The 56079-nt window shown below is 65.5% G+C and carries 56 protein-coding genes and 2 tRNA genes (1 of these 58 only partly in view); 29 read left to right on the forward strand and 29 right to left on the reverse strand.

Annotated features, from left to right (window positions below; translation table 11 throughout):
* Positions 1-125: 125 nt before the first annotated feature.
* On the forward strand, positions 126-1019 hold the full coding sequence (locus FJT57_RS09130) for a DMT family transporter (RefSeq protein ID WP_144904340.1): 894 nt from the start codon (positions 126-128) through the stop codon (positions 1017-1019).
* 71 nt (positions 1020-1090) lie between these two features.
* Here FJT57_RS09130 and FJT57_RS09135 read toward each other — a convergent pair whose 3' ends face one another.
* From FJT57_RS09135 to FJT57_RS09145, 3 genes are all read right to left on the reverse strand, one after another.
* Positions 1091-2320, reverse strand: a complete 1230-nt coding sequence (locus FJT57_RS09135) for an MFS transporter (protein ID WP_144904342.1) — start codon at positions 2318-2320, stop codon at positions 1091-1093.
* Positions 2321-2423: 103 nt separating this feature from the next.
* Entirely contained in the window at positions 2424-4709 is a 2286-nt protein-coding gene (locus FJT57_RS16650; protein ID WP_203229130.1) for a hypothetical protein, read from the reverse strand.
* A gap of 10 nt (positions 4710-4719) precedes the next feature.
* A complete protein-coding gene (locus tag FJT57_RS09145) occupies positions 4720-5124 on the reverse strand; it encodes a DoxX family protein (RefSeq protein ID WP_144904343.1) in 405 nt (134 codons plus the stop codon).
* A gap of 116 nt (positions 5125-5240) precedes the next feature.
* Here FJT57_RS09145 and FJT57_RS09150 point away from each other — a divergent pair, with 116 nt between their 5' ends.
* The gene (locus FJT57_RS09150) at positions 5241-5717 is read left to right on the forward strand and encodes an FKBP-type peptidyl-prolyl cis-trans isomerase (RefSeq protein WP_144904345.1); all 477 of its coding nucleotides are present in this window, start codon (positions 5241-5243) and stop codon (positions 5715-5717) included.
* Between the two features lie 68 nt (positions 5718-5785).
* Here the strand turns inward: FJT57_RS09150 and FJT57_RS09155 are convergent, their stop codons facing one another.
* From FJT57_RS09155 to arcS, 3 genes are all read right to left on the reverse strand, one after another.
* Positions 5786-6196, reverse strand: coding sequence for a hypothetical protein (locus FJT57_RS09155; RefSeq protein ID WP_144904347.1), 411 nt, complete (start codon positions 6194-6196; stop codon positions 5786-5788).
* A gap of 82 nt (positions 6197-6278) precedes the next feature.
* Positions 6279-7043, reverse strand: a complete 765-nt coding sequence (locus FJT57_RS09160) for a carbon-nitrogen hydrolase family protein (protein WP_144904349.1) — start codon at positions 7041-7043, stop codon at positions 6279-6281.
* Positions 7044-7097: 54 nt separating this feature from the next.
* Positions 7098-8957, reverse strand: a complete 1860-nt coding sequence (gene arcS, locus FJT57_RS09165; protein WP_144904351.1) for an archaeosine synthase subunit alpha — start codon at positions 8955-8957, stop codon at positions 7098-7100.
* A 116-nt stretch (positions 8958-9073) separates the two neighbouring features.
* On the opposite strand from arcS, the gene FJT57_RS09170 reads away from it, so the two are divergent.
* Complete coding sequence (locus tag FJT57_RS09170) at positions 9074-9592, forward strand: pyridoxamine 5'-phosphate oxidase family protein (RefSeq protein WP_144904353.1); 519 nt, start codon at positions 9074-9076, stop codon at positions 9590-9592.
* Positions 9593-9625: 33 nt separating this feature from the next.
* Here the strand turns inward: FJT57_RS09170 and tgtA are convergent, their stop codons facing one another.
* Positions 9626-11137, reverse strand: a complete 1512-nt coding sequence (gene tgtA, locus FJT57_RS09175) for a tRNA guanosine(15) transglycosylase TgtA (protein ID WP_144904355.1) — start codon at positions 11135-11137, stop codon at positions 9626-9628.
* A gap of 58 nt (positions 11138-11195) precedes the next feature.
* Positions 11196-11318, reverse strand: a complete 123-nt coding sequence (locus tag FJT57_RS17190) for a hypothetical protein (RefSeq protein WP_275264656.1) — start codon at positions 11316-11318, stop codon at positions 11196-11198.
* A gap of 346 nt (positions 11319-11664) precedes the next feature.
* Here FJT57_RS17190 and FJT57_RS09180 point away from each other — a divergent pair, with 346 nt between their 5' ends.
* Together FJT57_RS09180 and FJT57_RS09185 are read left to right on the forward strand one after the other, a co-directional pair.
* On the forward strand, positions 11665-12492 hold the full coding sequence (locus FJT57_RS09180) for a M48 family metallopeptidase (RefSeq protein WP_144904357.1): 828 nt from the start codon (positions 11665-11667) through the stop codon (positions 12490-12492).
* 54 nt (positions 12493-12546) lie between these two features.
* Positions 12547-12837: a hypothetical protein gene (locus FJT57_RS09185; RefSeq protein WP_203229131.1), complete on the forward strand. Its 291-nt coding sequence runs from the start codon at positions 12547-12549 to the stop codon at positions 12835-12837.
* A gap of 14 nt (positions 12838-12851) precedes the next feature.
* Here FJT57_RS09185 and FJT57_RS09190 read toward each other — a convergent pair whose 3' ends face one another.
* The 4 genes from FJT57_RS09190 to FJT57_RS09205 form a co-directional block, all read right to left on the reverse strand.
* Positions 12852-13631 (reverse strand): CPBP family intramembrane glutamic endopeptidase, encoded by a 780-nt coding sequence (locus FJT57_RS09190; protein ID WP_394348811.1) that lies wholly within the window; start codon positions 13629-13631, stop codon positions 12852-12854.
* Between the two features lie 118 nt (positions 13632-13749).
* The gene (locus tag FJT57_RS09195) at positions 13750-14415 is read right to left on the reverse strand and encodes an NUDIX hydrolase (protein WP_144904361.1); all 666 of its coding nucleotides are present in this window, start codon (positions 14413-14415) and stop codon (positions 13750-13752) included.
* 107 nt (positions 14416-14522) lie between these two features.
* Positions 14523-15824 (reverse strand): hypothetical protein, encoded by a 1302-nt coding sequence (locus tag FJT57_RS09200; RefSeq protein ID WP_144904363.1) that lies wholly within the window; start codon positions 15822-15824, stop codon positions 14523-14525.
* Positions 15825-15875: 51 nt separating this feature from the next.
* Positions 15876-16274: a VOC family protein gene (locus FJT57_RS09205; RefSeq protein ID WP_144904365.1), complete on the reverse strand. Its 399-nt coding sequence runs from the start codon at positions 16272-16274 to the stop codon at positions 15876-15878.
* Between the two features lie 187 nt (positions 16275-16461).
* Here FJT57_RS09205 and FJT57_RS09210 point away from each other — a divergent pair, with 187 nt between their 5' ends.
* The 3 genes from FJT57_RS09210 (at position 16462) to FJT57_RS16410 (ending at position 18352) form a co-directional block, all read left to right on the forward strand.
* Positions 16462-17577, forward strand: a complete 1116-nt coding sequence (locus tag FJT57_RS09210) for a metal-dependent hydrolase (protein ID WP_144904367.1) — start codon at positions 16462-16464, stop codon at positions 17575-17577.
* 202 nt (positions 17578-17779) lie between these two features.
* Positions 17780-18121, forward strand: coding sequence for a DUF5658 family protein (locus tag FJT57_RS09215; protein ID WP_162524322.1), 342 nt, complete (start codon positions 17780-17782; stop codon positions 18119-18121).
* Positions 18122-18205: 84 nt separating this feature from the next.
* Positions 18206-18352: a hypothetical protein gene (locus tag FJT57_RS16410; RefSeq protein ID WP_162524323.1), complete on the forward strand. Its 147-nt coding sequence runs from the start codon at positions 18206-18208 to the stop codon at positions 18350-18352.
* 50 nt (positions 18353-18402) lie between these two features.
* On the opposite strand, the gene FJT57_RS09220 is transcribed toward FJT57_RS16410, so the two are convergent.
* From FJT57_RS09220 to FJT57_RS09240, 5 genes are all read right to left on the reverse strand, one after another.
* Positions 18403-18475 (reverse strand) — tRNA-Pro (locus FJT57_RS09220).
* 109 nt (positions 18476-18584) lie between these two features.
* Positions 18585-18902, reverse strand: a complete 318-nt coding sequence (locus tag FJT57_RS09225; protein ID WP_144904519.1) for a CHY zinc finger protein — start codon at positions 18900-18902, stop codon at positions 18585-18587.
* Between the two features lie 118 nt (positions 18903-19020).
* Positions 19021-19617 carry a tRNA (pseudouridine(54)-N(1))-methyltransferase TrmY gene (gene trmY, locus FJT57_RS09230; protein ID WP_144904371.1) on the reverse strand — a complete coding sequence of 199 codons (597 nt, stop codon included), beginning with the start codon at positions 19615-19617 and terminating at the stop codon, positions 19021-19023.
* 85 nt (positions 19618-19702) lie between these two features.
* Complete coding sequence (locus tag FJT57_RS09235) at positions 19703-20470, reverse strand: ABC transporter permease (protein WP_144904373.1); 768 nt, start codon at positions 20468-20470, stop codon at positions 19703-19705.
* Positions 20467-21423 (reverse strand): ABC transporter ATP-binding protein, encoded by a 957-nt coding sequence (locus tag FJT57_RS09240; protein WP_144904375.1) that lies wholly within the window; start codon positions 21421-21423, stop codon positions 20467-20469. Before FJT57_RS09240 ends, FJT57_RS09235 begins: the two co-directional genes overlap by 4 nt.
* A gap of 139 nt (positions 21424-21562) precedes the next feature.
* Between FJT57_RS09240 and FJT57_RS09245 the strand changes: the two genes are divergently transcribed.
* The 3 genes from FJT57_RS09245 to rnhB all read left to right on the forward strand — a co-directional run bounded on the left by FJT57_RS09245 (position 21563) and on the right by rnhB (position 24261).
* Positions 21563-22126, forward strand: a complete 564-nt coding sequence (locus tag FJT57_RS09245) for a DUF4112 domain-containing protein (protein ID WP_238993950.1) — start codon at positions 21563-21565, stop codon at positions 22124-22126.
* 81 nt (positions 22127-22207) lie between these two features.
* Entirely contained in the window at positions 22208-23545 is a 1338-nt protein-coding gene (locus tag FJT57_RS09250) for a tRNA pseudouridine(54/55) synthase Pus10 (protein ID WP_144904378.1), read from the forward strand.
* Positions 23542-24261, forward strand: a complete 720-nt coding sequence (gene rnhB / locus FJT57_RS09255) for a ribonuclease HII (protein WP_144904380.1) — start codon at positions 23542-23544, stop codon at positions 24259-24261. Before FJT57_RS09250 ends, rnhB begins: the two co-directional genes overlap by 4 nt.
* A gap of 38 nt (positions 24262-24299) precedes the next feature.
* Here rnhB and FJT57_RS09260 read toward each other — a convergent pair whose 3' ends face one another.
* The 5 genes from FJT57_RS09260 to FJT57_RS09280 all read right to left on the reverse strand — a co-directional run bounded on the left by FJT57_RS09260 (position 24300) and on the right by FJT57_RS09280 (position 28484).
* A complete protein-coding gene (locus FJT57_RS09260) occupies positions 24300-24581 on the reverse strand; it encodes a DUF7511 domain-containing protein (RefSeq protein ID WP_238993951.1) in 282 nt (93 codons plus the stop codon).
* 222 nt (positions 24582-24803) lie between these two features.
* Positions 24804-26414, reverse strand: coding sequence for a preprotein translocase subunit SecD (locus FJT57_RS09265; RefSeq protein ID WP_144904382.1), 1611 nt, complete (start codon positions 26412-26414; stop codon positions 24804-24806).
* Entirely contained in the window at positions 26414-27301 is an 888-nt protein-coding gene (secF, locus tag FJT57_RS09270) for a protein translocase subunit SecF (RefSeq protein ID WP_144904384.1), read from the reverse strand. Before secF ends, FJT57_RS09265 begins: the two co-directional genes overlap by 1 nt.
* 82 nt (positions 27302-27383) lie before the next feature.
* Positions 27384-27881, reverse strand: coding sequence for a DUF5812 family protein (locus FJT57_RS09275; RefSeq protein ID WP_144904386.1), 498 nt, complete (start codon positions 27879-27881; stop codon positions 27384-27386).
* Positions 27882-27950: 69 nt separating this feature from the next.
* Positions 27951-28484: a hypothetical protein gene (locus FJT57_RS09280; RefSeq protein WP_144904387.1), complete on the reverse strand. Its 534-nt coding sequence runs from the start codon at positions 28482-28484 to the stop codon at positions 27951-27953.
* A gap of 115 nt (positions 28485-28599) precedes the next feature.
* Between FJT57_RS09280 and FJT57_RS09285 the strand changes: the two genes are divergently transcribed.
* The 10 genes from FJT57_RS09285 (at position 28600) to FJT57_RS09330 (ending at position 40832) form a co-directional block, all read left to right on the forward strand.
* Entirely contained in the window at positions 28600-29892 is a 1293-nt protein-coding gene (locus FJT57_RS09285) for a glucose-6-phosphate isomerase (protein ID WP_144904389.1), read from the forward strand.
* A 409-nt stretch (positions 29893-30301) separates the two neighbouring features.
* Positions 30302-30529 (forward strand): DNA-directed RNA polymerase subunit H, encoded by a 228-nt coding sequence (locus FJT57_RS09290; protein ID WP_144904391.1) that lies wholly within the window; start codon positions 30302-30304, stop codon positions 30527-30529.
* Positions 30526-32094 carry a DNA-directed RNA polymerase subunit B'' gene (locus FJT57_RS09295; RefSeq protein ID WP_144904393.1) on the forward strand — a complete coding sequence of 523 codons (1569 nt, stop codon included), beginning with the start codon at positions 30526-30528 and terminating at the stop codon, positions 32092-32094. Before FJT57_RS09290 ends, FJT57_RS09295 begins: the two co-directional genes overlap by 4 nt.
* A 4-nt stretch (positions 32095-32098) precedes the next feature.
* Positions 32099-33928 carry a DNA-directed RNA polymerase subunit B gene (gene rpoB / locus FJT57_RS09300; protein WP_144904395.1) on the forward strand — a complete coding sequence of 610 codons (1830 nt, stop codon included), beginning with the start codon at positions 32099-32101 and terminating at the stop codon, positions 33926-33928.
* Between the two features lie 13 nt (positions 33929-33941).
* On the forward strand, positions 33942-36872 hold the full coding sequence (locus tag FJT57_RS09305; RefSeq protein WP_144904397.1) for a DNA-directed RNA polymerase subunit A': 2931 nt from the start codon (positions 33942-33944) through the stop codon (positions 36870-36872).
* Entirely contained in the window at positions 36865-38097 is a 1233-nt protein-coding gene (gene rpoA2 / locus FJT57_RS09310) for a DNA-directed RNA polymerase subunit A'' (RefSeq protein WP_144904399.1), read from the forward strand. Before FJT57_RS09305 ends, rpoA2 begins: the two co-directional genes overlap by 8 nt.
* Positions 38098-38100: 3 nt before the next feature.
* On the forward strand, positions 38101-38523 hold the full coding sequence (locus FJT57_RS09315) for a NusA-like transcription termination signal-binding factor (RefSeq protein WP_144904401.1): 423 nt from the start codon (positions 38101-38103) through the stop codon (positions 38521-38523).
* Between the two features lie 66 nt (positions 38524-38589).
* On the forward strand, positions 38590-39528 hold the full coding sequence (locus FJT57_RS09320) for a mechanosensitive ion channel family protein (protein ID WP_238993952.1): 939 nt from the start codon (positions 38590-38592) through the stop codon (positions 39526-39528).
* 259 nt (positions 39529-39787) lie between these two features.
* Positions 39788-40216 carry a 30S ribosomal protein S12 gene (locus FJT57_RS09325; protein WP_144904403.1) on the forward strand — a complete coding sequence of 143 codons (429 nt, stop codon included), beginning with the start codon at positions 39788-39790 and terminating at the stop codon, positions 40214-40216.
* Position 40217: 1 nt separating this feature from the next.
* Positions 40218-40832, forward strand: a complete 615-nt coding sequence (locus tag FJT57_RS09330; protein ID WP_144904405.1) for a 30S ribosomal protein S7 — start codon at positions 40218-40220, stop codon at positions 40830-40832.
* 78 nt (positions 40833-40910) lie between these two features.
* On the opposite strand, the gene FJT57_RS09335 is transcribed toward FJT57_RS09330, so the two are convergent.
* The 3 genes from FJT57_RS09335 to FJT57_RS09345 form a co-directional block, all read right to left on the reverse strand.
* Complete coding sequence (locus FJT57_RS09335) at positions 40911-41675, reverse strand: DUF5781 family protein (RefSeq protein WP_144904407.1); 765 nt, start codon at positions 41673-41675, stop codon at positions 40911-40913.
* Between the two features lie 52 nt (positions 41676-41727).
* Positions 41728-42567, reverse strand: a complete 840-nt coding sequence (locus FJT57_RS09340; RefSeq protein ID WP_144904409.1) for a hypothetical protein — start codon at positions 42565-42567, stop codon at positions 41728-41730.
* Between the two features lie 73 nt (positions 42568-42640).
* Positions 42641-43975 (reverse strand): PKD domain-containing protein, encoded by a 1335-nt coding sequence (locus FJT57_RS09345; RefSeq protein ID WP_144904411.1) that lies wholly within the window; start codon positions 43973-43975, stop codon positions 42641-42643.
* Between the two features lie 252 nt (positions 43976-44227).
* Here FJT57_RS09345 and FJT57_RS09350 point away from each other — a divergent pair, with 252 nt between their 5' ends.
* The 6 genes from FJT57_RS09350 to FJT57_RS09375 all read left to right on the forward strand — a co-directional run bounded on the left by FJT57_RS09350 (position 44228) and on the right by FJT57_RS09375 (position 50583).
* Positions 44228-46417: an elongation factor EF-2 gene (locus FJT57_RS09350; RefSeq protein WP_144904412.1), complete on the forward strand. Its 2190-nt coding sequence runs from the start codon at positions 44228-44230 to the stop codon at positions 46415-46417.
* A gap of 595 nt (positions 46418-47012) precedes the next feature.
* Complete coding sequence (locus tag FJT57_RS09355; RefSeq protein ID WP_394348807.1) at positions 47013-47615, forward strand: amino acid-binding protein; 603 nt, start codon at positions 47013-47015, stop codon at positions 47613-47615.
* Positions 47612-48571, forward strand: a complete 960-nt coding sequence (locus FJT57_RS09360) for a homoserine dehydrogenase (RefSeq protein WP_144904414.1) — start codon at positions 47612-47614, stop codon at positions 48569-48571. Before FJT57_RS09355 ends, FJT57_RS09360 begins: the two co-directional genes overlap by 4 nt.
* 179 nt (positions 48572-48750) lie before the next feature.
* Positions 48751-50016 (forward strand): translation elongation factor EF-1 subunit alpha, encoded by a 1266-nt coding sequence (gene tuf, locus FJT57_RS09365; protein ID WP_144904416.1) that lies wholly within the window; start codon positions 48751-48753, stop codon positions 50014-50016.
* Positions 50017-50325: a 30S ribosomal protein S10 gene (gene rpsJ, locus FJT57_RS09370; protein WP_144904418.1), complete on the forward strand. Its 309-nt coding sequence runs from the start codon at positions 50017-50019 to the stop codon at positions 50323-50325. It begins immediately after the preceding gene.
* 186 nt (positions 50326-50511) lie between these two features.
* Positions 50512-50583, forward strand: a tRNA-Ala gene (locus tag FJT57_RS09375).
* A gap of 176 nt (positions 50584-50759) precedes the next feature.
* On the opposite strand, the gene FJT57_RS09380 is transcribed toward FJT57_RS09375, so the two are convergent.
* Positions 50760-50969: a hypothetical protein gene (locus FJT57_RS09380; RefSeq protein WP_144904420.1), complete on the reverse strand. Its 210-nt coding sequence runs from the start codon at positions 50967-50969 to the stop codon at positions 50760-50762.
* 286 nt (positions 50970-51255) lie between these two features.
* On the opposite strand from FJT57_RS09380, the gene FJT57_RS09385 reads away from it, so the two are divergent.
* Complete coding sequence (locus FJT57_RS09385; protein WP_144904422.1) at positions 51256-52059, forward strand: hypothetical protein; 804 nt, start codon at positions 51256-51258, stop codon at positions 52057-52059.
* A 73-nt stretch (positions 52060-52132) separates the two neighbouring features.
* On the opposite strand, the gene FJT57_RS09390 is transcribed toward FJT57_RS09385, so the two are convergent.
* Positions 52133-53020, reverse strand: a complete 888-nt coding sequence (locus FJT57_RS09390; protein WP_144904424.1) for a hypothetical protein — start codon at positions 53018-53020, stop codon at positions 52133-52135.
* Positions 53021-53558: 538 nt separating this feature from the next.
* Here FJT57_RS09390 and FJT57_RS09395 point away from each other — a divergent pair.
* Positions 53559-55067: a DUF4397 domain-containing protein gene (locus tag FJT57_RS09395; protein WP_144904426.1), complete on the forward strand. Its 1509-nt coding sequence runs from the start codon at positions 53559-53561 to the stop codon at positions 55065-55067.
* A gap of 265 nt (positions 55068-55332) precedes the next feature.
* On the opposite strand, the gene yciH is transcribed toward FJT57_RS09395, so the two are convergent.
* Together yciH and FJT57_RS09405 are read right to left on the reverse strand one after the other, a co-directional pair.
* Entirely contained in the window at positions 55333-55626 is a 294-nt protein-coding gene (gene yciH / locus FJT57_RS09400) for a stress response translation initiation inhibitor YciH (RefSeq protein WP_049985144.1), read from the reverse strand.
* A gap of 174 nt (positions 55627-55800) precedes the next feature.
* Positions 55801-56079, reverse strand: the 3' portion of a protein-coding gene (locus FJT57_RS09405; protein WP_144904428.1) for a transglutaminaseTgpA domain-containing protein. The gene runs 1980 nt beyond the window's last position; 279 of the gene's 2259 nt are visible here — the last part of the coding sequence; its start codon lies off the right edge, out of view — the gene reads right to left on this strand; it ends in the stop codon at positions 55801-55803.

Raw genomic sequence — 56079 nt, forward strand, 5'->3', positions numbered from 1 at the left:
GCACATCACCCACGACTTCCGCCGCGAGGCGGGACGACGAGGAACGCGCTCGATAGATCCCGTGTCCGAAGCGTCCCTGAGCACGCAATCCAGACGCTTATATCCGTGCTGGGAGACCGCACGCTATGGCACTGCCAGCGCCCGGTGCGGTCGCGTTCGCGCTCAGTTCGGCAGTACTCTGGGGTCTGAGTCCCGTCTTCACGAAGAAGGGAATCGAGCGCGGCGGCACCTCGGTGCAGGCCGTGATGGTCGTAATGTTGACGAGCGGCGCGCTGTTCTGGACGGCGTTGCTCGCGACCAACAGGACCGCGGCGTTCGCGGGGATGAGCTTCGGCGACGCGGGGATTTTCCTCATCGGCGGCGTCATCGGGACGACGGTCGGCCGCTTGGGCCACTACGCGGGCATCGATCGAATCGGCGCGAGCGTGGCGACCGCCGCGATGAATACGCGACCCCTGTTCGCGGTGGGGCTGGCGGTCCTCTTCCTCGGCGAGACAGTCACCGCGATCACGGGCGTGGGCGTGCTCCTGCTCGTCGGTGGCGTGATGCTCCTCTCCGTCGCGAAGGGCGGCGACATCCGCGGATGGCGCTCTCGGGATCTCGCGTTTCCGCTCGCGGCGGGGCTGGCCTACGGAACGGGGAACGTGATTCGCCGGTACGGATTCCTCGAAACGCCCGCGACGACGATCGAGGCGCTCGCCCTCAACGAGACGGCGGCGATACTCACGCTGGGGAGCTACCTTCTCATCTCTCATCGAGACCGGATTCGCGCCGCCGACTCCGCCCCGATCCCGTACTTCATAATGGCGGGGATAATCAGCACTGGCGGGCTGTTCTCGCTGTTCCAGGCGCTCTCGATCGGCCGCGTGACCGTCGTCGATCCCGTCTCGGCGATGGCCCCGCTGTTTTCGGCACTGTTCACGTACCTCTTCCTTCGAGACGTCGAGCGGGTCACTCATGGCGTGATTGTGGGCGCAATGCTGGTCGTCTTCGGCGGTGCGCTCGTCACCGTCTACTGACGGCGTTCTTCGGCGGCGGGACCAGCGAGCCGTCGTTCGTCCACGCGACTTCCACGGGGCGAGCAGCCGATTCACGTTCGCGAGCCCGCAGGCAACCGAACCGTGAGCAGAATCACGGCGAAGAGCACCGCCGCCAGCAACACGTAACCCTCGTCGAAGTACCCGCGGTCGGCGATCGCGCCGAACAGCACCGGCCCCGCGGCCCCGAGCGTCGCCGACGTCGTCCGAACCACCCCGAGGCCCGTTCCCTGGATATCGTCGGGGATCGCGTCCGAGAGGAACGACTGCGTGATCGCGCCCGAGCCGAGCATCGTGCTCACGAGCACGGTGACGACGGCGAGGGGCCAGAGTCCCTCGACGAACGGAAGCGCGACGAGTCCGACGACGGGCCCGACGAGGACGATACTGAGCGACTTTCGGACCCCGATCCTGTCGTAGGCCGCACCGGCCAGCGGCTTGATCACGACGCCGAAGGCGAAGAACGCGCTGAAGAGCAGCCCCGCCAGCGACGACGAGAGACCTTTGACCTCGACGAGGTACGTCGGATACAGTCCCGTGAACGACTGCCAGATCAGAATGTACAGAAAGAGGATAAACGCCATAAAGGAGAGGTTCGCTCGGCGGAGCTCAGCGAGCACCGAGCGCGCGCTGTCGATCGAAATCGACCCGGTCGAAGATGACGAAGCCGAGGCCGTCGACTGCGACGACGGCTCCGGGAGGATGATCCAGAGCGCGGCCGCAGCGAACAGGAGCAGCGGGACGATGAACCCGAGTCCGAGCTGCCACGCGACCGCGGCCGCCAGCGCGGCACCGATCGGCGGTAGCACCGTCTGTCCGAGGTCGCCCGTCGCCATCGTCACTCCGAGGGCGCTCCCGATCCGGTCGGGGTAGATCTTCGAGAGGATCGTGATGCGAGCGATGGGGTACAGCGACTGCCCGAGACCGACCAACGCCGTCGCGACGAAGAGCACGAGCGGCGTGGGAGCGGCGACGACGAGGACGAGTGCGGCCGCGACGACGATCGTTCCGGCGACCATCACGTGCCGCTCGCTGTAATGGTCCGCGATGATGCCGCCGGGGAGTTGCCCGAGTGCCGATCCCAGCCAGAGAATCGTCACCAGCAGGCCGCCGACGGTGAGCGAGAAATCGAACGAGGACCGAAGGAACGGAAGAATGACCGGGTAGATCATCCGCGTGCCGAGCAGGACACCCCAGCCGCCAGCGATCGCGACGAGCAGCGGACCCTTCCCTTCGCCCCACAGCTCCGTCGCTTCCTGCCGAACGATATCGGTGATCCCCATTCGAGCGTTCAGTGTCGAATCCGGTCGCAGACCGAAAATATCTGTTTATCTCCGCCCGCCGTCTTCGGATCACGGCGAGGTTCGATCCAGGATCCGTCACCTCTCAAAGCTTCGTCGCGTTCTGCGCCTGTTCGGCCCGCCGAGTCGCTTCGTCGACCCGGTTTCGAACGGCGTTCGACAGCGGTCCCGGCACGTCGTCGCTCGCCTCGGCGATCCGTTCGGTGACGCGGTCGAGCGCGGTCGAGACGGCCCGCAGTCGCCGGTCGGCATTCGATCGCTCGCCCGCTCGAGCGCTCGCCGCAGCGCGCTCGGCCGCGTCCACAACGGCGTCGAGCGCGCGGACGAGCCCGCGGAGGGCGTTCTCACCGCCGACGAGAGCGTCGTCCGGCGACGTCGACTCGTCTCCGTCGAGGAGCGCCGCGACTTCTTCGCTCGTTTCCGAGGCGATCGACGCGAGGAACGAGGAGAGCGACGCCTTGCCGGTGTCGGGTCGGTCGATGCGGATCGGCGGGCCGGGAGTATCGGACCCCTCTCGGTCTGCGGCCGGGTCGGGGTTGACCCTGAACGCGCCCACCGCGCCGTCGGAATCCCGCACCTCCGCCGTGTACGCGCCGCCCCGGTGGACGTACACCGCCGCCGATCCGGCGAGTGCACCGTCGTACAGCCGACCGGCGAAGTCGTCGTCGATCGCGAGGGTGGCGAGGTCGGCGTCCGTCCCGTCGGCGTCGACCTCCAATTTGCGGGCGTTCTCGCGCGCGACCAGCGGAACCTCGCCGTCGGTTCCCGCGAGAGTGACGCGCTGGCCGGGAGTCGACGGGTCCGGATCTCCGGCGGCGGCCGACGCCCCCTCAGCGGTCGCCGTCTCGGTGTCTGTCGACTGCGCCGTCGACGACCCCCTCGAAGTCGGTTCCGCGGTCGTGGCGTCGTCGCCCGGTACCCGCTCGCCGCTTCCGACGGACAACTGTTCGCTGTGCGGTGCCTGTCCGGGCGCGTTGATCGTGAGCCGGTGTTCGCCGTCCGGAACGTCTCGAACGACGGCGACACCGTCGAACGTCGGCACGGCGGTCGGCTCGCTCTCCAACAGCGCGACGGCCTCGACGGTCGGGTCCCGTGTCGTCAACCCTTCGCCGTCGGGCGCGTCGTCGCTGGCCACGGCTTCAGTGACGCTGGCAACGACGGTGTTGATCGCCGCGGCGTCGCCGATCGCGTCGTACCGCTCGGCCAACGCGGCTCGGTGGTTCGGGTCGGTGATGTCCGCGGCCGGGTTCCCGTATCGGGGTTGTCCCCACGGCGCGCCCGTCGTCGAGATGTGACCCGCAACGGCGTCCTCCGCGAACTCGGGGACGGCGAACTCGAAGCTGAGCTGCGGCCCCGTGAAGTCCACGATGTGTTCGAGTTCTTCCGTCGGAACGAGTTCGTAGGCGTACCGCGTCGCCGACGCGTCGACGTTCTGACTGTCGGTCGATGCGTCGTCGACGCGTTCCTCGTGGCTGAACACGACACCGGTCGAACGCTCGGGGAGATCCGTCGGCGGCGACGCGAGCGAGTCGAACGTGCGCACCGTCAGCGCCTCGTCGACGAGCGAGTCGCGCTCGACGTTGGGCAGGCGGTCGTGTTCGTACACCGGCGCGCCCTCGTACTCGGGGACGACGTAGGGGAGTCTCGCGCCCTCGTCGCGCGGGAGTCCGTACGCCAGCGGCAGCTCCGAGAGCGCCTCGACGCCCTCGATCGCGGAGTTGGTGATATCGGCAAGCAGATCCGCTCCCGGCAACCGCTGGAACGCGTCCGGTTCGTCGTTGACCGAGAGCGCGCTGGAGTGCGAACCGAGTTCCGAGAGGATCCGCGGGACCATCTCGGGGTCAGGGTCGAGAAATTCGTTGTTCGGCACCCGACGGGAGTGCGAACTCGCGACGTACAACTGCGGCCGGTCGGTCTCGCGGTCGACGAACACGTGGAGCACCTCCCAGTCGTGCCAGTGGAAGTTCGTCGTGAACTGATCGAACGCCGAGTATATCCAGAACTGCACGACGGCGAGCGGGGAGTCCTCGTACTCGACGGCGTGGTAGAACACCGTCGGATCCGGCGGTTCGCCCGCCTCGGCGTGGCGTTCGTGATAGCCGTCCAGCGCGTCGAAGCCGTCGACGACTGTCTCGCCGTCCCGGTCGCTCGCGTACGGGCGCGGATCCGTCGGGAACCACGGCTCCGCGATATCGAAGAACAGCGTCGGCGCGAACCGGGTCGCGAGCGACTCAGCGAGATCCGGATCGGCCTCGGTCGTCTGGGCGTCGGATCCCCGATCGAAAAGCGAACAGCCCGCGAGTGCGCCGGTTCCGGCGGTGGCGAGGGCTGCGAGAAACGTCCGTCGATCCGCGAGTGGGTGCTCTGTCACGGTGTGACGGTTATTTGTACGCCTCTCGCAGGAACACGAGCGCCGCGCCGAACATCGCCAGATTCCCGAAGAACGCGAGTCGGTCGCCGCTTCCCGATCCCTCCTCGGCGTTCCAGAAGTCGTGCATCGTCGGCGTCACGACGGCGAGGAACGTGACCGCGGCCCCGGTCGCGACGCGGGGGAATCGCCAGAGGGCGATCCCGAGCCCCGCGAGGACCATCATTCCGGAGGCGAACGGCGCGGCGAGTTCCGGCATCGGAACGCCCGCGGATTCGGCGTACTCGATCGAGTCCTCGATATCGCGGAAATCCTCCGAGGCCTGCAACGCGAGACCCAGTCCGAAGAACACGCGGCCGACCCGCGAGAACGTGTTCGATTCCCCGGCCGAATCGGTGCGAGCGGTGTCCGCAGTCATACGGGAACTCTCTCGCGGACGCTCAATAAGCGTTCGGCCCGGTGCCAGCGGAGTCAGTTCCGCTGGCGCGCTCCGACAGTCGACAGGCTATTTTTACCGCTGTCCCAACATAGGTTATGGCCATCCAAGAGGGCGACCGCGTCGCGATCGAGTACGTCGGCCGGTTCGACGACGGCACGGTCTTCGGAACGTCGAGGTACGCCGTCGCCGCCGAACACGACCTCGACGATGCCCAGGAGCGAGCGGAGGGTGACTACGAACCGCTTGCGTTCACCGTCGGCGCGGACGAGGTGATCGAGGGGCTCGACGGGGCCGTGCGCGGAATGGCGACCGGCGAGACGGCCACCGTCCGCGTCCCACCGGAGTCCGCGTACGGCGAGATCCGCGAGGAGCGCATCCGCGAGTACGACCGCGAGACGTTCGAGGCGATGGTCGGCCACGCACCCGAGGTCGGACTGCACGTCCACGCGCAGAACGGCCTCCACGGCGACGTCGTCGCCGTCAACGGCGACTCGATCGAGGTCGACTTCAACCACGAACTCGCGGGACGGACGCTCGTCTTCGAGATCGAAGTCGTCGGGCGCGACGCCTGATCGATCCGTCGATTCGTTCCTCATTTGAGTCTCGATCGTCGAATCGGTTTCTCGATCACCGAGCCAGATTACCGGTCGCCGAACCGAATCCCGTCCTCGACGAGCCGATAGTTACGCTCGCGGTCGATGTGGACGGCGAGCCACTCGTGCTCGTAGATCTGTGCGATCAACTCCGCGTAGAGGTTCCGCCACGCGATGGCGTAGATCGGCGATTGGCCCCACGCGCGGAGTTCGGGGATGAACGTATCGTAGGTCTCCATCCGACCCTCGAGGTGCTCAACTGCATCGACGGCGTAACCCGCCGCCTCGGAGTCGGAATTCGCGGAATCGAACGCGTCTTCGAGACTGCCTTCGAGTCCCGAGACCGCGGTCTTCATATCCGCCGCGGCGTTGCTTCCGTCCTCGGGGAGTGATTCGAGAACGCCTCTGGGCACGCCGAGCGAGAACTCCCGGTCGGTGTCGGATCCGTCGTCTGCCATAGATCGACCGACGGGACCCGGCCTGAAAAAGTCGCCGTCGACGAGACAGAAGGAGTGAAGGCGAACGGAGGCTCGCTGAGGCTCACTCCTCGTAGATCCCGACGAGTTCCCGCTGCGCGGTGATCACTTCCCGATCCAATTCGGCGACGAGGTCGTCTTCGCGACGGTCCAGGGCGGCGTGAATTCCGCCGTCCGGCCTCGCGACGAGCGACTGTCCGGCGTATTCGACGAGTTCGGAATTCGGAACCTCACGGGAGCCGGTTCGCCCCGCGCCGACGACCCAACGGACGCCGTCGAGCGCTCGGGCGCGAAGCAGCAGCGTCCAGTTCTCGCTATGCGTGCCGGGCCACGCGCCGGTGACGAACAACGCATCGACGCGCTCGCGGGTGAAGGCGGCGCTCTCGTCGACGAAGTTGAGATCGTAGCAGGTGAGAAGTCCCGACCGACCGAGCGGGGTGTCGACGACGACGCGCTCCGTTCCGGGTTCGAGCACCTCCCGCTCACCCGACCAGCGGTGTCGCTTCCGATAGAACGCGGGCGCACCCTCCGGCGGCACGTACGCCGTCGTGTTGTACAGATTTCCGTCCGCTCGCTCGATGAACCCCGCGATCAGCGCCGTCTCGACCTCGCGAGCGAGGGATTCGAGCGCGCCGATGCGTGGTCCGTCGCGCGCGAGTGCGACATCCTCAATCCGTTCGTCGGCGACGAAGCCGGTGAGGGTGTACTCGGGGAACAGCGCGATCTCGACGTCCTCGGAGAGCTCTCGAAGGCGCGTCTCGACCGTTTCGACGTTGGAGTCGACGTCGAGGTCGTCGATCGCGAGTTGGCAGGCCGCGACGGTGGTCATACTGGAAGTACGGTAACAGCGGGGAAAAGTCCCGGCTCGGACCGTTCGGTACCGCTATTTTTCTTCGACGTGCCGCACCTGCACGGCCTCGCCGCGCGTCGAGCCGACCATCTCCGAGCCGAACATCTGCGCGCGTCCCACGGCGAAGGCCTTCGGCCCCTCGACGACGACCTCGTCGCCGACGCGGATGTCCTCGTCGGCGTCGACGACGCCCGGCGCGAGCACGCTGCCGTGCGGGACGAATCCGTCGATCTCGACGCGCTTCGTCGGCGCGTCGGAATCGTCCCAGACGCGCGCGCCTTCGAGCGTGAACGAGAGCACGCCGTACTGCGGAACCATCGTCGCGAGCTGTTCGCTGTCGCGGCCGTCGTCTTCGTCACCATCTTCGCCGCCCTGATCGCCGTCGCTCTCGTCGTTTCTGTTCCACACCTGCAGTTTGGGATAGCGGCTCGTCGTCTGCAGGTCGACGTCCGCGAAGAGTTGATCGCCAGCCCCGGGCCCGAACTGGTAGTCCGCGATCGCCTTTATCACATTATGCTGGCGCTCCCGCTTGCCGTATTTTAGCTCGCCGTCGAGCGTCGACATCAGGTTCGCGATCGATTCCGTCGTCGTCGGGTGGTCTTCGACGGTGTATTCGACGTCGACGTCGACGTCGCCCTCGACGCGCTCGACGATGTCGCGGTAGCCGCCGTCGGGCACGTGCGCGATCACCCGCGGATACTCGTTGCGTTCGAGGTAGCGGCGGAGCACGCGCGCGACGAACGACTTCTCGTCTTCCGACCACCGGCCGGTCACGACCGAATCGTAGTGCTGAGCGGGGTACGTGAGCTCTAACTCCATCGGGACGACGCCGATCGGCGACGTCATCGACGCCTGGTGACCTCGGTACTGGATCGCGTCGTGGAACTGCGCGTGGCTCTGCGATTCGCTGTAGGGCTTCGTCGCCGAGCACGGAACGAGCACGAGCGGATTCGAAAAGCGGTTGCAGTAGCGCTCGGTGACGCGCTGTGCGAACCGCTGGATCTCGACGCGGCGGAGCGTGTCTTCGGTCGCCGCGGAGAGTTCGCTGTTGCGGATGACCGGCGTGCGTTCCTCCAGATATTCGTACTGCTGGTCGAACTCCCGGAAGGCCGCGGTGAGCCACTGGTCGTGTCTGGCCTGGGCCTCGATGTAATCGCGGAGCCGACCGTCGCGGATCCGTCGACGGACCGTCGCGACCTCGGATTTCAGCGCGTACTCGTTGTGATCGGCGCAGTCCTGCCGGTCGAAGGCGGCGGCCCGTTTGACCTTGGTCTCGGCCTCCTCGGGGTCGACGTCGAGACGCTTTCCCTGACACGCCGGACAGGTGCACGGCAGTTCGTCCAGGTCTTCGAGGAAGTACTCGCCCTCGGAGGTGAGATAGAACCCCTCCAACCCACGGACTCGGGCGCGCTTCGCGTCGAGGAGATCGACACCGGCGTAGACGAGCGTCGCGGCGTTCCGAGGGGTGGCGACGCCGGAGAGATACAGCGCTGTGTCGGCCGGAAGTGCCTCCCGCGCGGCGACGATCTGTTCGCGGAACGCCGACGCGTGGCCGACGAACCCCGGTGCGTCCGAGAGGATGTACGCGTCAGCGCCGTAGTCGCCCGCTGTCTCGGCAGTCACAACGGCCGCGCTCGGATAGTCGACGTCGGGGTAGTCGACCGCGAAGGCGTCCTGGACGCGCTCGTCGGTGCCCGCGGGGAACGCGCGGTGCGGCAGCACCGTCAGGATCTCTCTGTACCCCTTCGGGACGCCGCGTTCGTCCGTCCAGCGGCTTCCGGCGTCGTCGATGCTGTCGTCGACGAGCGCGGGCGTCGTCAACGGGTCCGAGAGACGAAGTTCCCCGAGGCGGGCGGCCCCGTCGCGCCCGTGGATCTCGAAGTAATCGGTCATACACCCGTATGTGACGTCGACCGTGAATTATCTGTCTGTTCGCTCGCCGCGTTCGAGGCGACTGAGTCGATCGGACCGGCCCGCGAGCTTTTGCGATCTGCCCGCGAAGGATAGGTATGAAGGTCACCGGCGCGTGGTCACGGCCCGAACTCACGGGGTTTCTCGACGCCGCACGGGTGCCGATTCGTCTGGCGTGTCACACTCCGAGCGGCCACCTCTGGATGCTCTCGCTGTGGTATTTGTGGACGGAAGGCGACGTCGGGAGCGACCGAGACGGAACGACCGCGTCAGAGGCGACTCCGGAGCTCCGCTGCGCGACGAGCGCCGATGCGGACGTCGTCACATACCTCCGAAACGACCCCGCGGTCGCCTTCGAGGTTTCGACGAACGACCCGCCGTACCGTGGTGTGCGCGGTCGCGGGACGGCAAACATCGAACCCGACGGTGACAAAATCCTGCTCCGAACCCTGCTGGACCGGTATCTCGGCGGGACCGACAACGATCTCTCGGCGTTCCTCCTCGATCCCGACCGAGAGGAGGTCCGTATCCGTATCACGCCCGAGCGACTCCACTCGTGGGACTTCACCGATCGGATGGCGGATATCACGGCACCGGACGGGGTATCTGAGGAATAAGAGCCGACAGGTGGCCGTCAGCGCGAACGGGCGTTAGTCGCTTCGTTCGCCGTTCTGCTCGTCGCTTCGCTCGTCGCTACCGAGCGGTTCGATTTCGACGCGGTCGGGAACTCGATCCAGCGCCGACTTCGGCCAGCCGTCGTGGGCGAGAGTGAACGACGAGTCCGGGTTGGCGTCGGCGAGCCGCGCGACGCCGTCGGCGGCGGTCTCGTACGCCTGTCGGTCGGTCCGCTCCGGTACCTCGGCCGTGAGCGGGTACGTCTCCGAGAGCGCCCGCGGGAACGGTCCGAACGGCGGCACGACCCGCCACGCGGCGTCGTAGACGTCGCCAGAGGGTTTGCCGCCCTGCGTGAGCAACACCCGCGCACCGGCGTCGACCCGGCCGACGCGCTCGTGGTGTCGCCGGACTTCGGGACGCCGCGCCGACTCGTTGGAGAGATAGAAGAACGAGCCCTTCGAGACGGGGTCCTCGCGTTCGAGTTGGTCGGCGTGGTCCAACAGCGCGCGGTAGCCGTCGAGCATCGCCGGGTGCGAGCGCGCCCGCGACTCGACCAGTTCGAGGAGGTTGCCCGACCGGATCGCCTGCTTGATCCGGCGAATCTCCGCGAAGGAGACGTGGAGATTGTGCTCGGCGAGGAGACGTTCGCGCTCTTCCTCCCCGCGATCGCGGAGATCGTCGGGGCTTTGCGCTGAACAGACGGCGCACGAGCACGGGAAGTGTTCGAGGTCTTCGAGGTGCTCAGTGCCGCGGACCGTCATATAGCGATCGTCGCGCGCGTAGATGGCGTAGGCCGCCGAATCGAAGAGGTCGCAACCGGCGGCGACCGCCAGCGCGAACATCATCGGATGCCCCGCGCCGAACAGGTGCACCGGAGCGTCGCGGCCGAGCCCGCGCTTTGCGCCCGCCACCACGTTGATCATCTCCGCGTACCGGTAGCTGTTCATCAGCGGGACGACCGCGCCGACGGGGAAGACGTCGAGATCGGTCGCGTACGCGTGCCGCCCGGCGGCCTCCCGGAGATCCGGGTACGTCGAACCCTGCACGGGTGCGTTCACGAGCATCTCGCCGGTATCGACGGCTTCGGCGTCCGCGAGGGCTTCCTCGGTCGTCGAAAGCTCCCGCTCGGCCCGCCCCCTGGAGACGTCCGGCGGCGTCGGGATGTCGACCGGCGTTCCAACATCTGAGCCGATGTCGTGCTGGAATTCGAGGATCTCTCTCGTCGTCACGCTGATATCGCCGTACTCCGCGAGCTGAAAGGATCCCGAGTCGGTGACGATCGCGCCGTCGAATTCGAGCATCTCGTGGAGACCGACGTCGAGCGCCGTCTCTCGAAGGTCCTCGTTCGTGTGGATGATGTAGGAGTTGGTGATCAGGATCTCCGCCCCAAAGTCCGACTGGAGACGCGAGGGTGCCACCGTCCGAATGTTGGGGTTGATGACCGGCATCAACGCAGGCGTCTCGACAGTCACTCCCGCGCGGGGAACCGAGAGCTCGCCGATACGCCCGGCGACGTCCCCGTCGCGGAGCTCGAAGTGATCGCGCATACACGGATGTCGGCAGCGACTCGGTAAGTACCGTCGCTTTCCGTCCGAGTGGGCCTCGTCAGTTGAAGCAGACGACGACACGATCGTCGTGGTAGACACTCCGGAAGCCCCCGCAGTCTCGACTCGATGCGCTCGCTGCGGTCCTCGTCGCTCGCGCCGCTCGCTCCTGCGGTGCTTGCATTGCGCGTCTTCGTCGAGACTGCGGCCCCTTCCATTCCCACCCTGCCAAATACCGGTAGCAATCGCTCGCCGACGGACGAGTCGGTCGTCTCAAACCGGTTGACCAGTCCAGCGTTGAGCAGCAGCTGACGATTTGGGCGAACAGTCGGCACCCGCTCGCGACGCGCCACGATGGCCTCGCCAACACCGTCGCTGTCGCCGCGCTCCCGCGTCGCTGTGCCGAACAACCGCTGCACGACGCGGGGCTGTTTTCAGGTCACGGCGGTAGTGGCTGCGTCTTCGGTTATAAATGGTCGCCGCGCGGAACCACCGGATATTTGTGTCCGGACGGACAACGAAATCGGCGTATGCGACACCTCGGACTGAAAGCGCGGATGGCGATCGTCGGATCGATCCTGTTCGCCTTCTACGCGGTCGCGGCCGTGATCGTAATGGGCGTTTTCGGCTGGCCGCTCCCGCTCGTACTCGTCGGGAGCGTCGCCTTCGTCGGCGTCCAGTACAAGGTCGGCAAGTGGATGGCGCTGCGGAGCGTCGGCGCCGAGGACCTCCCGGAGGACCGGTACCCGGAGATCCACCGCCGCGTGGAATCGCTCTCGGAGTCGATGGGGATCGACAAGCCCCGGCTGATGATCGCCCGGATGGGCGTCCCCAACGCCTTCGCCATCGGCCGAAAGGGCGCGGGGACGGTCGTGGTCTCCGAGGAACTACTGTCCCGACTCGACGCCGCGGAGGTCGAGGGCGTGCTCGCGCACGAACTCGCTCACATCCGCAACCGCGACGTGGTGATGATGGTCCTCGGACAGGGCGTCGCCTCGATCGTCGCCATCGTCGCCCAGTGGGCTGTGCTCCTGACCGGCGACAACGACATCGCGGACTTCTTCCTCGCGATCGTCGTCGGCCAGATCACGCAGATGCTCGTGATGCTGTTCGTCTTCGCCATCTCGCGGTACCGCGAGTACGTCGCCGACCGCGACGCTGCGGACGCCATCGGCGGCGGCGAACCCCTGGCACGAGCCTTGGAGAAGATCAGTCGCGGCAACGATCGAAACCAAGAGTCCGCCGTCGACTCGCAGGTGAACGCGCTCTGTATCTTCGGTGAGGAGCGCGGCCTCGCGCGACTGTTCGCGACGCACCCGCCGATTGAGAAGCGCATCGAACGACTCCGCAACGAATGATCGACGGTCGGTACAGATGAGACGGGCAGCACAGATGAGTGACGGAGAACACAGATGATCGACGTTCGGACGCTCGCGGCCGCCATTCTCGGCGTCGCGCTCGGGATCCTGTTCGTCGCCGCACCCGAAACGATCATCCAAGTCCAGACCGCCGGTCGTCTCCCGCAGGACCGGCGCGGTCGATACGGCGAGGACGGACTGTCCGGAGACAGTGATGATGGGTCAGTGAACGGTGGGGACGAAACTGACGGATCGGGCGCGCCCACCCGCTGGCGACGGATCGTACAGCTCGTCGGTGCCGCGCTGATTCTCGGCGGGCTCTACTTCGCGTGGACGCTCGTTTGAGGGCACAGGTAGTTTCACAGCGGCATCCCAGTAAGCACAGTCTGGGGAAGGTCCTCCATCCCGACGTACCTGATGGTGAGATACAGCAGCGAAAACAGCGTAGCGTTGTACGCGCCGTGGATCAGCGCGGGGACCACGAGGTTATCGGTGAGTTCGTACATCGTCCCGAACACGAGCGTGGGGAGGACGAGCACCGAGATACTGACGAGTCGCGCCTGCGGCGCGCCCGAAAGCGAGAAATAGTGGATCGCCGCGAAGATCAGGCTCGCGAGGAAGATCGCGAGGGGCGCCGGAAGCGCTTCGCTGAGGCGGTTCTGCACGACGCCGCGGTAGAGCAGTTCCTCGCCTGGACCGATCAGGAGGAACGACGCCGGAATGAGGAGCAGCAGGATTTCGGGATTTTCCATCCCCATCTCCGCGGTGGTGTTCGGGGCTGCCTCCGCGCCGACGCTCGTGATGACCATCGACGCGAGGACGAGAAGCGCCAGCGAGGCGACGTAGCCGGAGACGACGAACCCGACGTCGCGGAGCGTCGGAACGCTGAGACCGACGTACTCGAGTCCCTTTCCGCGGTAGCGGAGATACAGTAGCGCGACGCCACCGAATCCGATTCCGGTCGCTAACGCGAGCGAGAGCACGATACTCAAAAGCGGCGTGATCGCGACCTGAGCAGCACCGAGTACGAGGGCGGTGGCGATGACGAGGATGCCGCCGACGCCGATACCGACCACGGAGAGGAGCGCGGCGACGACGAGCGCCCGGAGGATTGTGAGAACGGAACCGGACGTCGGCACCGAGTCGTCCGCTCCGTCGGCGGGGTTCAGTTCGGAGGACACACACGTCGTTCGTGCCCGCGGGTGAAAATCCTGTCTCCACGCTCGAACTCCAAACTCCGTGCTCGAACCCTCGCGTTCAGGACCAGCGATCGACGAGCTCGTACCGAGTGAGGCCGAGGATCGCTCGTCCGTCGCGAATATCGCCGTCGACGACCTCGCCGAGGAGGTCATCGTAGTCGACCAAGTCGACGCGGATGCTCTCGTTGAAGTCGAGGTTCTGCTCCGCGGTCGGCGTGCACCCGCGGGCGACGAAGTAGTGGTGGGCGCTGTTCAACAGGCCGTTCGCTGGCTCGCTCTCGAAAAGTTTCTCGACCGTCTCCGCCTCGTAGCCGGTTTCCTCGGTGAGCTCGCGGTGGGCGACCGCGACGAGGTCGTCATCGTCCGGTTCCGCGCTCCCCGCCGGAAGGCCGCGGTTGATCCGTCCGACCGCCTGTCGCCACTCCTCGATGACGACGACATCCCCTTCGGGCGTGAACGGGAGGACGACGACCGCGGGCGGCTCGTCGACGTAATGAAAATCCGTTTCGGTGCCGTCGGGAAGGACGACGTCGTCGCGGCGGACTTGGAACCCAGGACACGCGTAATCGATTCCGCTCTCTGTCGTTTGCCACGTTAGATCGTTTCCGCCGTCGCTGTCGCCGTCGTGACTATCTGTACCGCTCCCGTGACCGTCTCTGCTGCCTCTGTCGCCGTCTGGACCGCTCCCGTTGCCGTCTGTATCCCCTTCGTCGCCGTCGGTCATATCTGTCACTCTACACGGATCAACAAGAATCCGTGGGTGCACTCAGGGAGAGATGAAGCGCGGGAAGATCGGTTAAGCGGTGATCGGTCAAGCAATCAACCGATCAATCAGTCCCCAGCCAACTGCCCGCGAACGACGAGGCCGACGCCACCGAGAACGCAGAGCAGGGAGACGATCGTGACCGCGACGTGGCCCTCGTTGAACCAGAAGGGCGTCTGTAACCCCGTCTGGAAGATCACGAGGAGGAACGACAACACGGGAACGTCGCGGCCCTCGCCGATCGTCGTCGGCTCATCTGTGTCCTCGTCGGCGTAGGAAGTCGCGCCGACCGTCTCGCCTTCCGGGAGACGTTCGGCCTCGTACGGGACCTGCGGCGTCCCGTAACTCCACACGGTCGCGCCCGAGCGGTTCACCTCGACGAGTCGCTGGTTCAGCGAATCGGTGATGAGCGTGTTACCGTTGTCGAGTCGGTCGGCGTCCCGCGGCCAGTTGAAGTTGACACCCTCCGCGGCGTAGATCTCCCAGACGACCTCCCACTCGCCACGCTCGGCCCGTTCGAGTTCGACGACCCTGTCGTTGTGGCTGTCCGCGACGAGCACCCGCCCATCGCCGAGCCACTGCGGGTTGTGTTGCTGTCGCAACAGCGTCGGATCGCCCTGCGTCGTCTCCGCGTCGCCGTTGACCACCTCGACGACGCCCTCGCCGCGCTCGACGATCACCAGCTGGTGCGCGTTGCGGACGGAGACGAGGTACCGGTCCTCGCTGATGACGTCGACGTCGTTGATGTGGAGCCAGTCGGTACGCGTGGGGTCGTCGGGCGCGTCGTAGCGGGAGCTGGCGTTCCACTGCCAGGTGACCTCGCCGTTTTTCACCGTGAAGATCCGCTCGTGCTCCATATCGCTCACGAGGAACTCCCCGGAGTCGAGCAGTTCGACGTCGTGGACCTCGCTGTTCGCGCGGGTCCGAACCGGGAATGAGTACTCGTACTCGATTTCGGGGTCGGCGGCGCTGTCGGCGTTCGGATCGATGATCCGGAACCCGGTGTGCGTACACGGCGACTCGTAGGGACCGCACTCGGCGTAGCCGTCGTCCATAAAGCCAGCCATCACGCTGCCGTTGTCGAGCATCGTGACGTCGAAGTAGCTGTCAGTGTCGCCGGTGCGCCACGTCGTCTCGCGACCGTCCAGCAGGTACACGGAGCCGTGGTCGTGCAGTCCCGGCCCGCCGCCTTGGGATCCGACGAGCGTCTGCCGGATCTCGTCGTTGTCGTCCGCAGCGCCGACGTCCGGCGCGAGGGCGGCACCGACGGCGAGCGACGAGACCAACAGGAGGACACCGAACGCGACGAGCAACGCGCCCGCCCGCCGTCCGGACCGGGGGCGATTGCCGAGAGGGACCAGATCTCGCATCGATTGGATAGGCCAACCACGACCGACGAGAAAAACCGTTCGGTGTCCGAATCACGCCTGTTCGGCCTTCAGTTCGATCCGATAGCCGAACGGGTCGGTGACGTAGACTGCGGGGCCGACGCCGGTCGCGCCAAGCGGTTCGAGTCGCCGCTCGACGTCGACGTCCGCCGCTGCGAGCGCGTCCTCGATTCCCTCGATCGTGTCGTCGATTCTGACGGCGACGTGATCGTAGGCGGTGTGTTCGCTCGCGGGGGCGAACCCCGCGTCGGGCTGGAGATGGATCACCGCCCCCGGCGCGAGCCGAGCAGAGAAGAACGGTTTCTCGCCCGATTCGTACAGGTCCATCCCGACGATGTCGAAGCCGAGCGCGTCGCGGTAGAACTCCAGCGCCGACCCCACGCCGTCTTCGGGGATGTGCAGGTTCACGTGGTCGATTGCGGTTCCGTTCATAGTTCGACTTCGAACGCCCACACCAAAATACCGGATGTCGGATTCGGCGATACTGAGAGCTTGTTCTCCGATGCGGCAGCTTGGTTCTCCGATGACGGCAGCCTGGCTCTCCGAGGGAGACACGCGAGAGCTGAGAGGACGGCACCCGAAACGCTTTCTTCCGCGGCGGGCAGATCCGACGTGACTGATGTTCGTCGGCCACGAGTTCGTCGCGTTCGCCATCGTCGGCTGGGGGGCCTCCCGCGTCGGATTCGACGATCGCTCCGCACGTCGTCTGGGCATCGTCGCTGGCCTGGCGGCGCTGCTCCCCGATCTCGACGTATTCTACGCGGTCGCGACCTACGCGCTCGCCGTCGCTGGCGGGACGCCGCTGGGCTGGGAGGCGTTCTGGGGCGTCGCGAACGGCGTCCACCGCGTCGTCACGCACCCGCTCCCCGTCGGAGTGGCGGCCGCGCTCGTGTTCGGTCTCGGGGCGGCGCTGAGTGCGAGGCAGCGGTCGGAGTCGGCCCGGCCCGACCGGGTCGGTGTGACGCTCTTCGGGGGGGCAGTCATTCTCTACGTGGCTGTGCTGATCCGGGCGTTTCGGGGATCCGAGGATCAGACGGCCGCCGTCGTCGCCATCGCGTTTCTCGCCGTCGTCGCCGTCGTCGGTGTCCTCGTGGGTTACCGCACGCGACTCCCGACGAGGGCGCTGACGGCCGCCGCGGGCGTCGGCTTTCTCACACATCCATTCGGCGACGTGCTTTTGGCCGCGCCGCCGCCGCTGCTGTCGCCGTTCGGCCCGCCGCTTCTCACGGAGCGGGTGAGCCTCGCGACCGATCCAACGCTCGAAATTCTCGGCGTCCTGTTCGTCGAACTCGTTGCCGTGTGGTTCGGGATCGCCGTCGCGGCGGGACTCGGATATCCGCGGGAATCGCGGTCTACGTCGTCCGACTTTCGAGCCGGTTCCGGTGGTCGTCTTCTGGGTGTCGTAGATCACGTTCGGCGTGTTGTGGGCCGCCTTCGAGGGCTGATCGACCCGCGAGCCATCGTCGGCGTCGCCTACGCTGCCGCCGTCTTCGTCCTCCCGCGTCCGACGATCGTCGACGCTCACGTCCTCGGGTTCACGATCGTTCCGCTGGCGTTCGGAGTCGGCGTGTGGGTCGCCGCACGCGCCCGAATCACTGCGAGGAACGTCCCGGCGACGCGTACCGGATGGCCCAATATCGAAGCCGTCGCGTACGGTGCCATCGCCGGTCTCTCGACGCTGACGATCGCCGCGGTGTCGTATCTCTCGACGTACGTCCTCTTCGGCGCAGTCTGAGAGGGACCGAATCCAAACGTTTAGTACATATCGCTCGAAATACATTTATCGAGAGAAAGACGGGCGTTCACACGGCACATAGGCCGTCGTGAGTGCCGGTGCCGTCCACGGTTCCGGTATCGGTGCCATCGGCGACGGATCGCCGTACTGCGAGTGCCCGTCGCCCTCGCATACGATCACAATGAGTCCCCCAATCAGAGCGATGAACACCGACTTCGACGGTTCCATCGACATCCTCGAAGAGAACGCCCTGCTGTGGTGGTACGGAGCGATCGTCCTCTTCCTCGTCGGCGACATCGCCACCACTCTCGTCGGCCTCCAGCTGCGGACGGTCGTCGAGGCCAGTCCGGTCGCGGCGTGGTTGATTAACAGCTACGGGCTCTCGATGATTGTCCCGGTGAAAGTGCTGATCGTCTGCGGGTTCTACGGCCTCTATCGCCTCGTGCCGTCGCCGCACAGCATCGGCGTTCCGCTCGGACTGTGCGCGCTCGGGTTCGTCGTCACGGTGTGGAACGGAGCCGTGATCGCGGCCGCCCTGATATGAGGTTGTCGAACGGTGGTCGGCGTCCAACCGCACACGACAGTCGCTCCTCGAAGCAGATTTACCCATCCATCGGGAACGGCAGGTATGACCATCCTCCTCCACGAGGGACACGAACACACGGGGGCGGCATCCACTGCGGTGAATCCCGAGTTGATCACCGTCGCCGTTATCGGGGCGCTCGTCGGTATTCTCGTTCTCGGGTACGCGATCAAACGGTACCAGTCCGACTAACCCATCTGACTGCTCGCTGCGCTCATTGGTTCTGAGAGGTGGGGAGAATATGGGCCGGCTCAGATTCGAACTGAGGTTACGGCCACCCGAAGGCCGAAGGATACCAAGCTACCCCACCGGCCCGCATCCCAACAGTCGCCGTTGGTTCTTTTAACGCTTCCGAACCGGGTTTCGGGACCCGTGCATCACGTGGTGTCCGGCCACCGGCTACAACGTCGTGTCCGGCCACCGACTACACGTCAAAATACAGCTCTCGGTGCCGACGACACCCGGGGTTGAACGCCGCGCCACAGTGCGGACACGCGTCGTCGCCGCGGAGATACGCCCGCGCCGAAAGCGTCTCGCCGCAGACGCCGCACAGCACCGCCGGTTCGTCGAACCGCTCGCGCGGCCACGGCTCCGGGTCGTGGTCGGCAGTTTCAGCGTGGCAGGCGTGGCACGGCGAGAACGCCTCACAGCAGGCGAATCGAAGGGCGACGACGTCGACGGCGCTGTTCCAGTGGGCACAGCGAGTGTCGGAATCGACCGCGACTCCGCGGAGGGGAACCAGAAAGCGGTCGTCGCGAGCGGAAGCGTCCGTCGTTCGAAGGGAATCGCTCCTTCGTCGTCTCCGTTCCCGTCCTCGCGACCGTCGCCCGGTCGCTCCGTGCGATCATCGTCCATCGATCTCAGTAGGCGGTGAAGCCCTCGGTGTCGAGGAAGTTGTGGGCGACGGTAATTGTGTGGTCCGCGTGGAGCACCTCGGGCCCGACGCGGACGCGTTCGTCGGCGCGCGCGTCGAGCAGCGAGCGTTCGGCCGCCGAGAAATCGTGGTGGTCCGAGAGCACGAACAGCGGATCAGCGGGCGGTTCGACGTCGACGATGGGGTCGCCGTCCTCGTGGAGCGTGAGGAGCGTCGTCCCGTCGGCGACGGCGTCGAGCGTCTCCTCGAATCCCATCCGCCGGATCGACACGCCGGGCGTGCTCTCGGCGGGCATGTGGCCGATCGCGTCCTCGCGGTGTTCGAGTGCCTGACGGACGAGCGCGGCCGTGCTCCGTTCGTCGGGGTTGAGTCGGCGGAGTTCAGAGCCCTCGAACCGCACGGTGAACTCGTCGCCGAGGACGAGATGGACGCGGACGTCCTCGCGGATCGAGTGCGAGAGGAAGAACGCGCTGTTGACGCACCGACAGAGGACGTCGAGCCGTCCCGCTGCGCCAGCGAGGTCGTCGAGCGAGAAATCGGGCGTCGTCGGGGCGTCGTGACCGACGATCAGGAACTGTCGCATACCTCGTTTCGCGGCTCGATCACCAAGAATCGACCGAGTTGTGAGTGACCGTTACCCGCTCTGTGGATTCCGATGTGGCGGTGGATCACTCCGACAGCCCGTATCCGCGCCGGAAGAGCGCGACGTCGAGCGTGATGACGACGGCCGTGAGTCCCGCGAGCACCGCCAGCGACGCGTTCGGGTCGACCTCGCTGACGCCGAGGAAGCCGTATCGGACGCCGTTGACCATGTAGATCATCGGATTGAGCAGCGAGACCTGCTGGACCGTTTCCGGCAGTTCGTTCAGCGAGTAGAAGACGCCGCCGAAGAAGACGAGCGGCCGGAGGATGAACTGATTCAGCATCGTCAGATCGTCGAAGTCGTCGGCCCAGAGCCCGGCGACGACCCCGAGGCTCGCGAACAACGCCGTGATGACGACGCCGAAGGCGACCAGGTACAGCGGTCGGACCACGCCGACGGTCGTGAAGAACGCCCCGATTAAGGCGATAAGCGTGCCGACGATCGCACCGCGGATCGCCGCCGCGAGAACGTACGCGCCGACCATCGTCTGATAGGAGAGCGGCGAGGTGAGCACCTCTTCGATGTAGCGGTTCCACCGTCCGTGGAAGATGTTGAACGACGTGTTCTCGAAGGCGTTCGAGATCGCGCCGAGGACGACCAGCCCGGGGAGGATGAACAGGATGTACGGAACGCCTGCGATCTCGTTGATCCGCTCGCCGAGGATCACCCCGAACACCGAGAAGTAGAGGACGTTGGTGATGAAGGGCGGCAGGAAGGTGTTCCGCGGGCGACGGAGGAACCGGAGCACCTCGCGTCGCAGCAGCGCGAGAAAGCCGGTCGTATCGACGTTCACGACGACGACACCTCCGGCGTCGCGCGTTCCTCGCCCTGTCTCGTCATCTCGACGAACACCTCTTCGAGCGACGTGCGCCGAATTTCGAGGTCCACGATCTCGTGGCCGTCGTCGTCGAGGAGGCTGACGACCTCAGGGGCGACGAGTCCGCCCTGCCGAGCCGTGACGACGAGCATTGTGCCGTCGAGTTCGACCGACTCCACGCGGTCGTCGCGGGCGGCGAAGTCAGGCACCGCGGTCGGTTCCTCGCGCAGTTGTACGACGACGTCGTCGGTGCCGCGATCCATCAGCGCCTCGGGGGTGGCGACGTCGAGGACGCGGCCGGAATCGAGGATCGCGACCTCGTCGCAGAGGCGCTCGGCCTCCTCGATGTAGTGTGTCGTGAGCAGGATCGTCGTGCCCCGCTGGTTCAGGTCGACGATCGTCTCCCACAGCTCGTGGCGGAGTTGCACGTCGACCCCGGCGGTGGGCTCGTCGAGAATCAGCAGGTCCGGTTCGGTGATGAGCGCCCGCGCGAGCATGAACCGGCGCTTCATCCCGCCGGAGAGCCAGTCGAAGCGCGTATCTCGCTTGTCGTAGATCCCGACGCGCTTCAGCACCTCCTCGGCCCGCTCGCTGGCGCGTTCCCGCGGGATGCCGTGGTACCCGGCCTTGTGTTCGAGCACCTCGCGGATCGGGAAGAAGCGGTCGACGTTGAACTCCTGCGGCGCGAGGCCGATGCTGTCTCGCGCCTCGCGGTAGTCGGCTTCGACGTCGTGGCCGAACACCCTCGCCTCCCCGCCGCTCTTGCGGACGAGTCCGACGAGGACGTTGATGAAGGTCGTCTTCCCCGCGCCGTTCGGGCCCAGGAGACCGAAGAACGATCCCCGTGGGACCGTGAGGTCGACGCCGTCGAGCGCCTGTACGTCGCCGTAAGATTTCCGTAGATCGCGGATCTCGATCGCGGGCTCCATTCGCACTTCGGTCGGTTCCGCGCCGACCTAAGGACCACGAAGTCGGACGGTGATGCCTCGACGTATCGGCGATTCGGCGACCGGGTATCGTTCGGAATTCCGCCGGAACACCGAAGCGTGTCGCCGCCGATCATCGACTGTGGATCGGACGAACCGACCGAACGCCGTCGACGACGACCCGGTCGACGTCGCTCCCGACGCCGTCGCAGACGAACTCGACATCGGCTCGCCGGAGGGAACCGAACGACTCGTTCGCCTCCGTCGCCTGAGTCGCCTGCTCGACAGCGCGGTCGAGATCCCGGGGACGAACGTCCGCATCGGTCTCGATCCGATACTGGGGCTCCTTCCGGGCGTCGGTGACGTGACCGCGACGGCCGCGTCGGCGTACGTCGTCGCCGAAGCCGCGGCGCTCGGCGCGCCGCGGGCGACCCTGGCGCGGATGTGTCTGAACCTCCTCGTGGACGCGCTCATCGGGTCGGTCCCGCTCGTCGGCGACGCCTTCGATGCCGTTTGGCGGGCAAACGACCGGAACGTGAGACTCCTCGAATCGCGCCTCAGCGAGCCCGATAGGGCCGGTGAGCGCAGAGACAGGTATGTCGTGCTCCTCTTGGGTGCCGTCGTCTTCCTCGGTGTGTTGGCTGTGAGCGCCCTCGTGCTCGTGACCCTGTGGTGGCTACTCGGGGCCGCGGGCGTCCTCGGATAGGTGAACCCGACTACTCGGGTCGCCCCCCACGATCGATAGCGAAAAGGCAAGAACAAAGCGAGCGCCCCCACAACTACCTGTATGAGCATTCTCGCCGACGCCCGCGCGCTCGCCGCGCAGGAACCCGTCTGTGACGCCTGTCTCGGGCGGGCCTTCGCGGACCGGAGCTTCGGGCTGACGAACGCCGAGCGAGGCAAGAGCCTCCGGATCGCCGCGGCGCTCGACGATGACGAGCCGTACGAACCGGTCGACACCGCCGAGTGCTGGGTCTGCGAGGGCCGCTGCGCGGAGTTCGACGCGTGGGCCGAGCGCTGCGCGGAGGCGATCGAGGGCGTCGAGTTCGACACCTATCAGGTCGGCACGCGCACGCCGCCGCTGATCGAAGAGAACGAGATCCTGCTCCGCGAGGGCGCGGGACTTCCCGAGGATGCGGGCGAACTGTTCAAGTCCGAATTCAACCGCGAGGTGGGCAAGCGCGTGGGGCGGCTCACGGAGACCGACGTGGACTTCGGCCGCCCCGACGTCCAGTTCACGCTCGATCTGGAGGCAGACGTCGTCAACGTCGACGTCCACTCGGCGTTCGTCTACGGCCGTTACCGGAAGCTCGAACGCGACATCCCGCAGACGGAGTGGCCCTGCAACGCCTGTCAGGGCTCGGGGTACATCGGCAAGCAGCCCTGCGAGAAGTGCGACGGGACCGGGTACCTGTATCAGGACAGCGTCGAGGGACTGACCGCGCCGGTCGTCCGTGACGTGATGGACGGGACGGACGCCAAATTCCACGGCGCGGGGAGGGAAGACGTCGACGCGCGGATGCTCGGCACCGGTCGCCCGTTCGTCATCGAAGTGATGGAGCCGCGCCGCCGCCGAATCGACGTCGAACGACTGGAGGGCGACATCAACGCCTTCGCGGAGGGGAGAGTCGAGGTCGAGGGACTGCGGCTCGCGAGCTACGAAACGGTCGAGCGCGTCAAGAAGCTCGACGCCTCGAAGCGCTACCGGGCCGAAGTCGAGTTCGGCTCCCCCATCGAGGCCGACGCGCTCGCGGACGCGCTCGACGAACTCGAAGGCGCGACGATCGAGCAGTACACGCCCCACCGGGTCGATCACCGGCGGGCGAGTCTGACTCGCACGCGCGAGGTGTACGAGACGCGGGGCGAACTCGACGACGAGACGCAGGCGACCGTCGAGATCCACGGGGCGGGCGGGCTCTATATCAAGGAGCTCATCTCCGGCGACGAGGGCCGGACGGAGCCGAGTTTGGCCCAGTTACTCGGCGTCGACGCCGAAGTGACCGCGCTCGACGTCGTCGGTGTCTACGGCGAGGACGAACCGTTCGAGGACGAGGCGTTCTTCCTCGACGGCGACGGCTCGGCGGCGGAGGAAGCGGACAGCACCGATCACGACAGAGAGGAATGACCCCCGAAGACGCCGTCGTCGGAAGCGACGAGGCTGGAAAGGGGCCCGTGCTCGGACCGATGGTCGCGGCCGCGGTGCGCGCGCCAGCGGCGGCGATTCCCGACGACGTCGACGACTCCAAGCGGCTGTCACCCGGCAAACGGGAGTCGATCGCCGAGACGCTACGGGAGCGCGAGGACGTCGCCGTCGGGATCGCCGTCATCTCGACCGATCGCATCGACGACCCTGAGACGGATATGAACTCGCTGACGGTCGAGGCGCACGCGGAGGCGATTGCCGCGGTGGCGCGCGCCGGTGACGTCGTCGTCGCCGACGCGGGCGACGTCAGCGAGTCGCGGTTCGCCCGTCGCGTTCGCGAGGGCGTCGGGGGAGACGGCATCGACAGCGGTGACTGTTCTCGCGGCGGCGAGTCCGCCGCGGGCGGAATCGCTGTTGACGTGCACGCGGAACACGGTGCGGACGCGTCCTATCCGCTGGTCGCCGCCGCGTCGACCCTCGCGAAGGTCCGCCGCGACGCCGAGATCGACGCGCTCGAAGCGGAGTTCGCCGACTACGGCCCGCTCGGCAGCGGGTATCCCAGCGACCCGACGACTCGGGACTTCCTCAGGCGGTACGTGAGCGAGACGGGAGACTTACCGGCGTGCGCTCGCGCATCGTGGTCGACGTGCGACGACGTGCTCGCCGCCGCCGAACAGTCGGCGCTCTCGGAGTTCTGAAGCGAAGGGACGGCGAACGAAACACCGCTGCTACCGGGCTATCGCATCGAATCGAGGGCGACGAACGAACCCGCTTCGGCGGAGATCCAGGTCGTTTGCAGCGTGGCTGGGTCGGCCTCGACGGGATAGATCGTACACTCGTCGGCGTCGCCCTCGTACGCTTCGACGCGGGCGACGAGGATCTGTTCGCGGTCGTCGGTGTCCCCGCGCCCGTCCGCACGGCCGCGGTCGTCCGTATCGATGTCGCCGACGCGGGCGTCTGCAGCGGTGCGGTCGTCGGTCGGTGGGGAGTCAGTAGGGAGATCAGTATCAATGGGCATTGTGTGTCTCACATCCTCCGTTTCTGACGGAGGTTCGATGGTAGTCGTCGCCCAGTACAACTCGAAGTTGTCGCGGAATCGTATTTAATTGAGTGCCTATTCTTATAGGGTAGGATTCGGCATCGAGAAGACGTTTTTCGCGTCATCAGCGGAAGGTGAGCGTGAAATCCGGTTCGCTCAGCGACCCCGTCGTCAGCGATCCACTCGTCAGCGATCCACTCGTCAGCGATCCACCGTCGTCAGCGCCCGCAGGATGTCACCGTACGCCGGTCGGGTGACGAGGACGCCGACGAGAACGCCGAGGATGGTGAAGATGGCGAAGCCCTGGAGGTCGCCGAGCGAGAGGATCGCCAGCGGCGACATCGCGATGATCGTCGTCGCCGCCGCGGCACCGATCACCCAGAACGCCTTCCGGAAGCGCGACTGGAAGACGCGCCTGGAGTCGATCTGACCCTCGGCCATCACCTCGTCGGCGATGATGATGAGGTCGTCGACCCCGGTACCGATGACGGCGATGAACCCGGCGATCACCGACAGGTCCAGCGGATAGCCGATTCCCGCCGCGAACCCGAGGAGGATGACGACCTCCGAGAGCGCGGTCACGACCATCGGCGCGGCGACGCGGGCGTCGCGGTAGCGGAAGAAGACGGTCCCGCTGACCGCGAACACCGCGATAATGCCGGTGAAGAGGGAGTTGGTCCGGAAGTCCGCACCCTGACTCGGCGAGATGTAGGAGGTCGTTCCGCCGCTCTCACTGGAGAAATCGAGCTGGGCCGGGAGCGCACCGGCGCGAAGGTTGATCGAGACCTCCTGGGCCTCCGAGACGTTGGTCGTCTGCAGCTGGAAGACCGGGTTCTGCGCCCACTCGCCGCTGCGCATACTGTCGGCCAGCCCGGGGCTCATTCCGAACGCGTTCGTCACCTCGCCGTTGACGACGAGGAGGAGACACGGTTCGGTGCTGTTGGCGTCCGCTTGGTAGGTACACCGCGTCCCGCCCGGTTGTGCGAGGCCCGAATCCCGCATCGACTGCTGGAAGTCGGGGGCGACCGATTCGGAGACCGTCACGGGGACGTACGCGCCGCCGCCGTCGCTCTCCTGTGCGGTCCCGATGCTCTGGAAGTCCTCCTGCTGAAGAACCACGTCGCGGGCGTATCCGCTGTCGTTTCCGGCGGGGTAGTACGCCTCGATGACGACCGTCCCGCGCTCGGCGACGAGGTTTCGAACCTCCGAGGCGTCCTGGTTCGGCACCTCGACGAGGATGTAGTTATCGCCCTGGGCGGTCGTCACCTGCTGGACCGTCCCGCCGGAGAGCCCGGCCTCGTTGATCTTGTTCTGGAGGATGCGGACGACCTCCTGTCGGGTCGTCTCCGTGACGCCCTCGCGCGTGGTCTCGTGATCGTACCCGGCCGCGTCGAGTGCGGCCGCGAGGTCATCCGGGCTGACGTCTTCGGCGGTCACCTCGACGGTGCTCTGCGGCCCCGACTGCGGCTGTGCGGTCGATTGCTCCCCGGACTGTGCTCCGAACCGCGCGATCACGTCCGCTGGTCCCGCGTTCTCGAGTTCGTCCGCGACGTTCTGTTCGACCGTTCGCGGCTCGTCGCCGCCGAATTCGACGCCCTCGGCGGTCACGCCGACGAGCGGTGCGCGAACGCGTGTGCCGCCCGAGAGTTCGAGTCCGTACTGGAGGTTCGTCAGTCCCTGTTCGCCCGCGACGTCACCGCCGCTCTCACCGCCGTCGTCGGCCGCGAGGGTCGGCGAGAACAGCGCGAACGTCGAAATCAGGAGGAATACGACGAGGAGGACGACCCGCCAGTTGTCACGGAAATCGACCATCAGCGATTCACCCCCTCGAACTTGTACCAGCGAAGCAGGCTCAGATTGAGCAGATAGGTGTTCATCAGGTCGGTCGCGAGTCCGAACACGAGCACTGTCCCGATCGCGGCGAGGAGCTGAATCCCGAACAGCGTCGCCGTGATCGTCATCACGATCATCGCGACGATCGACGTCAACGTCATCGTCACGCCGGTCCGCATCGCCCGGTACGTCGATTCGTAGAAGTCACCCGAGCGCCGGAGGATGTGGTTGTTGAGGAGGATATCCGAGTCGACGGAGTACCCGATGAGCATCAGGAGGGCGGCGACGGTCCCGAGCGAGAGTTCGATGCCGAGCACGTTCATCAGCGCGAGCGGAATCACGATGTCCGAAAAAGCGGAGAGGACGACCGCGATCGAGGGGACGAACACGCGGAACATGGCGAAGACGAGGACGCTCATTCCCAGGAACGCGACCGCGAGCCCGCCGAGTGCGAGCGTCTGCGTGTCGCCTCCGAAGCTCGCGGATACGGTCGAAATCGAACGGATGTCGAGCCCGGCGTCTGTGGCCTGCTGCTCTAACTCGGACGCCTCGACCGAGTCCGTACCCGCCCCGGACTGGAAGGTCACGACGTAGACGTTCTGTGCGGGGACCGATCGAATGGATTCGGGCTCAGCCGAGAACGTCTCTCGGATCTGCTGTTCGGCTTCCGCCTGCGGGCCGTCGATCGCGACCTGTACCTCCGTTCCACCGGTGAAATCGATGCCCTGGTTCACGGGCGATCCGGTCATCACGTACCACCCCGAGATGATAAGGAGCGCCAGGACCAAGAGGGCCAGCGGAATCGCCGCTAACTGGCGATTCGTGTACCGAGAGTAATCGACCTCCGGTACCGTAAACTCGACCATAAGTGCCGGTGGAGAGCGCCGCCGAATAAGCCTTCTTATGCTCGACTACACGTCGGGCCGAACAGAGCGACCCGACAGTACCTCAGGGCATATATCGAACAGAGAGCACGCCCGGCGACGACCGGACTTCGACGCGGTTCACGCCGAGACGCGCCGCTCGCGAGAGTAACTGCTCCTCGTCGTCGAGCACGTCGTCGACGGCGGTTTCGGTGTCTCCCTCCGGAACGGTAATCACGTGGATCTCCCCGGTCCCGGCGCGCTCCTCGCGCGTGAGCCCGCCGATGTCTTGCGCTGCCGCCAACTCCTGAGAGTGCGCTGTCGGCGGCTCGTCGCTCTTCTCGACGGCGAGCGACCGTCGGGCGGACGTCTCGATCAGCTGGTAGGAGACGTTCAGCGGCGGATCGGGGGCGACGACGCCCTCGACGACGTCCGCCCGCTCGACACCGGGATTCGACGAGAGCGTGTGAACCTGTCCGCTCTCGACGTTTTTCAGCACCGCGGAGTCTGATTCGGCGGCCGTCACGAGGAAGGTCCCTTCTATCTGGTCGTCGTCCGCATTCGGTCCGTCGGCGTCGGTCATTGGGCCCTCCTAGCCGGTCAGGGCACTTGCGGGTTTCGTCGGCAGCCGGTTGATAAGCGGCGGCAAGGTTCACCCGAAAACCCGGTGAACGACTGCGACGAGCAGCGCTCCGGCGAGCGGAACGGTCCACGAGAGCGCACCCGGAACCGCATACAATGCCGCGATAACGGGCGCGAAGATGCCGCTGGGCGGCGGCCGCGTGACGGTGTCGCCGTCGAGAGCGAACGTCTCCGGCATCGACGCGACGAGACCCAGATACAGCGTGAGGAGGAACACGAACCCGGCCACGGCGAGCGCGGTCTCGTGTCGGGCCGAGGCGTCGACGCCGCGGCGTCGACGCCGGGCGACGATCAGGACCGGCGCGATCGCGGGGAGCACGACGAGCAGACCGAGGACGATGTAGAACGCGCGCGAGAGCGTGAGCGACCCGCCCTGAATCGCGGCAGTCTGGCCGATCAGGACCACGACTGCGATACCGACGAGCAGGGTGATGAGACCGATCGCGAGCGCGCTCGCGACGACGTAGCACTTGAACAGCCACGACTCGCTGGTGCGCAGCGCGTAGGGAAACGCACCGAAGACGCCGTCGTACCCGGATGCCATCGGAGCTTCTTGGACGCGCGACGGTTTGAACGAACCGATCGATCGGCGTTCCCCGTTAGTCCTCAATCGCGGACAGATCGACCGGTTTTTCGTCGCGGGCGGTGCTTGAGGAGATATGCACGTCGACCTCGGCAGCGCGCTCGACGCGACACCCGGCGTTTCTCGGGAGTCGCTCGAGCGACTGGACGAACAGGTAGCGGCCGCTCACGAGCGGATCGAAACCGGCCGCAACGAACACGATCACGGCTACGAGGCGCTGAACCTCCCGTCAACCGTCGACCTCGATGCGATCCGATCAGCCGTCGCGCCGTTCGACGATGCCGAGGCGGTTCTAACGGTCGGCATCGGTGGAAGCGCCCTCGGCGCGGCGACGTTCGCCGACGCCCTCGCGGGACCGGACGACCCCGACGCGTATTTCCTCGACAACGTCGACCCGGAGCACGTCTCGCGACTCCTGGAGTCGCTGCCGCTCGATCGGACGGTCGTGAACGTCGTCTCTCGGTCGGGGACGACGGCCGAAACGCTCGCGAACTTCCTCGTCGTCCGCGAGGCGATGGCCGACGCTGGCGTCGACTGGACCGATCGAACCTTCGTGACGACCGGCGAGTCCGGAAACCTCCGGTCGCTCGCGGAGAAGCACGAGCTACCCTCGCTCGCTGTCCCGGACGGCGTTCCGGGCCGGTTCTCGGCGCTCTCGACGGTCGGCCTCGCCGTGGCTGCTATTCAGGGCCACGACCTCGATTCGATCCGGTCGGGCGCGAGCGACGCGGCTGACGGGCTCTCGGGATCGCTGTTCGAGACGCCCGCGTACGCCTACGGTGCGACGACGTACGCGCTGGCGAACCGCGGCGCGGTGACGAACGCGATGATGCCCTACGCCGAGCGACTGGAGACGTTCGCCGAGTGGTTCGCCCAGCTGTGGGCCGAGAGCCTCGGGAAGGACGGCCTCGGTCAGACGCCCGCGAGAGCGCTCGGCGCGACAGATCAGCACTCCCAACTCCAACTGTACCGCGCCGGTCCTCGCGACAAGCTCATCACACTTGTCCGGCCGCGCGACTACACGGACCGAGCGATCCCCGAAACCGACCTCGACGGGCTGTCGTACCTCGGCGGCTCCTCGCTCGGAGAGCTGCTCGACGCCGAGTTCGAGGCGACGGAGGCGAGCCTCGTCGAGTCGGGCGTCCCGGCGATCCGCGTCGAGATCGACGCCGTCGACGAGGAGAGCCTCGGCTCGCTGCTCTACGAGATGGAGGCCGCGTGCGTGCTGTACGGCGAGCTCGCGGCGGTCTCGACGTTCACCCAGCCCGCGGTCGAGTGGGGTAAGAAGGCGGCCCGCGGCCTGCTGGGCGGCGGCGACTTCGCGGAGGCCGACGCCGTCGACGAGCGGACGAGCCTCGTCGTCGAATAGGCGTCCTCGAAGGGAGAGAGAGTGGCGAACAGTCGGCACACCGCCTGCGACGTCGTCGGGAGTCAGTCACACCCGAGTGTCGCCGTCAGTCCCGCGTCGACGTGCCGAGCAACCGCGGCCCGACGCGGGATCAGCCTCAGATCACGGGGGCGCTGGCCGCCCGTTGGGAGATAAACTCTGTGGCTCTGCCCGCGTGAGCGGCGGGAGGTCGCCTTTCGCGCGCAACTCGCCGGAACATCTTTATCCGAGACTTGCGTGTGTCAACGCAACACGAGTGCTGAGGGTACTCGTGATGGTGAGCCGTGCTTATCCGACCCGAAGTTGGCAAGGGTTAAATGGCTCCCATCCGAACCGGGCTGTAGTATCCCGTGAGAATTTCTTCCCCAACCGACACCCATCGCACTCAGATATGGTAGACGTAAGCCAACACGAACTCGTCCCGGAGCACACGCTCATCGGAGAAGAAGAGGTCGAGTCGATGCTGACGCAGTACGACGTCGAGCGCGCGGAGCTTCCGAAGATCAAACGGAAGGACCCCGCGCTCCCCGACGACGCGGAAGTCGGCGACGTCGTCAAGATCGTCCGCGACTCGCGAACGACAGACAGAGCAGTCTCTTACCGACTGGTGATCGAATGAATCGAGAGGACCGACGCGCCGTATCGAGAGAGTACTTCTCGGAGGAACGACTCGCAGAGCATCACTTCCGCTCGTTCAACAACTTCCTCGAACGGGGGATGCAGGACGTCGTCACCGAGAAGGAGCGAATCGAGACCGACATCGGCGACAAGGAGGGCGAAGAGCCCGTCTACGTCGAACTCGGTGACGTCCGGATCGAGACGCCCCGCGTCCGCGAGGCCGACGGGTCCGAGGAACTGCTGTTCCCGCAGGAGGCCCGACTCCGGAACATCACCTACGCCGCGCCGGTGTTTATGGAGATGTCCATCGTGCGCGGGGGCGAGGAGGAAGAGGAGATCGTCGTCGACACGACCGAGACCAAGGTGGGACGGATGCCCATTATGGTCGGCTCCTCGAAGTGCAACATCGCCGGGCTCACCGACGACGAGCTGATCGAGATCGGCGAGGACCCCGTTGACCCCGGCGGCTACTTCATCGTCAACGGCTCCGAGCGCGTGTTGATGACGAGCGAGGACCTCGCACCGAACAAGATTCTGGCCGAATACGACTCGAAGTACGGCGACGAGATTCAGGTCGCGAAGACGTTCTCCCAGCGCCGGGGTTACCGCGCGCTCGTGCTCTGCGAGCGCAACCGTGAGGGACTGCTCGAAGTCTCGTTCCCCTCGGTGTCGGGCAGCGTGAACTTCGTGACGCTCGTTCGCGCGCTCGGGCTGGAGTCCGACGAGGAGATCGTTCATCGGGTGAGCGACGACCCCGAGATCGTGAAGTTCATGCTCGAAAACCTGGAGGAGGCCGACGTCCAGACCGAGCAGGCCGCGATCGAGACGCTCGGCGAGCGCGTCGCGGGCGGCCAGGGCAAGAACTACCAGCTGAAGCGGGCGAACTACGTCATCGACCGCTACCTGCTGCCGCACCTGCACGAGGACGGCGTCGAGGACGAGGACGTCCGCATCAACAAGGCGTACTACCTCTGTCGGATGGCCGAAGCCTGCTTCGAACTCGCCCTGAACCGCCGCGAGTCCGACGATAAGGACCACTACGCCAACAAGCGGCTGAAGGTGTCCGGCGACCTGATGAAGGACCTGTTCAGAACCGCGCTGAACAAGCTGGCACGCGACGTGAAGTACCAGCTCGAACGGGCGAACATGCGGAACCGCGATCTGACGGTCAGCACCGTGGTTCGCTCCGACGTGCTAACCGAGCGGCTCGAACACCCGATCGCGACGGGCAACTGGGTCGGCGGCCGCTCCGGCGTCTCACAGCTCGTCGATCGGACGGACTATATGGGCGTGCTCTCGCACCTGCGTCGGCTCCGCAGCCCGCTGTCGCGGAGCCAGCCGCACTTCGAGGCGCGCGACCTGCACGCGACCCAGTGGGGTCGCATCTGCCCCTCGGAAACGCCGGAGGGACCGAACTGCGGGTTGGTGAAGAATTTCGCGCAGGCGATGGAGCTCTCACAGAACATCGAGGACGAACAGTCGCTCAAGCGCGAACTGGCGTCGATGGGCGTCGAAGGAATTCCCGGCATCGAAGGACCGGCAGCAGGCACACCCGCGGACGACTAAAACGATGGCTCAGGCACAACGAGAGGCGAAAGTCTACGTCAACGGCAGTTTGGTCGGGACGCACCCCGACCCCGAACAGCTCGCAGACCAGATCCGAGAGGCGCGGCGTCGCGGCGACGTCAGCGAGATGGTGAACGTCTCCGTCAAGGAGCGGACACGCGAGGTCATCGTCAACGCCGACGCTGGCCGCGCGCGCCGCCCGCTGATCGTCGTCGAAAACGGCGAACCACTCCTCGGCGACGAGGAGATCGAAGCGGTCACCGAGGGATCCCTGCAGTTCGAGGACCTCGTCGAGCGCGGTTACGTCGAGTTCATCGACGCCGAGGAGGAAGAAGACATCTACGTCGCCGTCGACGAGGACGAGATCAACGACGAGCACACCCACCTCGAGATCGACCCGCAGCTCATCTTCGGGATCGGCGCGGGAATGATCCCGTATCCCGAGCACAACGCCTCGCCGCGTATTACGATGGGTGCGGGGATGATGAAGCAGTCGCTGGGGATCCCCGCGGCGAACTACCGCATCCGTCCCGACACGCGACAGCACCTCCTCCATTACCCGCAACTGTCGATGGTCAAGACCCAGACCACAGAACAGATCGGGTTCGACGAGCGACCGGCGGCGCAGAACTTCGTCGTCGCCGTGATGAGCTACGAGGGGTTCAACATCGAGGACGCGCTCGTGATGAACCAGGGCTCGGTCGACCGGGCGATGGCCCGCTCGCACTTCTTCCGGACGTACGAGGGAGAGGAGCGACGCTACCCCGGCGGTCAGGAGGACCGCTTCGAGATGCCGAGCCAGGACGTCCGCGGTGCGCGCGGGGAAGACGCGTACACGCACCTCGACGAGGACGGCCTCGTCAACCCCGAGACGCGGGTCGACGAGAACTCGGTTCTCTTGGGCAAGACGTCCCCTCCGAGATTCCTCGAAGAGCCCGACGACATGGGCGGGCTCTCGCCGCAAAAGCGACGCGAGACCTCAGTGACGATGCGCTCCGGAGAGTCGGGCGTCGTCGACACCGTGACCCTGATGGAGGGCGAAGACGGTTCCAAGTTGGCGAAGGTGTCGGTCCGCGACCAGCGGATCCCGGAACTCGGCGACAAGTTCGCGTCCCGGCACGGTCAGAAGGGCGTCGTCGGTCACCTAGCACCGCAGGAGGACATGCCATTCACCGAGGAGGGCCTCGTCCCCGACCTCGTGTTGAACCCGCACGCGCTCCCGTCGCGGATGACGGTCGGCCACGTGCTGGAGATGCTCGGCGGCAAGGTCGGCGCGCTCGAGGGACGCCGCGTCGACGGCACCGCCTTCCAGGGCGAGTCCGAAGAGGAACTCCGCGGCGCGCTCGAAGATCACGGATTCAAATCCTCCGGCAAGGAAGTGATGTACTCCGGCGTCACCGGCGAGAAGATCGACGCCGAGATCTTCGTCGGGACGATTTTCTATCACAAGCTCTACCACATGGTGAGCAACAAGCTGCACGCTCGTTCGCGCGGGCCGGTGCAGGTGCTCACCCGCCAGCCCACCGAGGGACGCGCCCGCGAGGGCGGTCTCCGACTGGGTGAGATGGAGCGCGACACCGTCATCGGCCACGGCGCGGCGATGGTGTTGCAGGAACGCCTGCTCGATTCCTCCGACAAGGAGACGGTGTACATCTCCGCGGAGACCGGGATGGTCGCCGTCGAGGACCGCGGCCAGCGCCGCATCTACGATCCCGTCACCGGCGACGAGGACGACATCCACGAGATCGAGATCAGTTACGCGTTCAAGCTCCTCCTCGACGAGATGATCGCGCTCGGCATCCGACCACGCCTGGACCTCCAAGACGCAGTCTAACAACACAATGTCAATGCAGACACCCAAAGAGATCGGTGCCATCCAGTTCGGGCTGATGGACCCGGAGACGTACCGAGATATGTCCGCGACGAAGATCATCACCGCGGACACGTACGACGACGACGGCTACCCAATCGATATGGGGCTGATGGACCCCCGTCTCGGGGTCATCGACCCCGGGCTCGAGTGTCGGACCTGCGGGTCGCACTCGGGGTCGTGTAACGGGCACTTCGGCCACATCGAACTGGCCGCACCCGTCATCCACGTCGGCTTCACCAAACTGATCCGACGGCTGCTTCGCTCGACCTGTCGGGAGTGCGGTCGCCTCTCCCTCACGGCCGAGGAGCAAGACGAGTTCCGCGACGGACTGCAGCGCAACGAAGAGCTCGGCGAGGACTGGACCGACGTGCTCAAATCGGCCGTCCGACAGGCTCGGAAGGCCAGTCGCTGCCCGCACTGCAGCGCGCCGCAGCACGACATCAAACACGAGAAACCGACAACCTACTACGAAGTCCAGGACGTCCTCGCGGGCGATTACTCCGAGCGCATCGCCTCGGCGATGCAGCCGGACCCCGACGACGAGGACGACAGCGGGATGTCGCCCAGCGAACTCGCCGAGGAGTCGGGTCTCGATCTCAGCCGCGTCAACGAGATTCTCTCCGGCGAGTTCCGCCCCGTCGGCGAAGACCGGAAAAAGCTGGAGAAGGCGCTCGACGCCGACCTCACCGAGGAGGACATGAACAAGCTCATGCCCTCGGACATCCGCGACTGGTTCGAGGACATCCCGGACGAGGACATCGAGACGCTCGGTATCGACCCCAGCCGCTCGCGACCCGAGTGGATGATTCTCACGGTGCTTCCGGTCCCGCCGGTCACCGCGCGGCCGTCGATCACGCTGGACAACGGCCAGCGCTCGGAGGACGACCTGACGCACAAGCTCGTCGACATCATCCGCATCAACCAGCGGTTCATGGAGAACCGCGAGGCGGGCGCACCCCAACTGATCATCGAGGACCTCTGGGAACTGCTGCAGTACCACGTCACCACGTTCGTCGACAACGAGATCTCGGGCACGCCGCCCGCGCGACACCGCTCCGGTCGTCCGCTGAAGACGCTCTCACAGCGCCTGAAGGGCAAGGAGGGCCGCTTCCGTGGCTCGCTGTCCGGCAAGCGCGTGAACTTCTCCGCGCGGACCGTCATCTCGCCGGACCCGACCCTCTCGCTGAACGAGGTCGGCGTCCCCGAGCGCGTCGCTCGCGAGATGACCCAGACGATGAACGTCTCCGAGCGGAACCTCGATCGCGCCCAGCAGTACGTCCGCAACGGTCCCGAGGGCCACCCGGGCGCGAACTACGTCAAGCGCCCCGACGGCCGCCGACTGAAGGTGACCGAGAAGAACTGCGAGGAACTCGCCGAGAAGATCGGCGTCGGCTGGGAGGTCAACCGACACCTGATCGACGGCGACATCGTGATCTTCAACCGGCAGCCGTCGCTGCACCGGATGTCGATTATGGCTCACGAGGTCGTCGTGATGCCGTATAAGACGTTCAGGCTCAACACCGTCGTCTGTCCGCCGTACAACGCCGACTTCGACGGCGACGAGATGAACATGCACGCCCTGCAGACCGAGGAGTCGCGCGCTGAGGCCCGCGTCCTGATGCGCGTACAGGAGCAGCTCCTGAGCCCGCGCTTCGGTGAGAACATCATCGGCGCGATCCAGGACCACATCTCCGGGACCTATCTCCTCACCAACGGCAACCCCGAGTTCACGGAGACGCAGGCGCTCGACCTGCTCCGCGCGACGAGCATCGACACGCTCCCGGAGCCAGCGGGCGAGTCCGACGACGGCGAGCCCTACTGGACGGGCCAACAGCTCTTCAGCGAACTCCTCCCCGACGACCTGAACCTCGAGTTCACGTCCTCGGCGGGCGACGAGGTCGTGATCGAGAACGGCCAGCTCATTTCGGGCACCATCGACGAGGACGCCGTCGGCGCGTTCGGCGGCGAGGTCGTCGACACCCTGGCGAAGGTCCACTCGAAGACGCGCGCTCGCGTGTTCGTCAACGAGGTCGCGTCGCTGGCGATGCGCGCGATCATGCACTTCGGCTTCTCGATCGGGATCGACGACGAGTCGATCCCTCAAGCGGCGAACGAGCAGGTCGACGAGGCCATCGCGAGCGCCTACGACCGCGTCCAGGAGCTCATCGAGATCTACGAGGCTGGCGAGTTGGAGTCGCTGCCGGGTCGGACGGTCGACGAGACGCTCGAGATGAAGATTATGCAGCAGCTCGGGAAGGCGCGTGACTCCGCCGGTGAGATCGCCGAGGACCACTTCGCCGACGACAACCCGGCGGTCGTGATGGCCCGCTCTGGCGCGCGTGGATCGATGCTGAACCTCACGCAGATGGCCGGTTGCGTCGGCCAGCAGGCGGTTCGCGGCGAGCGGATCAACCGCGGCTACGAGGGGCGGACCCTCAGCCACTACCAGCCGAACGACCTCTCGGCGGAGGCGCACGGCTTCGTCGAGAACAGTTACCGCGGCGGCCTCACCCCGCGGGAGTTCTTCTTCCACGCGATGGGCGGCCGCGAGGGCCTCGTCGACACGGCGGTTCGGACGTCGAAGTCCGGGTACCTGCAGCGTCGGCTGATCAACGCCCTCTCCGAGTTGGAAGCGCAGTACGACGGCACCGTCCGCGACACCTCCGGGACGGTCGTCCAGTTCGAGTTCGGCGAGGACGGAACCTCGCCCGTGAAGGTGTCCTCCTCGGAGGACAACCCGATCGACGTCGAGAACATCGCAGACCGGATCATCGACGCGGAGTTCGACTCCGAAGCGGAGAAAGAAGAGTTCCTCGGCCGGAAGAAGCTACCGACGAACATCTCCGAGTACGCCGGTCCGGGTCTCGACAAGGCGCAGAACCTGGGGGTGGAGTCAGATGACTGAGGAATACGAGTACGTCACAGACGACATCGAGGCGATCGTGGAGGATTACGAACTGCCCGAGAGCCTCCTGCACCGGATTTACGAGACGATCGAAGCCCGCGGGGGCGTCGACCTCGACCAGGCTGACGAGATCGCACACGCGATCCACTCGCGGTACGAGGACTCGCGCGTCGAGGCGCACGACCCGGTCGGGACCGTCTCCGCGCAGTCGATCGGCGAGCCCGGAACGCAGATGACGATGAACACGTTCCACTACGCGGGCGTCGCCGAGATCGACGTCACGCAGGGGCTGCCGCGACTCATCGAACTGGTTGACGCGCGGAAAACGCCCGACACGCCGATGATGACCGTCCACCTCGAAGAGGAGTACGCGGAGAACCGCGAGCGCGCCCACGAGGTCGTCTGGCAGATGGAGGCGACGAAGATCCTCGCGCTCGGCGACATCTCGACGAACGTGGCGGATATGATCGTCCAGGTCGACCTCAACGAGGACACCCTCGCGGAGCGGTGGCCGACCGTCGACAGCGTCGATACGGTCGCCCAGGAGATCGCCGAGACGATCGAGGACGCCCTCGGCGTCAGCACGCGGCGCTCGGAGACGCTCATCGAGTTCGGTCCCGAGGAGCCGAGCTACCGGCGGCTGCTCCAGCTCGTCGAAGAACTCCGCGACATCGTGTTCAAAGGGTTAGAGGACATATCCCGCGTCGTCATCCGCAAGGAGGACAACGAGCAGACCGACGGCGAGGAGTTCGTCCTCTACACCGAGGGATCGGCCTTCGGCGACGTGCTCTCGATCGAGGGCGTCGACGCCTCGCGCTCGACGAGTAACAACATCCACGAGGTCTACCGCAACCTCGGCGTCGAGGCCGCCCGCGAGACCATCATCAACGAGACGATGGAGACGCTGAAAGAGCAGGGCCTCGACGACGTGAACATCCGCCACCTGATGCTCGTCGCGGACATTATGACGAACCGCGGCGAGATCGAATCGATCGGTCGCCACGGCATCTCGGGGTCGAAAGACTCCGTGCTAGCCCGCGCCGCGTTCGAGGTGACGGTCAACCATCTGCTCGACGCCGCGGTCCACGGCGAGGAGGACGACCTCGACGGCGTCATCGAGAACGTCATCGTCGGTAAGCCCGTCTCGATCGGGACCGGCGACGTCGCCCTGCGGATGGGCTCGATCGAGGCCGACGGCGGGACGCCCGAACCCTCGGACGACTGAGCGATGCGGATCACGCTGTCGGACGAGGCGCGCCAATACATCGCCCGCTTCGAGGACGAGACGGGCGCGACCGCGCGCGACTGTCTCGTCTTCGAGGAGCGAATCGTCATTCTCGTGGCGGCGGGCGAGATGGGCTCTGCGATCGGCCCGGGCGGCAAACACGTCCGTGCGGTCGAGGAGTCGATCGGCCGCGACGTCGAACTCGTCGAGGACGCCGAGACGCCCTCGGCGTTCGTCGAGAGCGTGCTCGCACCGGCGGCGGTTCGACACGTGACGCTCTCCGAACAGGGCGGCGAGCGCGTCGCCTACGCCGAGGTTCCCGACGCGGACCGCGGCGTCGCCATCGGTTCCGGCGGCAAGAACATCGAGACTGCGCGGACGCTCGCCGAGCGGCACTACGAGATCGACGACATCCAGTTGACGTAGTCGCTCCCGTCGTCCCGACCCGTTCGCGGGTCCACACTTTTCACATTCGTCCGCGTCTGTGCGGTCGTGCTCTCCGAACTGTTCGGGCCGACGCTCTCGACGACGGCCCAGATCGTCCCGCCCGGACTATTCGACGGGGTCGTCACCGAGTCGTACGCCGACCTCGCTCGCGGCCTCGTCGGGTTCGCGGTCGCCGCGACGGTGGCGTACTCGCTGGGCCGTCTCGTCGTGATCCCGCTCACCGTCCGCGTCGTCGCCGCGCGGAACCGGAACAACCCCACGATCGCGACGGCGACGCGGACGTACGCACACGCGATCATCGTCGCGGTCGCGGTCCTCGTCGGCATCGCGGGTGCGGGCCTGTGGTCGCTCCTGACGAACCTCTCGATCGTGGTCGCCGCGCTGACGCTCGTCGTCGGCGCGGCGAGTCAGGACGTCGTGGGATCGCTCACGAGCGGGCTGTTTCTGGTTTCTGATCCGGATTTCAACGTCGGCGACTGGATCGCTTGGCCGGGCGGCGAGGGCATCGTCGAGGAGATCGACTTCCGCGTGACGAGAGTCCGAACGCTGAACAACGAGACGATCACCGTGCCGAACACCGAACTGACGGCGAACGCGCTCACGCGACCGTACGGGCGCGATCGATACCGCGTCGTCGAGGCGTTCGAGATCGGGTACGACGACGACGTCGAACTGGCGCTTCGGGAACTCGTCGAGGTGGCTCGCGACGACGATCGGATTCTCGAGGAGCCGACGCCGACGGCGATGCTCGACGCGTTGGGTTCGAGTTCGGTCCGACTGCACGCGGTGTGCTGGATCGGGGATCCGATGGACGTCGACCTCATGACCCTGAGATCCGATCTCCGGCGGCGAGTGAAATCCAGATTCGACGAGATCGACGTCACGCTCGGGCCGCCCTCGGCACGCGAACTCAGCGGCTCGGTATCCGTGGACGTCGAGAAGCGGAACGCGACCGATGAGCGCGACGGGCGCGACGGCCGCTGACTGCGGCTATCGAAACGACCGCGAACGGTGAGTACCGGAACAACCGTCGACCGTAAGTACCGAAATCAACGCGAACTGCGAGTACCGAAACGACCGTCTCTCAGCGCCGTTCGGACGCTCTCCTTCGTCGAGCGTCCGTGTCCGGAATCGAAATGACGCCCTCAGATCCGTCCTTAGGGGGTGCTAACCCGACCTGCGCCCGTTTCGTCGGGGCCGAAAAGGGAGGCTTAAGTAGCTCCGTGGGGAACTTCGGGTCACTATGGCGAACGGCAAATACGCCGCGCGGAAACTCAAGCAGGACCGGCAGAAGCGACGCTGGTCCGACTCGGAGTACGCGCGACGCGAGCGCGGTCTCGGCGCAAAGTCCGACCCGCTCGAGGGTGCCCCGCAGGGTCGCGGGATCGTCCTCGAGAAGGTCGGTATCGAAGCGAAGCAGCCCAACTCGGCCATCCGGAAGTGCGTCCGAGTTCAGCTCATCAAGAACGGAAAGCAGGTCACCGCGTTCTGTCCCGGTGACGGCGCGATCTCGTTCATCGACGAGCACGACGAGGTCACGATCTCGGGGATCGGCGGCGCGAAGGGTCGCGCGATGGGCGACCTCTCCGGCGTGAACTACAAGGTCGAGAAGGTCAACGGCGTCGCGATGATCGAACTGGTCCGCGGCAACGCAGAGAAACCGGTGCGCTAAGATGTCCGAAAGCGAAGCTCCCGAACCCGACGCCCCCGCAGACAGCGAAGAGGCAGAGACGAACGCGCAGCTGTTCGGCGTCTGGGACGTCAGCGAGATCGAGTACGCCGACCCCTCGACCGAGCGCTACATCAACGTCACGCCGATCGCGCACACGATGGGCCGACACGCCGGAAAGCAGTTCCAGAAGTCCGAGATCAGCATCGTCGAGCGGCTCGTCAACCGCCTGATGCAGACCGAGGAGAACACGGGCCACAAGCAGAAGACGATGAAAATCGTCAAGGAAGCCTTCGAGATCGTCAACGACCGCACCGAGGAGAACCCGGTGCAGGTGCTCGTCCGCGCGGTCGAGAACGCCGCACCCCGCGAGGAGACCGTCCGCCTGAAGTACGGCGGTATCTCCGTCCCGCAGGCCGTCGACGTCGCGCCCCAGCGTCGCGTCGACCAGGCGCTGAAATTCATCGCCGAAGGGACCCAGCGCGGCTCCTACAAGAAGCCGCAGAGCGCCGCCGAGGCGCTCGCGCAGGTGCTCATCGGCGCGGCCGACTACGACGTCCAGTCGTACGCGATCAGCCAGAAAGAGGAAGCCGAGCGCGTCGCCGAAGCGGCCCGGTAGACCGTTCGCACGACTCTCTCGTTTCTACTCGTTTTCGTTTTCCTGCTCGTTTTCCGCGTCGACGACGGAGCCATGGCTTCAGTCCGCGGCGACGTCGCCGCCGGACTCGCCGACGACGTACGCCCGCGTGGCGTCGACGAGCGCCTTCCGGTGATCACTCGTCGAGGGGTCGTCGACGAGCGAGCGGAACCGCCGTTTGAACGCGCCCAGGTCGACGCCCGGCGCGTCGTCGGCGGCGGCGTGCGCCAGATCGTAGATGCGGTGGTCGCGACCGACGACGTCGTGTCGTTCGACGAGTCCGAGCGCGAACGCGGCGTTGACGGCCGTGATCTCGGGATCGGATCCGGCGGTGACGCGACGGGAGTCGGGCCACGGCGCGGGGTCGGAGCGAGTCGCGACCGCCCGGGCGAGTTCGGATTCGAGGAAGGCGATCAATTTCTCGGGCGGCATCACAGACAGCGTAATATCGTCGGCGTAGATGTCCTTCATATGGTTCGCGATCTGATAGCAGTGCGCGACTTTGCGTCGCTCGACTGACTCGCCGGAAAGCGCGAGAAAGAGCGCTTCCTCAGTTCGGAGGTGATGAGAGACGTGGCCCTCCTCGTTGCGCGCCATGTGCGCGAGTTCGTGAACCACCAGTTCGCGTGCCATCGCGCTTGTCGCCGCGTGTTTCGAGATGTTCAGGACGTGGTAATCGTCGTAGTGCGCCGCCCAGGTTCGCTCGTCGGGGTCCGTTCGGACGTCGACGTACACCGGCAGTTCGAGATCGTACTCGGTCTCGAAGAGGTCGGCCGCGCCGAGAAACGGTCCGGCCGGGACGTCGCCGCGTACTCGTAAGTCCATGCGTATCGTTCGCACGGGGCCGCAGACTAAGACTCTTGCCCCGAGAGCGCCGCTAATACGTCGTCGCGTTCGCGAAGTTCGTCTCGGGGTTCTCACCGAGGCCGACTGTGAAACATTGGACCTGGTAGGACTCCCCACCGGTGAACGTGATGTCGACGCTCCCGCTGCCGTTTTGATTCGCCGTGATATCGGGGTCGTCGGGGAGCACCCGGTCGTTCCACGTCGCCGCCGGGAGTTCGCTCGGGAGCGTGACACGCTCTATCTCGCGGGTCGTGGTACCGTACGTCCTCGTTCCGGTGAGTTCTATCGGGAGCGTCCCGACGTTCGAGCGCGTCTGCAGGGTGCCCTGAAGCCGATACAGACGGACCGTGTTCGAGGACTCGTTGACGACCCGCTGCTGTTCGAGCATCGCGTATTCCCCGGCGGCGGTCTCGACGTAGAGCAGCCCGTTTTCGTATCTGATCTCGGGTTGCTCTGTCACGCTGTAACTCGGTGTGTAGGTGATCCCCGCAGTCGTCGCGCCGCCGCAGAGGTCCGTCGTCGATCCCGACCCGTCGGCGAACGTCACTGAGATCTCGCCGCGGTTCGTCGTCCCGATCGAACCCGCGGCGGGCGGTGGGTTGATGAAAAACAGCCGCGAGGGGTAGTTGGTCCCGAGGTCGACGGGGACCAGTACTTGGCCGCTCTTCGAGGACATCCCGAGGGAGACGGCCTCCGTGTACAGATCAGTCATATCCTCGCGGACCTCCTGATAGTGGTTGTACTCGACCTCCGCGTTCTGATTGGGGACGACGTACGCCTGAAAGCCCGCGTAGATGATGACCAGAAAGCCGAAGAGGATGATAAATCCGATCAGCGTCGCCTGCGCGCGATCGGATCGTGAGACGGCCATACGCATCGCAGTTGTGAGGGAACCATTATACCAGTGTCGGCGTTGCGAGCAACGGACTGGTCGGCCCTGACCACTACGTCGGCGAGACCGAACCCGAATTTGGCGTGCCGTTCACCGTGATGTCGTCGGGATCGTACACGAGAACGTCGTTGCCTGCGATCTCCAACTGATCGACGTACAGCGTCGCCGTCGAAGTGCCCAGATCAGCTTGAATATCGTTGCCGTCGAGCGTCGCCGCTTCGAGTTCGATATCGCCGTTGGAGTTGAGCGTGATCGGCCCCGGCGAGGCGTCGATCGTCGCTCGGTTCGCGATGATCCGGCCCTCGTAGCTGGTGATCTCGATGAAGCCGTTGCCGCTGGTCTCCAGGATTCCGTCTTCGATCCTGATGTCGCCGTTGGCCGCGAGCGATATCGTGCTTCCCCGCGCCACGAAGTCGACGCCAGAGGTGATGGTGTTGGCGTTGATCGAGAGTTCCGATCCGGTTCCGGTGACGGTTCCGACGTCCTCATAGATGACCAGATCCGTTTCTGAATCGTCGAAACCGTCTTCGAGATCGTCTTTGCTTATGACTGTCTCTCCCTCGTCGTAGATGCCGTTGCCGTTGGGATCGTCGAACGCGCTGCCGTCCCCGTTCTCGTCAGTGGGTGACTCGATGTTCTCGTCGTCGAGATCGATCACCGTGAACTGCGTCGTGTCAGTCGCAGTAGCGCCGTTGGCACCGGTGACGGTCAACTCGACGGTCACCGTCTGATTGGCGCTCACGTCGTCGGGCGCGACGTACGTGGCGTTCGGCGTTGCGGTGTCGTCCTCGGTGATCGTGCCGCTCCCGCCGACGATCGACCACGAGTAGCTCTCGATCGCTCCGCTCGGGTGGTTGCTGCCGGAGCCGTCCAGCGTGAGGCTGAACCCCTCGGCGACTCGGTCGACCGAGGTGGCGACGGCAACCGGCGGGTTCGACCCGGGCGTCGGAATCGGCGTTCGCGACGCGGTCGATCGGAGCGTGTGATACAGCCGATCGCCGGTTTCGCTCGACACCAGTAGCACGTCGATGTAGCCGGTGAACGAGTGGTTGACGGTGACCTCGTCGCCGACGTCGAACGTTCCGTCGTCGACGTCGGTTCCCGCGACAGATTCGGAATCGAGCGCGTGCGGGCCGACCTGGCCGCCCGAATCGCCTCTGAGAAGGAGTCGGACCTCGCTCGCGTCGAACGACTGGCCGCCGACGTGACGCAGGCTGACAGTCGAATCTGTCACGTCGGGTTTGATGTTGAGCCGAACGTCGTCGGTCGATTCGCTGATCTCGTCCGTGCGGAGGAGCAGGCCGCTCCCGGCGGTCACGGTCGCTAACACGACCAGTCCGACTAACAGGACCGTTCCGATGGGCTCGGTCGCGCCGCGGTCGGTCATCGAGGTGGCGCGATCATCGACGTGATCGGTGTGACGGGATCATCTGTGTGGGCCGCTGTGGTGAGAGCGCGCACCGGTAGCGGTGGTTCGTCACCGATTGGAGACGGTCCCTAAGAAGTGTTTTGCCCGTTGGAACGTCTCTCGCACCCGTGGTAATCCGAGGCATACCTACGTCGTAGCCGCCGTAACGGCCGATTTCGCCACCGACAAAACACTACCCTTTTGACCCTCCTGCCGGTACTGGGTCGTATAATGGGCCGACGAAAGAAGATCGTACAAGAATGTGAGCAACTGATGGACAAACCGGAACAGATCCGGAACATCGCCATCGCCGCTCACGTTGACCACGGTAAGACGACGCTGACAGACAACCTCCTCGCGGGAGCCGGGATGATCGCCGACGAGGGCGAGGCGACCCGCCTGATGATGGACACCGAGGAGGACGAACAGGAACGCGGGATCACCATCGACGCGGCGAACGTTTCGATGACCCACGAGTACGGGGACAACAACCACCTCATCAACCTCATCGACACGCCCGGCCACGTCGACTTCGGTGGCGACGTGACCCGTGCGATGCGTGCGGTCGACGGTGCGCTCGTCGTCGTCGACGCCGTCGAGGGAGCGATGCCGCAGACCGAGACGGTCGTTCGGCAGGCGCTCCGCGAGGGCGTCAAGCCCGCGCTGTTCATCAACAAGGTCGACCGACTCATCTCCGAGTTGCAGGAGGGTCCCGAGGAGATGCAGGAGCGGCTGATGGACGTCATCGGCGACGTCAACGAGCTCATCCGCGGGATGACCGAGGACCGCGACGACATCGACGACTGGACCGTCTCCGTCGAGGGCGGCACCGTCGCGTTCGGTTCGGCGCTCTACAAGTGGGGCGTCTCCGCGCCGTCGATGGTCGAGACCGGCATCGGCTTCCCCGAGATCATCGAGATGGAGCGCAACGACCAGCGGCTCGAGCTCCACGAGCAGACGCCGCTCTCGGACGTCGTGCTCGATATGGTCGCCGAGCACTTCCCGAACCCGCTCGACGCCCAGCCGCGTCGTATCCCGCGTGTTTGGCGCGGTGACGACGAGTCCGAGCTCGCGCGGCAGATGCGCGAGGTCGACGACGAAGGCGAGGTCGTCTTCATGGTGACCGACATCTCGATGGACCCCCACGCTGGCGAGATCGCTACCGGGCGACTGTTCAGCGGGACGATCAAGCAGGGTCAAGAGCTGTACGTCTCCGGAACCGCGGGCAAGAACCGCGTTCAATCCGTGGGGATCTTCATGGGCGGCGAGCGCGAGGAGCTCGACCGCGGGGTCCCCGCCGGGAACATCGCGGCCGTCACCGGCCTGCGCGACGCGATCGCCGGTTCGACCGTCTCCTCCGTGGAGATGACGCCGTTCGAGTCGATCGAGCACATCTCCGAGCCGGTCATCACGAAGTCCGTCGAGGCGCAGAACATGGACGACCTGCCGAAGCTCATCGAGACGCTGCAGCAGGTCGCGAAAGAGGACCCGACCATCCGCGTCGAAATTAACGAGGACACCGGCGAGCACCTCATCAGTGGACAGGGAGAGCTGCACCTCGAGGTCATCACCCAGCGCATTCAGAAGAACCAGGGCATCCCGGTCCAGACCGGTGAGCCCATCGTCGTCTACCGCGAGGCCCCGCAGAAGGCGTCCCGCGAGGTCGAGGGCGTTTCGCCGAACCGACACAACAAGTTCTACATCACCGTCGAACCCCTCTCGGAGGACGTCGTCGACGCGATCAAGCTCGGCGAGGTCTCGATGGATATGCCCGAACTGGAGCGCCGCGAGGCGCTGCAGGAGGCCGGGATGGACAAAGACACCTCCCAGGAGGTCGAGCACATCCACGGCACCAACATCCTCATCGACGACACGAAGGGTATCCAGCACCTTAACGAGACGATGGAACTCGTCATCGAGGGGCTCGACGAGGCCCTCGACGACGGCCCGCTGGCGAACGAGCCCGTCCAGGGGTCGCTCCTCCGACTCCACGACGCGAGGCTGCACGAGGACACGATCCACCGCGGTCCGGCGCAGGTCATCCCGGCCGTCCGCAACGCCGTCCACCGCGCCCTCATCGACGCCGACATCAAACTGCTCGAACCCATCCAGAACGTCCGGATCGACGTTCCGTCCGAACACATGGGGTCGGCCTCCGGCGAGATCCAGGGCCGTCGCGGTCGCGTCGACGATATGTTCCAGGAAGGAGACCTGATGGTCATCGAGGGCATCGCGCCCGTCGAAGAGATGATCGGGTTCTCCTCGGACATCCGCTCTGCGACCGAGGGACGCGCCTCGTGGAACACCGAGAACGCCGGGTTCCGCGTGCTCGTCGACAACCTCCAGCGCGAGAAGATTATGGAGATCCGCGAGCGCAAGGGCATGAAGCTCGAACTCCCCCAGTCCGTCGATCAGTTCTGACCGGCGTCGGTCCGTTCTATCGACACCGACGGCCGAAAATCGGCGCTTCGATCTCGGACCGATAGTCCGATCGAATCGACGGCCGAAAATCGGATTCCGGTTGAATCGACAGCCGCATCGTCGGCCCGCCGTTTTCGCGGTTCGATGCTCTCAGTGTTTTTTTGGAGAGCCGCAGATTCTCGTTCCCGACACAGGAGCCAGTACGTTCAAGCGTATGTCCAGTCCGTGAGGATCATACGAACTCACCTCCTCGCCCTACTCGATCAGGTCGGCTTCGGCTCACTGCCGAAGTGGACCGCGCCCGTCGCCGGTGCGCGTCGTCGCGAGCGCCGCTGTCTGTCTCACCGGGCTCGTGCTGTTGGTTCCGAACCTCTTTCCGCTGCTCGACGGCGGCGGCACGCTGGCGGTTCCACGAATATAACGGTCGCCAAGCGTCGCGGCCCCGTCCGAAAGTTCCGCTTTCGTCTTCGGCAACGCGTGCCATCGACGAAGGCTTATATCGGTCCGGCAGTTGACGTTGGAGTATGTGTTCGAAATCGATCTCGCGGCGCGACTTCGTCCGTGAGAAACCGACCCTGTCGGGAGTGAGTTCGAAGTGACGTCCGCGCTCGAATCCGATTCGGAGGCCGATGGCGACGCGGAGCGGACGGGTCGCTCCCGCGGCGAGATCGACGACGCAGAGCGCGATCCGCAGCCGCACACGATCCGTCTCGAACTCGCCGACGAACCGGGACAGCTGCTCGCCGCGTTGGAACCGATCTCGGAGAACGGCGGCAATCTGCTGTCGATCTTCCACGAGCGCGGAAACGTCACGCCACGCGGGCGGATCCCCGTCGAGGTCGACGTCGAGGCCACGCCGAACCGCTTCGACGCCATCGTCGAGGCGCTTCGCGAGGAGGGCGTCAATGTCGTCCAAGCGGGGGCGGAACACTACGCCGAGGAGGTCGTCGTGCTCCTCGTCGGTCACCTCGTCGACACCGATCTCTCCGATACGCTCCGCCGGGTCGAGCAGAACCCCGCGACCTCGATCGCAGACTTCTCGCTGAACGCGCCCGAGGGACGGAGCGATACGTCGAGCGCGCGTCTGCGCATCGCGACGCGGGCCGGTGAGACGGCCGCGGCGCTCGAACTGGTCCACGAGATCGCAGAGGAGAAAGACATCCACGTCGTCGAACCCCTCGCGGGTGGTGCGGTATGAGCGACGGCAAGCGGCTCGCCGTCCTGGGCGCGGGCGCGGTCGGCAGTTCCGTCGTCGACCTCGCGGCGGAGTACGGCCACTCGGTCGTCGCGTTCGCCGACTCCTCCTCTGCGAGTATCGACGCCGACGGCATCGACGTCGCGGCGGCGTTGGAACGGAAGCAGGCCGATGGGGTCGTCGGCGACGACGATCCCGGCGCGGCGCTCGACGCCGAGTACGACGTCCTGGTCGAGGCGACGCCGACGACACTCGGGGACGCCGAGCCAGGGTTTTCGCACCTCGAGACCGCGCTGGAGCGCGATCGACACGTCGTCCTCGCGAACAAGGGCCCCGTCGCGGAGCGCTACGGCGACGTCCGCGCGCTGGAGCGCGAGAGCGAGGGAGAAGTCCGCTTCGAGGCCACGGTGGGCGGGGCGATCCCGATCGTCTCGACGGTCGAGGACCTCTCTCCGTCTCACGTCACCGCCGCGCGCGGCGTGCTCAACGGGACGGCGAACTTCATCCTCTCGCGGATGGCCGCCGAGGGGATCGACTACGAGCACGTCCTCGCGGAGGCGCAGGATCTCGGCGTCGCGGAGGCCGATCCGACGTTCGACGTGGAGGGGACCGACGCGGCGCTGAAGTGCGTCATCCTCGCGAACGTGCTCTCGGAGGGCGAACGGGAGTTCACCCTCTCGGGCGCCGACGTCGAAGGGATCACGAACGTTCCCGGCAGCGCGCTCGAACTCGCCGCCGAGGACGGCCGGACGATCAGACTCGTCGGCGAGGCGACACGAGAGGGGATTCGCGTCGGGCCGCGACTCGTTCCGGAGAACGCCGCGCTCGCGGTGACGGGAACCCAGAACATCGTCCAGTTGGAGACCACGAACGCGGGGCAATTGAACCTCAGCGGTCGCGGCGCGGGCGGCCCTGAGACGGCTTCAGCGGTTCTCGGCGACGTGGGACGGCTCGACTGAGGTTGCGACAACGGTGCGTCGGTGGCCGGTTACCGTCGGGTTTCGCCCCATATCCACCGTGGTAGATGCTCCCACAAACCGCGATACGACGGCGTTTCGGCCGTCTACGTATCGAAATGGTTTTAGGGCTTTCTGGCCAAAGAAGCCGGTACAGAGCGCCTTAGCGCGTGACCCACACTATGAGTGACAAACCGCACCAGAACTTGGCCATTATCGGCCACGTCGACCACGGAAAGAGTACGCTGGTCGGGCGACTCCTGTTCGAGACAGGATCCGTCCCCGAGCACGTAATCGAGCAGCACCGAGAGGAAGCCGAAGAGAAGGGCAAGGGTGGATTCGAGTTCGCCTACGTCATGGACAACCTCGCCGAAGAGCGCGAGCGTGGTGTTACCATTGACATCGCCCACCAAGAGTTCGACACCGACGACTACTACTTCACCATCGTCGACTGTCCGGGCCACCGTGACTTCGTGAAGAATATGATCACGGGTGCCTCGCAGGCTGACAACGCGGTCCTCGTCGTCGCCGCCGACGACGGTGTCGCGCCCCAGACCCGCGAGCACGTGTTCCTCGCCCGCACGCTCGGTATCAACGAGCTCATCATCGGCGTCAACAAGATGGACCTCGTCGACTACAGCGAGGACACCTACACCGACGTCAAAGAGGAGGTCAACCAGCTCCTCAAGCAGGTTCAGTTCAACTCCGACGACGCGCTGTACATCCCGATCTCGGCCTTCGAGGGCGACAACATCGCCGAAGAGTCCGAGAACACGTCGTGGTACGACGGCCCGACCCTGCTGGAAGCGCTCAACGGTCTGCCGGAGCCGCAGCCGCCGACGGACGCGCCGCTGCGCCTGCCGATCCAGGACGTCTACACTATCTCCGGTATCGGGACGGTCCCGGTTGGACGTATCGAGACGGGTACGATGAGCCCCGGCGACAACGTCTCCTTCCAGCCGTCGGACGTCGGCGGCGAGGTCAAGACCGTCGAGATGCACCACGAGGAAGTGCCGCAGGCCGGACCCGGTGACAACGTCGGGTTCAACGTCCGCGGAATCGGCAAGGACGACATCCGCCGCGGCGACGTCTGTGGCCCCGCCGACGACCCGCCGTCGGTCGCCGAGACGTTCAAAGCGCAGATCGTCGTGATGCAGCACCCGTCGGTCATCACCGCGGGCTACACGCCGGTCTTCCACGCCCACACGGCGCAGGTCGCCTGTACGATCGAATCGATCGATCAGAAGCTCGACCCCGCCTCGGGTGAAGTCGCCGAGGAGAACCCCGACTTCATCCAGTCCGGCGACGCAGCGGTCGTCACCGTGCGCCCGCAGAAGCCGCTCAGCATCGAGCCGTCTGGCGACATCCCCGAGCTCGGGTCCTTCGCTGTCCGCGACATGGGTCAGACCATCGCGGCCGGAAAGGTCCTCGAGGTCAACGAGCGATAGATGCAGCAGGCACGCGTCCGCCTCGCCGGAACGAGCCCGGACGACCTCGACGACATCTGCGACGATGTCCGCGAGATCGCGAACAAGACGGGGGTCAACCTCAGCGGACCGATCCCGCTGCCGACGAAGACGCTCGAAGTGCCCTCGCGGAAGTCCCCCGACGGAGAGGGGACGGCCACCTGGGAGCACTGGGAGATGCGCGTCCACAAGCGTCTCATCGACATCGACGCCGACGAACGCGCGCTCCGGCAGCTGATGCGGATTCAGGTGCCGAACGACGTCAGCATCGAGATCGTCCTCGAAGACTGACGGATCGGATCCGTTCCGATCGCACGACGCCCCCTTTCGACCCGACGTCGCGGTCTCGCGACTGCATTCGGGTGTGGCGCTAAGGCGTCGCCGTCATCGTGACGTCCCTTCGCGGTGGTGTGATCATCACCCACAGAGCGGACGAAACAGAAGGTACAAATGACGTGCCGCCTTCAAACGTAATGCGGGCTCGTAGATCAGTGGCAGATCGCTTCCTTCGCAAGGAAGAGGCCCGGGGTTCAAATCCCCGCGAGTCCATTTCCTTCCGCTCGTTTCACTCGTTCCAGTCAATAGACTCGTTTGCCCCCGCTCGCTTCGCTCGCGGGGACCCCGCGAGTCCAACTCCCCTTTCCGTTATCCCGAATACGTGGCTCTGTTGAAACCCTCTTCTGTAGATGTATTCTCGTCTGAGACAGCCGGTTGCTGGAGAGTGTTTATTGATCACGCTGGCTGTTCTGTAACTCACGCGCGTGTTCGTTGACTTTTTCGAGTTCACGCACTACTTCATCGTCTCGGCCCCCGTGGCCGACGCGAACCGACAAGTCCAGTGGTGATGGAATAAACCGACTATTGCTGTCGGTCTCTCCCTCCTCGTCTCTGTTGCCCATCAGTGTAAGGAACACGTCCCAGAGACTGCGGATCATACTCGTTACGACATTCTCCTAGCCGATAAGTGTTCAGACTGCACTGAACGATTGAGCGTGGAAAACGATCAACTACTGAGGATTTCAACAGAGCCGAATACGTAGGCTTTCCCCTCTTAGCCGCTTCGAACGGTATTTCTCGGAAAAATAAATTCCGACGTAATCGTAACGAAATCGAAGGTATTCAACGACGCCACGCGGTACGATGTCGGCGGCGCGATGCCGTCGATTCGTCTGACGAATTATTTATTATCACTGGCAATACTTTTTCGACGAGACAGTACCAATGACAGATTCACAGAACACCCGCCGATCCTTCATTCGCAGCGCAGCGTTCGGTCTGGGACTCGGCGCGCTCGCAACGCCGGTTGCCGGACGAAAATCGGGACAAAGCGAGCGAACGTCGCTCGTGGACGGCCCGGCTGAGTACCGGATTTACATCGCAGAGAGCGATTCGAGGTCCGAAAGCCCCAACACACCGGCCGAGTTCGACTATCCAAACGACCCGGTGCTCGCTTCCGAAGACCCCGCCGACGGCGGGCTCTTCGACGCCTCGGCGATCGAAAAGACGCCGAACGGCGAGACGCTCCATCACTCGCTGCAGTTCTTCCAAGGCCTGTTGATGCGGAAAGAGCGCGGCAAGCCGTACGTGATGGTTCATCAGGGCGACGGGCGGTTCGTTTCGAAGGGCCAAAGCGTGAACTTCGAGGCGCGAACGACAGCGGAGTTGGAAACGCTGTTCGAGCAGGCGGGGTTCGACTCCGGCCTGACGGTCACCGAGCCGTTCGCCACGCTGGCGGGCGGTCGCTGGCGCGCTATCGCGCGCGACATCGTGCAGTTCCTCGGCGATCCGGAGACGAGCCAAATCATCGCGTGGTCGCTGACGCGCGTCGACTTCTTCACTCGTGGACGCGGGCGACCGTCGCACGAGCTCTCGGCGCTCTACGCCATCTATCCCAATGTGGACGAGGACGGAAACTCCGTGTCTGCAAACCCGAGAAATCCGGAAATCACTCCGATGCCGGGGCCGACGCGGGACGCCGGAGAAGCGCTCATTGCTGAGGGGCGACCGAACCTCGGCGGCCAGTGAACAGAGTCCAGGGACCGAAGGCTACGGTCGCCATATTCGTCCAGAGGCGACGACCGTTCAGTGCGTCCGGAAGCTACGGCCGTCCGACGCGCTCGTGTCGCTGCCAGAGGTAGTAGCCGCCAGCGGGAACTGAGAACACCCACACCAGAGGGATCAGTACGTTGAGCAGGTGGACGACGCCGACTGCCGTCCACAGTGTTCGGTTCGGCTCCCACCCGACGTCGCTCTCGTTGATTGCCCGCGCGTCGAGGTACAGCGAGAGGCTGAACACGGGGATGAGCAGGACGCCGAGAATTAGCGCGAGGACGAGGACGAACGGGAGCAGTGCGGCGAACGCCGGAACCGTCTCGTAGAGGAAGGCCGCGTTCTCCTGTACGCCGATGAGCGTGAGGACGACCGGAGCCGAGACGAGCACCACGGCGTACGTCGCGACCGTGAGCGCGACGCCGTAGTACCACCGGGAAACGCGCGGTCGCTGTGTACCAGTCTCGTGGTCCGCATCCTCGCGGTGGTCGGCGGCGGTGGAGTCCGTGTCGCGTTCGTTCGTCTCCCCGTCGCGTTGGTACCAGCCGTCGCCGTCGTACACGTCGCTTGCGGCGTGAGTGGACGCGTTCGTGGAACGCCATCGCCGAAGTAAGTACGCCGATCCGACGAAGACCAGCAACGGCGAGTCGACGAGCGCGAACCCCGCAACCGGAACGGCGATGCCGACGGCACCCCAGAGCCGGTAGTTCGGCGACCACGACTCCCCGCTTGCGGCGACAGCGCGCGCGTCGAAATACAGCGACACTGCGAACACGGGGATCAAGACCATACTCAGCAGGACGAACACCGCGGGGAGGAAATCGAGAGCGGTCGGAGACGCGCCGGAATCCAGATCCACCAGCTCGAGGCCGAGCCAACCGACGATCTCGAGCAGCGGAGGGAGGGCGACGCCGACCCACCAATCTGAGTCGACCATACGCTCTCAGCACGCGCTACCCGTAGAATATTTTCGGTCGACACGGTAGATCGCTCCGCCGAGTAGACGGAACACCGGTCTGCGACTGGCGTCCGTGAAAACCGTTCTCGGTTGGACCCGGGGAAGTCACCGCAGACGTCAGCGGTAGGCTCGTTTCATCGAGCGCGCTCTTCAACTCTGCACCAAAGTTCGAGCGCTCCCTCCAAGTACGTCCAGCATTCCGCAGTCGAGTGCAAGAAGGGAGAGTCGATTCCGTTTGAATGCCGTTTCGTCGCCTACGATCCGAAGGAACCCGGGTCGAACGGTAGCGCTACCCTTTGTTGTCCGAGGCGAAAATTCAGTGAAGCTTACTCTCGGATAGCGCTTCGCTAGCCGCGTCACCCAGCAGCCAGAGGAACACTAGTTATAATTATGATAATATTCACAGACGATGCTCTATCTTCATTTGAGTACACTCAAACGGGAGTAGAAGTACATTCACCTTTATTCAGAATGCGTCCTTCTAACAATACTGTTCTGAGACTTGTCACTATTTGCAATGCCAGTATCGAACACGACACGCCGACGAGTGCTGCAGGGTACGGGAGCGATCGGCCTCGCAGGCCTTGGAAGCACAGTCGTCACCGCGCAGACCGAAGACGGCGAGAGCACCGCGCAGAACGGAGATGGTGAGAGCACCGCGATACGCGTTGCCCACGCGTCACCAGACGCACCAACCGTCGACGTCCGCCTGCGCAGTACAAACGGTGATGAGATGGCGAGCGATGAAAACGAAACTGAGGCTGAGGCCGGTACTGAGACCGAAGACGGCCAAGGCGACGCCGTCGCGACGATCGAAGGTCTCGAATACGCCGACGTGAGCGAGTACAACGAGATCGATCCGGGGTCTTATCAGGTAGAGATTGTGCCCGCAGAGGGCGGGCTATTCGAAGGTGGTATCGAGGACCTCTTCGGCAACGGCGAGGAGGACGAGACAGTCCTCTTCGAGGAGCAGCTAGACGTTGAAGAGGGAACGACGTACACGGTGGTCGCCTTCGGCGAGGTTGCGCAGGGGCCCGTCTCCGCCGATGGTGCCGGGACGGGTACCGGGATGGCGGACAACGAGACCGACACTGACGGAGCCAGCGAGGATCCCGGCGGTGTCGAGGCAGACGAGAGTGAGTCCACTGGCGGCGTCGACCAAGACGACACCGCGACTGACGGGCTCGCCGATGCTCAGACGGAGGGCGCGCAGACGGAGCCGCTCGTTTCGGAACTGGCGTTCGGTGAATACGAGTCCGTGGAGCTCGACGCCGAAAATTATACGCTGGTATTCCGCCGCGAAGACGCCAGCGAGACGGGTGTCGGAACCGAAGCGGATAGCGGCGGTGAAGAGATCGAAGGCGAAGACGATATCGGCACCGAGACGGACGACATCAGTGACGACGAGACCTCCGTCACCGCGGGCGGCGCTGACACCGAGGAAGGGCTGACCACTCAAGGCGGTGGCTCCGACACCGGGTTCCAAGTCTCTGTCCTCGAGGACGACCTCAGCGACCCGGGCGAAGAGACCGCTAGGTTGCGCGTGTTCCACGCGGTTCCTGATGTCGACACAGTGAGCGTCTCTCGGGTTGCCGAACCGACCGGAGGCGAAGGCGGCGTCGATACCCAGACGGATGACGGCCTCGGCGATACTCAGACGGACGACGGTCTCGGCGATACCCAGACGGACGACGGTCTCGGCGACGCCGAAACCGAAGACGGAGACCTCGGCGGTAACGGCACCGAAGACGGCGGTATCAGTTCGACGGACGAGGACCTCCGTCCGTTCCAGTTCTCCGCCGAGACCAACACGGTCTACAGTGGCTTCGCGGTGGGATACTTTGATCCCGAGGCGGCCGCCGCTGGTGACGCCCAAGACGGAGGCGACAACGAGACCGGAAACGGGGCGGTCTCCGAGGAGGTCGAAAACCGAGAGTTCGAGTTCGTCACCGTGGAGGACGCGCGGGAGGGGGAACGAACCAATAGCTCCGGAGAGGCCCTCTCCCTGCCACCGCTGGCCGAATAACCCGGTCTGTGAGCGGTGACCGGCTTCTGATCGCGCTTTTTTCGTTCGATCTCGACGCGGTGGAGACGCTTCTCCCGAAGGTCATCTATCAAACGGCCACCGTCGTCGCGGTGTACCGTCGTCGCCGAGTAGCGTATCGTCGTAAACGAACCGAAGGAACCCGAGCCGCTCCGGTGTACGCTGCTGTCGTCACAGCACAGCCGCCGCTTCGGACGAAACTGACGTAAAAACCGTTGTGGGACCGCTAGCTGAGACTAGGTGACGATCACGCGACGTTGAAGCCCTTGTCGCGGAGGAAGTCCTCGACGCGACCGGTGTGGTTCCCCTGGAGTTCGATCGAGCCGTCCTCGACGGTGCCACCGCAGGCGAACTTCGACTTCAGATCCGAGGACAGACTGTCCATATCTACGTCCTTGGGGTCGAACCCTTCGATGACCGTTACCTCTTTTCCGTAGCGGCGCTCGTCGATGCGGATAGTGATCTCCTGGGACTCTTTGGCGACGTCCTCGCAGACGCAAAGCTCCTCAGGGAGTCCGCACGTCGAGCAGACTTCCGACATTACAACCCGAACCTACAGGATGGGGATATTAAACAGTATCGGGAACCCAACGCGACCGCACGGCCGCTTCGGGGTCGGTTTCGCTTCGGTCGAACCGGAGGGTTGTCTGACCGGATCTACTGCGCGTCGGAACCGCGCTCCGACGAATCCGCCCTGTGAGCGACTGAGCGCGGCTCACCGCAGCCACCGCCGGACCGGCGTCGAGTCGCGGACCAGTCGGTCGACAGTCTCCACGGCCTCCGCGGCGTCCGTCGCGTCGACGCCGTCACCGTACCGCACCCGCTCGTACAGTTCGACCACCCGGCGGGCGTTCGCCTCCGCGCGCGAGTCCTCCATCGGCAACGAATCGACGTAGGCTCGCGGCGTCTCGCCGGGTTCCCTCGGCCGATACCCCTGCGCGAGGAGCACCGAGAGACGCCGGTGGGCGCGCGCGACGTCAGTCTCGGGGTCGGT

This window comes from Halobellus captivus (assembly GCF_007655485.1).
In the GTDB taxonomy this organism is placed as follows: Archaea; Halobacteriota; Halobacteria; order Halobacteriales; family Haloferacaceae; genus Haloquadratum; species Haloquadratum captivum.

Bases quoted from the DNA above. Each gene is read 5' to 3' on its own strand.
- FJT57_RS09130 (WP_144904340.1), top strand. From the start codon at position 126: ATGGCACTGCCAGCGCCCGGTGCGGTCGCGTTCGCGCTCAGTTCGGCA.
- FJT57_RS09135 (WP_144904342.1), bottom strand. From the start codon at position 2,320: ATGGGGATCACCGATATCGTTCGGCAGGAAGCGACGGAGCTGTGGGGC.
- FJT57_RS09145 (WP_144904343.1), bottom strand. From the start codon at position 5,124: ATGACTGCGGACACCGCTCGCACCGATTCGGCCGGGGAATCGAACACG.
- FJT57_RS09150 (WP_144904345.1), top strand. From the start codon at position 5,241: ATGGCCATCCAAGAGGGCGACCGCGTCGCGATCGAGTACGTCGGCCGG.
- FJT57_RS09155 (WP_144904347.1), bottom strand. From the start codon at position 6,196: ATGGCAGACGACGGATCCGACACCGACCGGGAGTTCTCGCTCGGCGTG.
- FJT57_RS09160 (WP_144904349.1), bottom strand. From the start codon at position 7,043: ATGACCACCGTCGCGGCCTGCCAACTCGCGATCGACGACCTCGACGTC.
- arcS (WP_144904351.1), bottom strand. From the start codon at position 8,957: ATGACCGATTACTTCGAGATCCACGGGCGCGACGGGGCCGCCCGCCTC.
- FJT57_RS09170 (WP_144904353.1), top strand. From the start codon at position 9,074: ATGAAGGTCACCGGCGCGTGGTCACGGCCCGAACTCACGGGGTTTCTC.
- tgtA (WP_144904355.1), bottom strand. From the start codon at position 11,137: ATGCGCGATCACTTCGAGCTCCGCGACGGGGACGTCGCCGGGCGTATC.
- FJT57_RS17190 (WP_275264656.1), bottom strand. From the start codon at position 11,318: ATGCAAGCACCGCAGGAGCGAGCGGCGCGAGCGACGAGGACCGCAGCG.
- FJT57_RS09180 (WP_144904357.1), top strand. From the start codon at position 11,665: ATGCGACACCTCGGACTGAAAGCGCGGATGGCGATCGTCGGATCGATC.
- FJT57_RS09185 (WP_203229131.1), top strand. From the start codon at position 12,547: ATGATCGACGTTCGGACGCTCGCGGCCGCCATTCTCGGCGTCGCGCTC.
- FJT57_RS09195 (WP_144904361.1), bottom strand. From the start codon at position 14,415: ATGACCGACGGCGACGAAGGGGATACAGACGGCAACGGGAGCGGTCCA.
- FJT57_RS09200 (WP_144904363.1), bottom strand. From the start codon at position 15,824: ATGCGAGATCTGGTCCCTCTCGGCAATCGCCCCCGGTCCGGACGGCGG.
- FJT57_RS09205 (WP_144904365.1), bottom strand. From the start codon at position 16,274: ATGAACGGAACCGCAATCGACCACGTGAACCTGCACATCCCCGAAGAC.
- FJT57_RS09210 (WP_144904367.1), top strand. From the start codon at position 16,462: ATGTTCGTCGGCCACGAGTTCGTCGCGTTCGCCATCGTCGGCTGGGGG.
- FJT57_RS09215 (WP_162524322.1), top strand. From the start codon at position 17,780: ATGAACACCGACTTCGACGGTTCCATCGACATCCTCGAAGAGAACGCC.
- FJT57_RS16410 (WP_162524323.1), top strand. From the start codon at position 18,206: ATGACCATCCTCCTCCACGAGGGACACGAACACACGGGGGCGGCATCC.
- trmY (WP_144904371.1), bottom strand. From the start codon at position 19,617: ATGCGACAGTTCCTGATCGTCGGTCACGACGCCCCGACGACGCCCGAT.
- FJT57_RS09240 (WP_144904375.1), bottom strand. From the start codon at position 21,423: ATGGAGCCCGCGATCGAGATCCGCGATCTACGGAAATCTTACGGCGAC.
- FJT57_RS09250 (WP_144904378.1), top strand. From the start codon at position 22,208: ATGAGCATTCTCGCCGACGCCCGCGCGCTCGCCGCGCAGGAACCCGTC.
- rnhB (WP_144904380.1), top strand. From the start codon at position 23,542: ATGACCCCCGAAGACGCCGTCGTCGGAAGCGACGAGGCTGGAAAGGGG.
- FJT57_RS09260 (WP_238993951.1), bottom strand. From the start codon at position 24,581: ATGCCCATTGATACTGATCTCCCTACTGACTCCCCACCGACCGACGAC.
- FJT57_RS09265 (WP_144904382.1), bottom strand. From the start codon at position 26,414: ATGGTCGATTTCCGTGACAACTGGCGGGTCGTCCTCCTCGTCGTATTC.
- secF (WP_144904384.1), bottom strand. From the start codon at position 27,301: ATGGTCGAGTTTACGGTACCGGAGGTCGATTACTCTCGGTACACGAAT.
- FJT57_RS09275 (WP_144904386.1), bottom strand. From the start codon at position 27,881: ATGACCGACGCCGACGGACCGAATGCGGACGACGACCAGATAGAAGGG.
- FJT57_RS09280 (WP_144904387.1), bottom strand. From the start codon at position 28,484: ATGGCATCCGGGTACGACGGCGTCTTCGGTGCGTTTCCCTACGCGCTG.
- FJT57_RS09285 (WP_144904389.1), top strand. From the start codon at position 28,600: ATGCACGTCGACCTCGGCAGCGCGCTCGACGCGACACCCGGCGTTTCT.
- FJT57_RS09290 (WP_144904391.1), top strand. From the start codon at position 30,302: ATGGTAGACGTAAGCCAACACGAACTCGTCCCGGAGCACACGCTCATC.
- FJT57_RS09295 (WP_144904393.1), top strand. From the start codon at position 30,526: ATGAATCGAGAGGACCGACGCGCCGTATCGAGAGAGTACTTCTCGGAG.
- rpoB (WP_144904395.1), top strand. From the start codon at position 32,099: ATGGCTCAGGCACAACGAGAGGCGAAAGTCTACGTCAACGGCAGTTTG.
- FJT57_RS09305 (WP_144904397.1), top strand. From the start codon at position 33,942: ATGCAGACACCCAAAGAGATCGGTGCCATCCAGTTCGGGCTGATGGAC.
- rpoA2 (WP_144904399.1), top strand. From the start codon at position 36,865: ATGACTGAGGAATACGAGTACGTCACAGACGACATCGAGGCGATCGTG.
- FJT57_RS09315 (WP_144904401.1), top strand. From the start codon at position 38,101: ATGCGGATCACGCTGTCGGACGAGGCGCGCCAATACATCGCCCGCTTC.
- FJT57_RS09325 (WP_144904403.1), top strand. From the start codon at position 39,788: ATGGCGAACGGCAAATACGCCGCGCGGAAACTCAAGCAGGACCGGCAG.
- FJT57_RS09330 (WP_144904405.1), top strand. From the start codon at position 40,218: ATGTCCGAAAGCGAAGCTCCCGAACCCGACGCCCCCGCAGACAGCGAA.
- FJT57_RS09335 (WP_144904407.1), bottom strand. From the start codon at position 41,675: ATGGACTTACGAGTACGCGGCGACGTCCCGGCCGGACCGTTTCTCGGC.
- FJT57_RS09340 (WP_144904409.1), bottom strand. From the start codon at position 42,567: ATGGCCGTCTCACGATCCGATCGCGCGCAGGCGACGCTGATCGGATTT.
- FJT57_RS09345 (WP_144904411.1), bottom strand. From the start codon at position 43,975: ATGACCGACCGCGGCGCGACCGAGCCCATCGGAACGGTCCTGTTAGTC.
- FJT57_RS09350 (WP_144904412.1), top strand. From the start codon at position 44,228: ATGGGCCGACGAAAGAAGATCGTACAAGAATGTGAGCAACTGATGGAC.
- FJT57_RS09360 (WP_144904414.1), top strand. From the start codon at position 47,612: ATGAGCGACGGCAAGCGGCTCGCCGTCCTGGGCGCGGGCGCGGTCGGC.
- tuf (WP_144904416.1), top strand. From the start codon at position 48,751: ATGAGTGACAAACCGCACCAGAACTTGGCCATTATCGGCCACGTCGAC.
- rpsJ (WP_144904418.1), top strand. From the start codon at position 50,017: ATGCAGCAGGCACGCGTCCGCCTCGCCGGAACGAGCCCGGACGACCTC.
- FJT57_RS09380 (WP_144904420.1), bottom strand. From the start codon at position 50,969: ATGATCCGCAGTCTCTGGGACGTGTTCCTTACACTGATGGGCAACAGA.
- FJT57_RS09385 (WP_144904422.1), top strand. From the start codon at position 51,256: ATGACAGATTCACAGAACACCCGCCGATCCTTCATTCGCAGCGCAGCG.
- FJT57_RS09390 (WP_144904424.1), bottom strand. From the start codon at position 53,020: ATGGTCGACTCAGATTGGTGGGTCGGCGTCGCCCTCCCTCCGCTGCTC.
- FJT57_RS09395 (WP_144904426.1), top strand. From the start codon at position 53,559: ATGCCAGTATCGAACACGACACGCCGACGAGTGCTGCAGGGTACGGGA.
- yciH (WP_049985144.1), bottom strand. From the start codon at position 55,626: ATGTCGGAAGTCTGCTCGACGTGCGGACTCCCTGAGGAGCTTTGCGTC.